The sequence below is a fragment of the Liquorilactobacillus sicerae genome, assembly GCF_029916425.1.
GTDB lineage: Bacteria > Bacillota > Bacilli > Lactobacillales > Lactobacillaceae > Liquorilactobacillus > Liquorilactobacillus sicerae.
In genome coordinates this window covers 1-57,671 of record NZ_JAHAVQ010000012.1, presented here as the reverse complement: position 1 = coordinate 57,671, position 57,671 = coordinate 1, and the positions used below count along the sequence as shown (strand labels likewise).

Here is a 57,671-nt window from a genome sequence, read left to right as displayed (position 1 = left end):
ATTGCCCACACTTATATGGCCCAAGAAGCACTAGAACAAGCAGCCAAGAAAATGAAAATGACGATCAAAATCGAAACTCATGGACAAACTGGGATTGAGCATGCCTTAACCCAGGAAGAAATTGCTGCTGCCGATGCGGTGGTTGTGGCTTCAGATATCGATGTTGATGCAGATCGCTTTGCTGGGAAAAAGGTAGTTATTGTTCCCGTCGCTCGAGCAATCCGTGAACCAGAAAAATTGATTGAAAAGGCGCTCTCAGCGGGAACGCCGATTTACAAAGCAAATGAGGCAACTGGTGGAAAACAGGTCAAGTCAGCTAGTTCGGTTACAAATGAGAGCGTCGTCACAAAAATCTACACCTCACTGATGAATGGTGTTTCTCATATGTTGCCACTGGTCGTAGCTGGTGGGGTTTTGATTGCTGTTTCATTTTTCTGGGGAATTTATTCAGCAGATCCAAAATCTTCGCAATACAATCAATTTGCTTATATTTTAAATACGATCGGTAGTACAACAATGAATTTGATGGTACCAGTTTTATGTGCCTATATTGCCGAAGCAATTAGTAAACGTTCAGGATTGATTGTTGGTTTTGCAACTGGGATGATTGCCTATAATTATGGCACTGGTTTTATTGGTGCGATTGTTGGTGGCTATTTAGCAGGATATGTTGTCATTTTATTACAAAAGCTCTTAAAACCAATTCCGGACAAAGAGTTTCGGGGCTTAAAAGCAATCTTTCTCTATCCTGTATTAGGTGTTCTCATTTCTGGATTGATTATGTACTTAATTTCGACGCCAGTTAAAACAGCAAACGTTGGCATGATGGACTTTCTAAAGGGAATGCAAAATGCGGATCCAATTATTTTGGGAATTATTATTGGTTGTATGTGTGCTTTTGACTTTGGTGGACCAGTCAATAAAGCAGCTTATTTAACCGGGACAGCTTTGTTAGCTCAAGGGAATTATTACTTTATGGCTGGTGTCTCTGCCGCATGTATTGCACCGCCTTTAGCTACTGGTTTTGCTGTATTGATGAATTCAAAAGCATATTCAAAAAACGAGCGCAGCGCAGGCTATGTCAACTTTCTTTTAGGATCAACACATATTACCGAAGGAGCAATTCCGTTTGCTGCTAAGAACCCGTTTTTAAACATTCCGGCCTTTATGGTTGGCTCATCGATTGCGGCAGTTTTGTCTTATATGTTTAAGATCAGTGACCCAGCTCCCCACGGTGGTTTTATCATCTTACCGTTAGTCAATCATCCATTTTTGTGGGTGCTGTTTATCTTGATTGGGTCAATCGCTTCTGGAGCTTTGCTGGCGATGATTGCTGGTCGGCAATACAAAAAGCATGGTGGTGTGGTTGAAAGTGCTGGTGGAATGGACTTGATTACCGGAACCAGCTCAATTGCTGAAACTCCATCAGAAAATCTTAGCGAAGAACATCAGGCAACTGCAAAAGAAGAAACCAGCAGTGATTTAAGTGAAATTTTAAATCGTAGAAATGTCTTTCTAAACGTAACAGCTAAAGATCAGCAAGAGGTTTTGCACTATTTAGCTAACCAAGCTGTTAACTTAGGTTTGGCGAGCTCAGCAAGTTTGGTTTATGACAAATACGTTAAGCGTGAACATGAAGGATCGACGGGCATGGAAAATGGGATTGCAATTCCACATGCTCAGGATAATACGATCAAACAATCAAGCATGTTGATAGTTAAGCTGAAAGATCCGGTAGATTGGAATACTTTTGATGGCAAACCAGTTGATATGATTATTTCATTTCTGATTCCGCAAAAAGATAATGGATCACATTTGAATTATTTATCAAGTACCGCCAAGCTTTTGATGCATCAGGATTTTGTTGATCAATTAAAAGTTAGCCAAACAAGTGATCAAATAGTTGAACTTTTCAAACAATATAAAGCATAAGATGGGATGGTAAAAAATGAAAAACAATAAGAGAGAATATTTAAAGCAACTTGCTAACCAAAATGGCGTCATTGCTGCACTAGCAATTGATCAGCGGGGTTCCTTGAAAAAAATGCTGGCGCAAGCTGCTGGCAAGCCAAGCAATGAAACTGATATTGTTGAATTTAAAAAGGCGATCTCCAGTGAGTTGACACCTTATGCTTCAGCCATCTTGCTGGATCCAGAGTATGGCTTACCGGCTTCCAAATTACGCGATAAGGATGCAGGGTTGTTGTTAGCTTATGAAAAGACGGGCTATGATACGACTGAACCAGGCAGAATGCCTGATCTGTTGGCCGACTGGTCGGCACTGCGATTGAAGGAAGCCGGTGCGGATGCTGTTAAGTTTATGCTCTATTATGATGTTGATGAACCAGCAACAATTAATCGTCGCAAACAAGCTTTCGTTGAACGGGTTGGCGCTGAAAGTGCAGCAGTTGGCTTGCCATTTTTCTTAGAGCTAATGTCATATGACAGCCAGATTGCAGATACCAAGGGCAAAGAATATGCGAAGGTCAAACCGCATAAAGTCAATGAAATGATCAGAGAATTTGCCAAGGAACGTTATCTGGTTGATGTCTTAAAAGTTGAAGTTCCGGTCAATATGGCTTATGTTGCGGGTTATGGTGAAACAGATGAAACCGTATACAGTAAAGCAGAAGCCGCTGGTTATTTCAAAGAGCAAACTGAATTGACGAATAATGTTCCGTTCATTTTTCTAAGCGCTGGGGTCAGTGCTGAATTATTCCAGCGAACCTTAAGATTTGCTGCGGAAGCTAATTCAACCTTTAACGGGGTTCTTTGCGGCCGGGCGACCTGGAAAGGTGCGATTGAACCATTTGCCAAAGAGGGGGAAGTTGCTGGCAAGCAATGGTTAGATCAAGAAGGACGCAAGAATATTGAGGATCTAAATGCTGTCTTGAAGACAACTGCCAATTCATTGTTTGAAAAATTGGATTAAACGGTAAAAAAAGGCTGATTCATTCCACTCTTGCAATCATACTAAGATAACCACAATGCCCCCTTGATCGAAGTTATTTTATCGATCAAGGGGGCATTGTGTGTTTGGAGAGATGATTTACTTTAAAGAAAAACAAGCATTAATCGTAGTCTTAATTGGCATTTTAGCTGGCAAGTTTATTGGACTTTTTAGTAAAATGGCACTGAACATTTTTGATGCAAGAGGTGAAGACCGATGAAGGAATGGTTCAGTTGCTGATCACGGCTTACATGCTGGTGATTGGGATTGTTTTGCCAGATTTCACACGGGTTTTCAACTAATCGGTGATTGCTGTTTTGCTATTCTCACCGCAAAAGTTAGGGACCATTTTGAAAACCAATAGCCTCGTGATTATGTTTGTCCCAGCTTTATCAATTATTAGTGGAGTTATTTTGCAAAATTTGTCATGGCGTTGGATTTTATGACAGTTTGGTATCAACATCATCTTCTTCGGCAAGTGATAGCGGCAATGTTACTAGCTTGCTGACTAGCAAGACCTATGCGATTGAACCGTCAGAATATGCTGGAGTTGATGTTGATACCGCTATGCCTCAAGTTGGAACACCGCAAAATCTTATTCTTATTTGATGAATTTTACCAGCGCTAATACATGTACTCTTTATCAAATGGGCACTGGTTCCGAATCTTCATATTCAGCGTCAAACGGATCAATTATCATAAAAAAACGTGCTGGTACAAGAACCTTTCTTTCTTCATTAAGTAATGAGAGCTAGCTTTTACAGCCAATGAACAAGCTGATAATGGTACTCATAAATTTATCTAGACAGAACTGCTGGCATAACGTAGATAACTAAAAATCAATAGCCAACTGCTGTCTTAGCCAATTGAAATCATTGTGATTGGTTAGCTAGAAAATAATTTAATTTTGAATTTGCTCAGTAATTTATAAACTGCGTATCCTGAATTGGATGGCAGTTTTTTTATCCGCAAAGTTACTAATTGAGCGACTAAATTCACCGGTGAAGCCAAAAATTTGACCACTTAAACAATGGCAGTTTATTTTAGACAGAAAATGTGGTGAAATGTAGCTAGTCAACCAAGATGCCAAAGAGGTGAAAGTATGAAAATCACCATTGAAGTTCAACCTGATCTGCAGGAAAAAGAAATTATTATTCGGACACCTGAACTTGATCAACAAACCAAGAACTTAAGTCACTTGCTTGAGGATCAAGCTAAACAAAAACAGCACTTCAAATCCTTTGATCAGGCTGGCACGGAATATTATTTAAAGTTAGCAGAAATTCTATTTTTCGAAACGGATGAACGAAAAGTCCTTGTCCATACGGCACACCAGATTTACTTGACAGATAAGAAGTTATACCAACTAGCCGAGGTTTTGCCACCAAATTTTATGCGGGTCGCTAAATCAGCTATTTTAAATCTTGACCAGATCTTTTCTTTAAAGCATACTTTTACCAATACTCTGGTCCAATTTTATAATTCGCAAAAACAATTATATGTGTCACGCAGTTATTATAAAAGTCTAAAACAACGGCTGGATGAAAGGAGATTACATTAATGAGGAAAGAACGTTGGTTTTGGGGTTTGGCTTGCTTATTAGCAGCAGTCTTGCTGATTGGCAGCCAATTGCAATGGTTCAATTATCCATTTAGTTCAGGAACATTGATTGCCACTTTTTTGATCGTAGTGATTCTTATCAAGAATTTAATCGATCTTAGTTTGACTGGGATTATTTTCTCGCTGGCTTTTTTATTTTTTTTGTACCAAAAACTCTTAGGAATTTCACTTTCGGGTTGGACGATTTTTTTGGCTGCCTTATTGTTGAATATTGGTCTGTCATTGATTTTTGGACCCATCATTCATCGTCATCATTTTATTTCGTTGCAAACCCTATTTGCTAGTAACCGTTCTAGGATCAAACATATTAAAAAGGACTGGCCAATCAGTAATGATGAAGTTATTCGTTTGAGTGGGGGACGGTTGACTTCTAGTACGAAATACTTACAAGCCCGGAATTTAAAAGAAGTTGATGTGGTGATGCTGATGAGTGATATGAGCATTTATTTTGATCAGGTAGTAGCTAAAGACACTCAAGTAGAAGTCAAGCTTGATTGCACAGCTAGCAACTTGGAATTATATATTCCTCAAGGTTGGCAAGTGATCGACCAGCTTAGACCACTGATGAGTAATGTAGAAATCGAACCAGCCGTTGATGCGACCGTTTTGACTAATACGATCTTGCTGACAGGGCAACTCAAAGCTTCAAATCTTGAAGCTTATTACTTAGATTAACTAATAGAATTGGAAGTGGCAAAATGTCTGAAATTGCAATCAGTGATCGACAGTCGAATGTGCAAATTTTTAAAGACTTTTCCAGCAATTTGATTGGTTCTTTAAGTGGCGAGATGTTTTCTTTTGGGATGGGATTAATGCTGCTGAATCAAACCCATTTAGCAATTAGTTTTGGAATTTCGACGATTATTGGTCCATTTGTCAGTTTGCTGTTATTGGTGCCGCTAGGAAATATTGTTGATTGCTATCCCCACCGGGTCATTTTGATCATCAGTGATCTGCTACGATTGATCAGTTTGCTCCTTTTTGCCTGGACATTGCCGCTATTTGCCGGAACTGGCAAATTGATTCCGGTAGTTATTTTCTCAATGCTGGATTATATCTGGACTGATTTTTCGTCGACCGCCTATTCGGCAGCCGTTCACGAGTTAGTCAATGAACGCAAGATTCAAAAGTTGAGCTCGCTAACTTCAACTGCCAGTTCAATTTCTTCAATTTTTTCACCCTTGCTGGGAGTGGCTTTATACTCACTGGTGGGGTTTGAGACCTTCATTGTGATCGAGGTCTTATCCTCTCTAGTTTCGTTTCTGATCATGCTGACGATGAACTTTCATTATGCACCTAAAACAACTAAAAAACAGTCAACACAGGCTGGACAATTACAGATGTTTAAAGCTGGGATCGGCTATATTCGCCACCGCCCGCTGATCAAAGGGGTCATTATGATCGGCGTCTTGATCAATTTTATTTTCACTAGTTTGACCGTCGGCATGCCATTTGTGATCAATGACACGTTGCATTTAGGCAATCTGCCGATCAGCATTTTAGAAAGCGCAGATTCTGTTGGAGTTTTACTGGGCAGTCTAGCTATGAGCTGGCAGCCAACTAAGAATTACGTTCGTCAATTATTGGTGATTCCACTGATTATGGATGGTCTGATCATGATGTTGCTTGGTTTGGTGCTGATGTTCTTTCGATCGGCAGCCAGTGTTAGTATCGCTGGAGCATTCGTGATGTTTCTGCTGGGAGTTGCCATCGTGATCCCAAATATCGTCATGCAAGTCGAATTACAAAAAAGTGTGCCGACCGAATTTCTGGGACGTGTAACGACCACTTTAATAACGATCAACAGTTTGATTATGCCGCTGGGGACTTTATTTTACACTTACCTGTTTCAAAATATTCATGCTAATTATTGGATCTTTATCGTTAACGGCCTGTTCAGTACCATATATATTTTGGCCTTGCTGCCTAAAATCAACCGGTTTTTGGACCAGGAAAAGTATCAACAAAATTAAAAAAGCTGCTGCCAGTGATAACTTGGCAACAGCTTTTAGTTTGCAGGTTAAAAATCAAATAAATCAGTTGATAGGTAGCGCTCGCCGTTGTCTGGAACGACTGTTACGACACTCTTGCCGTGACCTAACTTCTTAGCAAGCTCAATTGCGCCAAAAATGTTAGCGCCAGCTGAGATTCCTGGCAAGAAGCCTTCTTGTCGACTGACTTTTTGTGCCGTTTGAATGGCTTGTTCATCAGTCACTTCGATGATTCCATCGTAAAGATCGGTATCTAAAACTTTTGGCACAAAGCCGGCACTGATTCCTTGGATCTTATGCTTGCCAGCATGGCCTTCCTTCAAGAATGGTGAACCAGCAGCTTCTAACGCGTAAATTTTAACATTGGAATTAATCTTCCGCAAAGCATGGCCGATTCCAGTCAAGGTTCCGCCAGTCCCAACGCCAGCAACAAAAGCATCCGGGGTCTGGCCCTCAAAGTCGGCAATGATTTCTTGCCCAGTGGTCAATTCATGGATCATTGGGTTTGCCGGATTAGCGAACTGCAATGGCAGAAAATAACCATTTTTCTCCGCCAGTTCAGTTGCTTTCTTGATGGCATCTGGCATCCCGCCATCGACTAAGATCAATTCCGCACCGTAGCCTTGGATCAATTTTCGGCGCTCAATGCTCATGCTTTTAGGCATCGTGATGATCAAATGATATCCTTTGGCTGCCGCAACGAGTGCTAAGCCAATTCCCGTGTTGCCCGAAGTTGGTTCGATAATCGTTCCGCCAGGCTGCAATTGGCCACTTTTTTCAGCTGCAGCGACCATTGACAGTGCAATCCGATCTTTAATCGAGCTACCTGGGTTAAAGAACTCCAGTTTGACATAAACGTCAGCTGCTTGAGGAGCAACGACGTGATTCAATTTCAATAAAGGTGTTTTACCAATCAATTCTGTAATATTTTGTTTTGCTTTAACCATAAATAAGACCTCCATCTTTGATTGTTGCAACGACTTGCTGCAACCAGTTTGTGAAAAATACTTTTTGAGTGTGTTTCCAGGCAAATTCACGACCAGCTTGGTTAATTGGCAAGCGATAATGTCTCTTCGGATGAGCCATGATCTCACGCTGATATTCAGCGACTAGACTGCCGGCTTGATATTCAAGATGCGAAAACAGCATTGTTTCATTGCCAGCCTGATTTTGAACCAGTAGCAAACGGCCATCTTGATTAACGGCCTTGACTGCTAATTGTGGATCTGCTTCGATTTGGCGGCGGTTCGAATCAGCGTAGCGAGCATGTGGTGCCCAAAAACCATTTGGCAAACCGGCTAATAGCGAATTTGGTTGGATGATTTTTTGTGGAAAGACCCCGAAGAGCTTTTGCGGCAAAATTTCTTTGCCAATTTGGTACTGATCATATAAGGCCGCCATTGCTCCCCAACAGAGATACAGCCGTTGGGGCACCTGCTTTAAAGCCTTAAACAATTCTTGCAATTCCGGCAGATAAGTCACTTGCTCAAAATCAAGCTGATCGAGTGGTGCTCCGGTAATGATAAAGGCATCCAAGCCAGCAACTTCTGCCAGCTTAAGCGGTCTAGCAATTCTTTGGACTTCAGCAGGTACTGGCCGATCCAAATAATGCATGGTCGGGTAATAAAAGTGCAGCTGGACGGGATAACGATTATTTTGCAAGACTTGGCGAAAATCAGTTTGCGTAGCAGCTTTATCATGCATGAGGTTTAAAACTCCGATTTGTAGACTCTTAACTGACAAAAAATTCACTTCCTAACCTAATAGCTGTAGCCGATCGTAACTGCATTTTAAAGCAGCAACACCAATCACGCACTCCACCAATATGGAAAATGTTTGACTTGAAGCTAATTAAATTCAGAAAGTGAATTGTAGTTTTATTGATTGCCATAAAAAAAGACCTCCATACATTCACGGACTCAAGCGTCTTGAATGACCCGAGCCATTTCCAATTAGAGATCGACTAAAACAAGCCGATTACAACTTAGAGTATAGAAATCAGCAACAACAATCGTTATTTAATTTTAAGTTAAAATTGGGGCACAATTGACTTTGAACTAATGTGGTAAGCTGTTTTAACAATTCAATTGCACCCCTTTCATGATTGCCACTATCATAGCAAGCTTGATTTTATTTGTCAACTTTTTTGTGACCAATAAATTTTAGTAAGTCAATAATTTTGCCTTAATTGCTTGAATAAGATATAGTTAGTTTAACAAAGCAATTTGAAAAGAGGGCCCTGATGAAATCTAATCGTTCAATGCAACTACTGGAACAATTGGCTAAGACTAGTCGAAGTTTTCAAGCATTCAAGCAAACTAATTATCGAGATAATGTTGAGCTTCTCAACTATCTTGCTGCCCATCAAAAATCAACGGCCAAAATGTTGGCGCAGTATTTGCAGATTACTGCGCCTTCAGTTTCAGCTAAGCTCAACCAACTGCAGCACAGTGGCCTGATCGTCAAGAAGGTTGATCCTAATGATCATCGCAGTTCACAGTTGGCATTAACCGGCAAGGGACAACAGCAACTGGAATTCGAACGGAAAAAGATGGCGGAGCAAGCGACACGACTGTTTGCGGAACTTAATAAAAAACAAAAAAAACAGCTAATCAGATTATTAAGAACCATTGAAGAAACATTTATCAATGGTTTGTAATAGTTTGACTAGCTAACTAAATTTTCAAAAACTAATTATGTTGCAGAACTACTGCTGATCTATTTGAGCCAAGTGCTTCTGGGCCTTAGCTAGCTCTAATTTATCGTCAAGAAATTCCGCAAAGACACACGACTTTGTTAAATCATCAATGGCTTCGGTTGTCCATTTGCCATTTTTGGCATACAATGCTTCTGCAGAAAGCAAATAAAATGAATCAACGAAGAAGGGACTGTTATTCTTCTTAGCAAAATGCAAAGCCTCAGACAATAAATTTTGGCACTTATCAACTTGATGATCAATATTTAGATAGAACTCACTTAAATTAGCGAAGAGGGACAAGGACCAAAAGACATGTTGATTTAAATCTAGTTTTTTCATTAAGGCTGGCAGCTTTTTGAAGTAAAAAGCACTTTTTTCAAGGTCTTGTTTAAGACTATAAACGATTCCTAATTCACAAGTAGCTAAAACTGCATAAATTTCAGTGCGATCGTTGGTTTCTTGCAATAACTGATTATATTCAAAGATTGCATCATCGTAATCCTTTTTGACCCACATTTTAGCATCAGTTTTTAAAAATTGGTAGTGGGCACGCTGATGCGGATCAGTAATTTTTTTGATTTTTTTAAGAGTTGTCAAAACAGTATGATAATCATAATTCATAAAACACTTATCAGTGGCGGCTAATAATTTTTGATTATCCACTTTTTCATTACCGACTAGGACATCAGTCAGTGATAATGACAAACGCTCAAGAATTTTGGTTAGAATATCACTGTTGGGCGAAGTTGAATTTCGTTCAAGTGCACTGATAGTTCCTTGCGTTGTAATTTCTTCGGCTAACTCCTTTTGCGAAATGTGCAATTCCTTGCGCCGCTTTTTTATAATAAGACCATTAATCAATTCCTTCACCTCAAACGATTACTTACAATTTAAAAACGATATAAATAATTATATACTATTATTAGTAATAATAGTATATAAAATAAATAATATCATGATTAACTGATTAAAAACTGCATTACTAAGTTAACTCTATGGTTGTAGTACTTAAGTAGACAATTGGAGATTAAAAATTAAGAAAAACTGAGATTTAATAAAAAAGCTTCTCAGTTCTTTTAAATCTGGTTATAAAATATATATAAATGATTAATTTAGAATGTATTTTTCAGATGTCTCACATAAAAGTGGTTTTTAATTTAGTTGGTTGATGTCTTCCGTTTGTGGAACCGGGAAAGCTTTAACAATTTTTATCTGCAAAAGTTCAGGAGTTAGGCTGACTTTTTGTAGCCGCTGATTTGTAGCGGTAGAAAAATAGTAACTCAAGCTGTTAGTAGCGATAAAAGCCGTATAACAAGTGTGGTCAAAGGTATCTCCTTTTTTTACGGCACCTTGTGGGATGCTGACCGATTTCAAAATATTAGCGGCTGTGGAAACTGCAGCGATTTCGTCTGCAGGCTGCAAGGTAAATTGCTTTAAAAATGCCACGCGGACAAAGCGAGACGGCGGAGTATAATCTCCTGGCAAGCCAAGACTGCCCGAACCTTGACCGAATGGTTGGAGTTCTTTGCCAAGCCAGTTAACGGAAGGAAATTGTTGTGGGCGCAGTGCCAAATAGTTTCGTAAATTAGTTTCCATCCATGGATAGTCTGGTGCATTGGTCATTACACCAATTGTGTCTGAATAAAAATGTAGACCAGTTTTAGTTGGTTCAATGATCAGAGTTTCACCGCTGGCATCAGTTAAGATGTAGTGCAGCGGTGAAGTGATCTTTAAAATTGGATTAGGCTGATCAACTAATGTTATTTCGTGTGTCAGTTTGTTTTTGACCTCAGCCACACTGGTATATTGACTCAGCAAGAATTGGACCAGTTTATCAGGTGTTACTGGCAAAGTGGTTGCTTTGGGAACTTTGGGATAAACAGCATAGCCAGAAAAATATAAGGTGGCTGCAGCCAAGCCTTTTTCGTTAACACCATCAAAGATAATTGTTCCGTTGTTATCATTCATTCCCATTCCTAAGGTGGCTAATTTGCTAGCAAAAGTAGTTTGTTGATAGCTGCTTTTCATTTGATAGCCAGCCGGGGTATAAATGACCTCACGTGCCATTTGCATGAAGAAATCCATTGTTCGGGACAAAAGTTGCGTTTTGTCTTTTGCGGTTAAAGTTAAACTGCTGCATCCGATCATCGTTTAAACCCTCCTAAATTTTAAGTTGCAATTTGCGACTAATTTAAAATTGCCATGCTAGATTCCAAGCTATTTAGTGTCTAATAATTTTAGCTACGTTACATATGTAATTTATAAACATTTTGTACCAAAATTGCAAGTTTTGTGCTGATTCTGATTGGATGAATTCTTTATTGATCAGCTAAAGTTTGAAAATTCATATTCGGGTTGGCACTGCCTGGTGCCAGTTTTGTTTTTGTGAAAGACAAAACGCAAGCTACTCTTTGAAGTATACTTGAGTTGTCTAAAAACAAGATACAAAAGAGAACTTGCGTTATAAATGTTATTATACAATATGCTCAAGATTATATCACCTAAAAGAAACATGATTACGGTTTTTAATCAACTCATCGGTTTATCTAAGAGCACTTAAAAAATATCACTGTCGTTCGAAATTCCTTTAATTGCTATTTTTTTGCAGCAGCGTTTGCTTTATCGTGCGGAGGAAGCAAGTCAATTTTCCAACTGTACGGTGCCAAATATCAGAAGCTTTTTTGAATTATTAAGCGCATGAATTTTTAGATAATTTTGAAATATCAAATTATTATAAAAACTTGTCTAACTATTATTATTTTCAAATTTGAAAGGTTCAGCAGCCTGTTTTAATTTTTTTGCCGTCATTTGTAACTCAGCTACATGATTTGTAAATTCATCCATTGTTGCTTGAATTTCTTCTGAATTAGCAGAGACTTCTTCAGCTCCCGCTGAATTTTCTTCGGTGGATGCTGAAATACTTTCCAAGCCTGCTTCAACTTTACTTTGAATAGCGGCGATTTTACCGCTAACTTGTTCAATTTCTTGAATGTCTTGAATCAGTTTCTTATTTACCCCGAAAACATTCCTCGAAGAACTAATTGCTTCATCAATTAAATTAGTTTGGTCTTTGCCGCCAGCAACTGATTTCTCGGCCTTTTTAACCATTTCTTCAGAATCTATACGAATTTTTTCAAGAATTTCAGCAACTTCTTTGGTTGAGTTTTTGCTTTGATTAGCTAATTTGCGAATCTCTATGGCGACTACAGCAAATCCTTTACCTGCATTACCAGCACTTGCTGCTTCAATTGAAGCATTCAGAGCTAATAAGTTAGTTTGATGGGAGATTCCTTCAATTACAGTAATAATTTTGTTAATATCTTGGATTTGTTTATTCAGATTAGCAACACTTGTTTCTAGTTCTGCCATTTTACTTAATTCTTGATTCCAATTGGTAGCTACATTCCCAGAAATTTCCAGGTTTTCTTGATTCATTTTCCCTGAATTTTGTGCTAGTTCTGTCATTTCCTTAGCTTTTTCATGTAGAGAAGCAATTACACCAGATAAATGCTTTAATTGATCAACGCTATTCGATGTTTCTTGTGCTTGTGAAGTTGTAATTTGAGCAACTCCTGTAATTGCGTGACCTCGCCAATTGCTTTATTCGTCTGCTGGGAAATTTCTAACAATGAATCAGATTTTCCTGTTACTGTTTTACTGCTATTTTGAACTTTACCAACCATTATTCCCAGTGCGTCAACCATTTTATTATAATTATAGGCAATCTGATTAAATTCTTGACCATTTTTATCAGCTTTACTAATTTTTAAAGCCATTTTTTGAGGATCTTTCAATAATTTAAAGTAGGCAGTTCCTTTGGGGGATCTTATTTTCTTAAAATTGCCATGACTTGCTTCTTTGAAATGTTTATTAAATACTTCAGCTAATGATCTTAAAATACGAATTAAATATGAGCTAAATAACCAAATAATTACAATCATAGTAAGGGCAATAATTCCCGAAACCAAAATTAATGCATGAAGCTCAGTATTCAAGTCGTTATGATCAACTATTGCAAATGACCAAACAGAATGATCCCCTGTTTGACCTTTATCATAGTAAACTTTTCCACCATGAGTTCCAGAAATTTTTAAAATGCCACGATTTCCAGTTGCGTTTTTAATTCGTTGAAAGATTTTCTTTTGTCCAATACTTTGTCCACTTTTAAATGTATAATTTTTGGACTTACCACTTGAAGTAATAACTATTCCATTTTCATGGACTAAAGTTGCACTACCCGTTCGGCCAATTTTTAAGGAAGAAATAGAGTTCTTTATACTTTGATAGGAAACATTAATGACTAAAACTCCTTGTTGTCCGCTCATATTTTTTACGAGTAGAGAAGCAGCTCTAACCATTTGTTTTGAACCTTTCTCTTTATATGGTTCTGTCCAGACAACTTCTCCAGGAGAGCTTAAAGCATTTTTATACCACGAAAGTGTACTTGAATTTGATTTTTCATCAATTGTCCCAGTTTTTATTAGTTTAGAATTAGCTATTTTAAATCCAATTCCTTTTATTTGGGAATTACTTTCTTTGACAATTTTTAATAATTGTTTAACTTGATTTTTATCATAACTTTGTCCGCTAAAAGCTGCTTCGTTAGGAAACTGTTGTAATGTATTGGTGATTGATGTATTAATCGATTTTTCTTGGGACATTAAACTAGTGGCAGCACCTTGTTGGTTTAACAAGTTTCGATTATTAAGCAATGACTGACTTGTGATGTAAGAACCTATTAAAGAGACAAGAAGAATTATTATAGTTATAAAAATTAGGAAGATTCTAACATATTGACCTATAGTACGAGTTTTGCTAATGTTTTCCATCGATTTTCCTCACTAAAAGTATTTTTATATAACAATTACCACCTACATTATCGGCAAGTTTATTAATTTATTAAGTTATAAACACCAGTCTTCAAACTTTTAATTGCCTAGGGTATTATAGCTGTTCTCATACGTCTTTACGACTTAGCATCAATTTAAATAAATAGAAAATTGATGAATAACCGAGAAAAGTAACCAGCGTTTCAAAAAAGTAACAAAAAACTATTAGTGACAACTGTTACTATCTTACTGATTTCTGTGTTAGCGTATTCATTGCTTGGCTATAATGAAAGAGAATTAATAAAGAAAGGATGAACAAATATGAAGTTTTCAATACCTAAAGATTTTCTCTGGGGTGGAGCGGTTGCTGCCCATCAACTAGAGGGCGCCTGGCAAGCAGATGGAAAGGGACCAAGTATTGCAGATGTTATGACAGCAGGTGAAAATGGTGTTCCACGGCAGATTACTAAAGGAGTTCAAGCTGACAAATATTATCCTAATCATGAAGCCATTGACTTTTACCATCATTATCCAGAGGACCTTAAACTGTTCGGCGAAATGGGCTTTAAATGTTTCCGGACGTCAATTGCTTGGACACGGATTTTTCCTCAAGGGGATGAAGCTGAACCTAATGAGGCTGGCTTGCATTTTTATGACAAGCTCTTTGCCGAATGTCATAAATATGGAATCGAGCCAGTGATTACTTTGTCCCATTTTGAAATTCCTTATCATTTGGTGGAAAAATATGGCGGTTGGCGCGATCGAAAATTAATCGATTTCTTTGTTCGGTTTGCAACAGTTGTCTTCAAACGCTACCGTCATCAAGTGAAATATTGGCTGACTTTTAATGAAATCAATAATCAAACTGATTACACAGAACGTTTTTTAATGGCAACTGATTCAGGGCTAGTTCTTGATGAGGATGATCCTCAACGTGAGGCTTTAATGTATCAAGCTGCCCATTATGAACTAGTAGCAAGTGCTTTAGCTGTTAAGGTAGGACATCAAATTAATCCAGGTTTTGAGATTGGCTGTATGATCAATATGACGCCACTTTATCCTGCTAGCAGCAAGCCAACAGATATTTTTCAAGCACAAAAAGCTATGCAACGTCGCTATTGGTTTGCTGATGTTCAAACTTTGGGCACCTATCCAAGACATATGGAAGCATTTTTGGCAGCTAATAATTTAAGGACGGATATTACAGCAGAGGATCGAAGCATTTTGCATGAAGGAACAGTCGATTATATTGGCTTTAGTTACTACAATTCAATGACAGTTGCTGCCCAAGCGAATAATCCCGAGTTCCATTTTGTTGGACCTGAAGCCATTGATGATCGTTGAAAATGGACTTGGAGCTAAAGATGAAGTAACTGCCGATAAACAGATCCATGATGATTATCGGATAGCATATTTGAAAGCTCATATTCAAGCGATGAAAGATGCGATTGAAAAAGACGGAGTGTCGGTGATTGGCTACACTCCTTGGGGGTGTATCGACTTAGTATCAGCCGGTACGGGACAAATGCCTAAACGCTATGGATTTATTTATGTTGATCGTGATGACCAAGGACACGGCACCGATAAACGCTTGAAGAAAGATTCATTTTACTGGTATCAAAAGGTTATTAAAACAAATGGTCAAGATCTTGGCTAAATAAAAAAACTGAAGTGAATGAAATGCAACACAATCATTAGCCTTTATTTGTGCATTTGTCGCTTTCCTTGTTTGGTATCCATTTATCAAACACTATGATCGAATTTTGGTAAAGCAAGAACAAGATCAAGCTGCAAATACTGTTAAACAAGAAAGTAAATAATAGTTATCATTAATCGAAATCTGATTTTCTCATTCTTGATGGGAGAATCAGATTCTTTATTTATTGAAAGAAAATAATTTAATTAAAAATAATTCAACTTGCTTGCTAATTAAGTATCATAAATGTGTTTTTAAAAAAATAAGAATATTATATTAAACTATACATAATTAGATCTTAGTAATATTGAATAATAGATTATATTCTAAATTTAAAATATTCATTGACAATTATTGCTTATTTAAAGCTAAAGAAAGCGGATACAAGAATAAATTAAAAAATTCTCAGAATATAATCAATTTAACACAAAATATGTTATTCTAAATTTAGCGAGAGAGTCTTAAGTTAATCATATTTTTGAATAATGGTAAGAGGGGGGAGCAATTTGGAAAAGAAGATAAATATTGATTTGCAAAAAGAATTGATTAATTTTTCCAAAGGGCAAAATTTTCATGCAGAACGATTGTTTGGCTGTCATCCGATTGTTCAAAATAATGCGGGTGGTTTTGTTTTCCGCGTTTGGGCTCCGCATGCTCAACATGTCTATTTAGTTGGCGACTTTAATCAATGGCAAAAGCCAGGATTAGCAATGGTGCACGATCAATTTGGAGTTTGGAGTGTTTTTACAACTGAAGTTCAACGAGGCCAATTATACAAATATAACGTCAAGCAAGCTGATGGGCAAGAAATTTTCAAGATCGATCCTTTTGCTCAAAAATTTGAAAAACGTCCAAATGATGCGGCGATCATTAGCGATTCACCACAACATCATTGGAAGGATGGCTTATGGCGTGGACGACATAAACGTTCAAATTATTTCGAACGACCGCTTAATATTTATGAAGTTCATGCGGGTTCTTGGAAAGAACATGAAGATGGAACATCATATAGTATGCATGATTTAACAGCAGAATTAGTTCCGTATCTAAAAAAAATGGGCTATTCTCATGTCGAATTTATGCCATTAATGGAACATCCTTTGGGAGCATCTTGGGGATATCAATTAATTGGGTATTTTGCTTTTTCATCATATTTTGGTGCTGCTGAGGATTTCCAAGAATTTGTTGATGCTTGTCATGTTGCTAACATTGGAGTTCTAGTTGACTGGGTCCCGGGGCATTTTTGCCGTAATGCCGATGCTTTACCATATTATGATGGGACAGCGACTTATGAATATGCTGATTATGAGCGGGCAGACAACCCTGGCTGGGGAACACTGAATTTTGATTTGGGCAAACCGCAAGTTCAGTCATTTCTGATTTCAAGTGCTAGGTATTGGTTGGATACTTTCCATCTTGATGGTTTGCGGGTCGATGCCGTTTCTAACATGATCTATCTGGACTATGGTGGACATGCCTGGAAACCAAACAAAGAGGGGACAAATCGCAACTTAGAAGGTTGGCATTTTTTGCGCAAACTTAATAAGGAAATCAAAGCAACCTATCCTAAAGCTATTATGACGGCCGAAGAAAGTACAGCGGATACTAAGATTACCGGCATGCTGGAAGAAAATTCTTTAGGCTTTGATTACAAATGGAATATGGGTTGGATGAATGATGTTCTTAAGTTCTTTGAAATGGATCCAATTTATCGTAAGGATCATCTAAATATGCTGACTTTTTCATGGATGTATCGTATGTCGGAGAATTTCATTTTGCCACTGTCACATGATGAGGTTGTTCATGGTAAAAAAAGTCTGATGCATAAGATGTGGGGTGATCGTTACCGACAGTTTGCTCAACTTAGGACTTTATATGCTTATCAAATGGTTCATCCAGGCAAAAAGCTGCTTTTCATGGGAAGTGAATGGGGACAGTTTTTGGAATGGAAATCTGATCATGGACTTGAATGGGTCGATTTAAATGATGAAATGAATCGCAAAATGCAATTTTATACTAAAGTCTTAAATCATTTTTATCTTGATAATCGTTCATTATGGGAACTGGATGATCAAGATAAAACATTGGAAGTGATTGATGCTGATGATCGTGATGACACAATATTGACATTTATCCGGCATGGCAAGCGGAAAAAAGATTTTTTAGTAATTGCAATGAATTTCACACCAGTTGAAAGACATGATTTTCAAATTGGTGTTCCTTATGCTGGAACTTATCAAGAAGTTTTGAACTCAGAAATGAAAGATTTTGGTGGTACTTGGACGAAACTTAATCCGGTTAAACATACTAAAAAAGTTAAGTTTAAACAATATCAGCAGTCGCTGACCACGATTTTACCGGCCTTTGGTACATTGATCCTTAAGCCGGATAAGGTCAAGCTAAGATATTAGTGCCACGCTTGGTTGATCTGAAAATTATTTTTGGCAGGAAGGGGTGAAGATGGCTTTAGTCCATCGAATATTATGAAAAATGAAATGATTGCAGTTATCCTTGCAGGTGGTCAGGGTTCACGTTTAAAAGACCTGACAAAAAATAGTGCCAAACCAGCAGTCCCTTTTGGTGGTAGATATCGGATCATTGATTTTACACTCAGCAACTGCGTCAACTCTGGTGTCCATAATATTGGTGTCATTACTCAGTATCAGCCATTGACCTTAAATAATCATATTGGTAATGGAGCTAGTTGGGGATTAGATCATCTTGATTCTGGTGTAACTATTTTGCAGCCCTATTCAAATAAAGAAGGCAGCAAATGGTTTGAAGGTACTGCACACGCAATCTACCAAAATATTGATTATATTGATTCAATGGATCCTGAATATTTGCTGGTCTTATCAGGCGATCATATTTATAAAATGGACTATGGTGATATGTTGCGAGTTCATAAAGAAAAAAAGGCAGCTTTAACGGTTGCGGTTATTGATGTTCCATGGGACGAAGCTAGTCGCTTTGGTATTATGAATACTGATGAAAATAACCGGATCATCGAATTTGAAGAGAAACCTGCTCAGCCTAAGAATAATCATGCTTCAATGGGAATTTATATTTTCAATTGGCAAAGACTGCGTTCAGTTTTGATCAATGGTTTTACCAAAGAGATCCCGATGATCGATTTCGGTAAGAATGTCATTCCATTTTATATAAAAAGCGGTGATAATGTTTTCGCCTATAATTTTGCCGGCTACTGGAAAGATGTTGGGACGATTCAATCATTATGGGAAGCTAATATGGAATTTATTGATGGGCGCGGTGGGTTGAATATCCGTGATCGCAGCTGGCGAATCTTTTCAAAAAATCCAATCGCACCACCACAGTTTATTACGGATACGGCAACAGTCAGTGATTCGATGATTGTTGACGGTTGCTTTGTTGCGGGGAATATTGATCATAGTATTTTATCTGCCAATGTTCAAGTTAAAGAAAACTCCTTAGTTAAGGACAGCGTGATTATGCCTGATTGTTCGATTGGTAAAAATGTGAAAATCAGCCATGCGATCATTGGTGAAAATTCTGTGATCGGTGATAATGCAGTGATCGAAGGAACAGATGAAGTAGCGGTTGTCGGCAACAATGAAGTGATTGGAGTGAAGACTAATGAAGACTAATCGGATGTGCGCAATTATTGGCAATGAACATGAATATGCAGATCTTTTACCGTTGACGGCTGAAAGGCCATTATCAACTTTATATTTTGATTGTAAATATCGTATCTTGGATTTTGCGTTATCAAGTGTTGCTAATGCGAATATTCGCTCAGTTTTTATGATCGTCAACGAAGGTCGCATCAAATCAATTTTTGATCATTTAGGTGGTGGCCGCGAATGGGGGTTAGACAGTATCGGCAGTTATCAATATATTAGCTTCTATCAAGACTTTGTCCACAAAAAAGCCCAAGGTCAACCGTGTTTTGGTGACATTATCCAATTCTTAAAGACCTCAAAATCACCCTATACTGTTTATTTAACTAATAAATTCATTTGCAATCTTGATTTACAAGCGGTATTAAAAATTCATCAAGAACAAAATAATGAAATTACAGCTGTTTTTAAACGGATGCCTGCTGACAAAATTGCTCCAGATGACCAGGTCTTAAAGTTAAAAGACAGTAGTCAAATTGCTGATGTTGTTGCCTACCGGGATGTTACCGCCAAAAAGGAAATCTATAATTTATCTTTAGGTGCCTTTATTATGAAGACTAGTTGGCTGATTGCTAGTTTAGAAAATAGTCAGGCACTCAGCATTGAAGAATTCTTATTTAACAAATTGAAACACGCTAAAAATTCCACTTATGAATACACCGGCTATGTCAGCAATGTTTATGATCTTCCGAGTTACTATCAAGCAAATATGGACATGCTGAATGTTGAAAATTACAATTCATTATTGTTTTCCAGCCAAAAAGTTATCACTCGAACAAAAAATGAAGTCGCTACTTATTTTGCGTCAGAATCTGATGTTAAAAATAGTCAGATAGCTACAGGTTGCAGAATTGAAGGAACAGTATATAATAGTTTGATTTCACGGCGAACGTTAATTGCCAAGAAAGCTAAAGTTGAACAGGCAATTATCATGGGAAGTTCGAGCGTTAGTGAAAAAGCTAAAGTTAAATATGCAATCATTGATAAGAATGTTAAGATTGATCCACATGTCGAAATTATTGGTCGTCCCGATAATTTAGTTGTCATCAAGAAAAATTCACATATAACTGAAAGTGTTTACGGGGGAAAAAAGAAATGAAGATTTTATTTGCTGCTGCTGAATGTGCACCGTTTTTCAAAACTGGCGGTTTAGGCGATGTAGTTGGAGCCTTACCGCGAAGCTTAAAAAATTATGGTCATGATGTTAGGGTTATTTTGCCATTCTTTGCTGGTATGAAAGCACCATTTTGTGATCAAGCAGAATACTTATTTGATTTTACAGTCAATGTTGGTTGGCGCAAACAATATTGTGGAGTCAAGACTTTAGTTTATCAAGATGTTCGTTATTATTTTATTGATAATTTGTATTATTTTGGGCGTCCTAATTTATACGGCTACTATGATGACGGCGAACGTTTTGCCTTTTTTCAGCAAGCAGTAATTGAAGTGATGGAAAAGATCGATTTCATACCAGATGTTTTGCATCTTAATGACTACCATACGTCATTTATTCCGTTTTTGTTACGCGAAAAGTATGGCTGGATCAATGCTTATTGCCAGATTGCGACAGTTTTGACGATCCATAACCTTGAGTTTCAGGGACAATATGATCGGCAAGTTTTACCTGAGTTGTTTGGAATGGGGACAGAACGTTTCGATGATGGGACAGTTCGTTTTAATGGTGCGGTTAATTTTATGAAAGCCGGAATTTTATACGCTGATCGGGTCAACACGGTTAGTCCTTCGTATGCACGAGAAATTCAAACGCCAGAATTTGGCTGCGGCTTAGATCCAATTTTACGAACGATAAATGGTAAACTTACTGGTATTTTAAATGGAATTGATTTTAAGCGATATGATCCAGCAACGGATCCAGCTTTAAAAGCTAATTTCAATGTTGAAAATTTAGTCGGCAAACAGCTTGACAAAACAGCTTTGCAAACAGCCTTTGGTTTACCAGTTAGAAAGGATCTTCCTTTGATCGGGGTGGTTAGCCGCTTGACCTATCAAAAAGGATTCAAGTTATTAGTTGCTGAAATGGAAAATCTGTTGCAATTTGATGTCCAATTAGTACTTTTGGGTACAGGATATCAAGACTTAGAGCATGATTTTCGTTATTTTGCTCAACGTTATCCACAAAAATGCGCTGTCAAAATTGATTTTGACGTTACTTTGGCACAACAAATCTATGCTGGTTGTGATTTGTTCTTGATGCCTTCCGCTTTTGAGCCATGTGGGCTGTCGCAAATGATGGCCATGCGTTATGGAACGCTGCCAATTGTTCATCAAATTGGCGGACTGCAAGATAGCGTTCAGCCATATAATCCGCTTGATCATAGTGGGACTGGGTTTGGATTTAGCGAGTACGTTTCATTTTACCTAATGGAAGCAATTAAATTAGCTTTACAAGTTTATCATGATCCTAAGACCTGGAAGCAGCTGGTTGGGCGTGCTATGTCACAAGACTTCAGTTGGGAAACAGCCAGCTTGAATTATGATAAAATGTATCACGAAATTATTAAATAATTTTTGATAAACTAACATGGTGGTGAGCTTAAAGACAGTCACCATTTTTGTATATCAGGGTATGATTTAACTAAGCCAGCTTAATTTTTTAAGGCGAGGGAGGAAAAGATTTATGGGATCAATTACTAAAGAAGAATTTATCACTATGTTTAAAAAAAGACTTAATCAAAAGTATGCTATGGATATTAGTGATGCTTGTAACAGTGAACTGTACGGAACCTTATGTTCGCTGGTTAAATCTTCTTATTCAGCAATTTGGCGGCAGACGTGGAAAGATTTTGTGAAAGAACATGATAAACAAAGCTATTATTTTTCAATCGAATATTTGCCTGGAAAGCTTTTAAAAAGCAACTTGCTTAATATGGGTTGGTATGATTTAGTCAAGACTGCTTTTCAAGAGATGGGATTAGATTTGAATGAAATCGCTGCAGTCGAACCAGATATGGCTTTAGGAAATGGCGGCTTAGGTCGATTGGCTTCCGATTTTATGGATTCGCTAGCATCAGAAGGATATCCAGTTAATGGTAATGGCATTCGTTATCATTATGGACTTTTTAAGCAAAAGTTTGTTAATGGTTATCAAGTTGAATTACCAGATGAATGGTTAAATACAGACGGTGGCAATGCTTGGGAAATTCGCCGTGCCAGCAAATCTGTTTTGGTTAGAATTGGTGGACATGTCCACTTGGTTCAGGAAAAAGGCTACTTAAAACCAGTTTACGAAGCTGCCACTTTGATTCAAGCGGTCCCATATGATGTCGGCATGGTCGGCTATCATAATAATCATGTTAATACTTTGCGTTTATGGAGCGCCGAGATTCCTGAAAGTGAAGAAAGTAAATATCCAACAATTGAAGATCGTCGTCAAGTTGAAGACATTACGGCTGTTTTATATCCAGATGACTCAAATGAAAGTGGTCGGCTGTTAAGACTTAAACAGGAATATTTTTTTGTTTCAGCTGGAATTCAAAGTATTATCCGTCATTATAAAAAATATGGCAGTCCAATTGATCAAATTAGTCAAGAAGTAGCGATTCATATTAATGATACTCATCCGGCAATGTGTGTCGCTGAATTTATGCGAATTTTGTTGGACGAAGAACATTTATCTTGGAGTACGGCTTGGACTCAAACTGTTAAAGTTATGAGTTATACCAATCACACAATCATGTCCGAAGCCCTTGAAACATGGGCTGTGCCAATGTTGAATGAGATTCAACCACGAATCTTACAAATTATTGCAGAAATTGATCACCGTTTTGTGACTTCTTTGGCGGGTAAAGTTGACGGCGGTTTAATTGAACGAACCCGAATTATTTCTGGTGGGAAAGTTCATATGGCTCACCTGGCAATTATTGGTTCTCATAGCACTAATGGTGTCGCTAAATTACACACGGATCTCTTAAAATCGGATGTTTTGCATGACTTTTATACGCTTTATCCTGATAGATTCAACAATAAAACTAACGGGATTGCTGTTCGGCGCTGGTTGCAAATTGCTAATCCGCGTTTGGCAAAGGTTATTGACCAAACAATTGGAAATGATTGGCGTCAAGATGCTAGTCAACTGTTGAAATTAACCGATCATACAACGGATAATAGTTTGTTAGATCAGCTGAGTGAAGCCAAATTAGCTAATAAACGTGATTTAGCTCAATTTATCAAACAGAAAACTGGAATCATTGTTTCACCAAATGCAATTTTTGATGTTCAAATCAAGCGACTTCATGCTTATAAGCGCCAATTGCTAAACTTATTGCGAATCATTAAATTATATTTAGATCTGAAACAAAATCCAGATTTGGAAATTATTCCAAGGGTCTTTATTTTTGGTGCTAAAGCAGCTCCAAGCTATCATTACGCTAAGTCGATCATTAAATGCATTAACGAGACGGCAAATTTGATCAATCATGATTCAACCATTCAAGCCAAAATTAAAGTTATTTTCTTAGAAAACTATGGTGTATCGTTGGCTGAAAAAATTATTCCAGCAGCTGATGTCAGTGAACAGATCTCAACTGCCTCCAAAGAAGCATCGGGAACTAGTAACATGAAATTAATGTTGAATGGCGCTTTGACTGTAGCAACGCTTGATGGAGCAAATGTTGAAATCAAACAGTATGTTGGTGATGATAATATTTTCATTTTTGGTTTAAACAAACAGGAGGTGTACCAATATTATCATGATCATAATTACCATAGTTTAGATTATTATCAAAATAACCCGATAATTCATCGAGTGGTGGATGCATTAGTTGATGGCACCATTCCAAATGTTTCAGCTGAAGGTCATGAAATTTATGATTCTTTAACGTATTTAAATGATGAATTCTTTGTTTTACGTGATTTGGAAGATTATTTACGGATTCAAGATAAGGTTGACGAAACTTATCGTGATCAGCGAAAATGGAATAAAATGAGTTTGATCAACATTGCCAATGCAAGTTACTTTTCTGCTGATGAAACAGTCAAACGGTACGCTGAAGATATTTGGCATGTTAAACAATTGTCAGAGAAAGGTGACATGAATGTTAAATATCCGTTATAATTCGTGGCTAGATCGTTATAAGTCGCCATTTGGTGCCGTGCAGGAAAATCAGCAGTTGAAAATCGGAATACAAGTAGCAGCTGAGAACGTTGCAACTGTTGAACTATTGGTCCATAAAGACGGGCAAACGGCTTCAATCAATCATGTTTTAGAGAAAATAGCTGGAGATTTTTATCAAACAACCTTGATTTTGGACCAAGCAGGCTTGTACTTTTACTATTTTAAAATTACTTTACAGATTAATGGTCAACCGCAAGTTTATTTTTATGGTGAAACAGATGATCGCTTTGGTGGAGTTGGTCAGGTTTCGGCAGCGCATGATTTAAAGGCTTATCAGCTGACTTGTTATGACAAAAAGGTTACCGCTCCAGCTTGGTATAAAAATGGGGTTTTTTATCAAATTTTTCCAGATCGCTTTTTTAATGGTAATCCTGATGGAAAATTATGCGCTCGACGGAAAAACACTTTTATTTATGGGACAACTGAGGATACGCCACTCTATATCAAAGATCACACGGGAAGTGTTGTTCGCTGGGACTTCTTTGGCGGTAATTTGCGTGGGATCATTGCTAAGATTCCGTATCTGAAAAATTTAGGAATCACTGGTATTTATTTAAATCCAATCTTTTTTGCTAATAGCTCGCATCGTTATGACACTAATGATTATTTTCGGATTGATCCAATGCTGGGAACTGAAGAAGATTTTAAAGAATTAGTTGAGAAGCTTCATCAAGCCGGAATCTGTATCATTTTAGATGGCGTGTTTAATCATGTCGGCAAAGACAGCAAGTATTTTAATGCACGTTGTTTGTATTATGATAAGCAAATTGGTGCTGCTCAGCAAAAAAGTAGTCCCTACTATTCTTGGTTTGAATTTAAACATTATCCCGATGATTATGCAGCTTGGTGGGGAGTTAAAGATTTGCCTAAAGTTGATAAAAATAATCCAGCTTTTCAAAAAATGATTTATGCTGATAAAAATAGTGTGATCAATAAATGGACTAGTATGGGTGTCGATGGCTGGCGGTTAGATGTAGCCGATGAATTACCGGAGAATTTTATTATTGGATTACGGGAAACATTGACACAATTTCCCCAGGAAAAAGTATTATTGGGAGAGGTCTGGGAAGATGCTTCCAATAAAATCGCTTATGGTAAACGGCGCCACTATGTAGAAGGGCATGAATTAGATGGGGTAATGAATTATCCATTGCGGCATTGTATTCTTGATTTATTGAGTGATCAGCCAACAAGATCGATCATGGCCATTATTCGTGAATTAATGAGTTTACGCGAAAATTATCCCCAGGATTTTTATTTCAACTCGTTAAATAATATTGGGACCCATGATACTGAACGAATTTATACAGCGTTGGGTGAAAAAATCGAAAAATTAAGAATTGCTTGGGAGCTGTTTTTTATTCTTCCTGGGGTTCCTTGCATTTATTATGGTGATGAAGCTGGGATGAAAGGTGGTAAGGATCCGCAAAATCGGGGCTTTTTCCCTTGGAAACATCCAAACCAAAAGATTTTTTCTTTTGTTAAAAAGTGGGTTCAACGTCGCAAAAGTTTGCCAGTTTTGCAAAATGGTGATCTTGTTTTAGGAACTGGAGCTGGTTGTTTAGCAGTTATTCGTTATAATCAGAAATCTTTGGGTCTATATGTGGTTAATTTATCAGCTAAGTCGCAGAAACTTGAATTCGCTAACTTTGCTTTTGTTCACGATAATAATGATTTTGGTGAATTTATTTTTACTGAGCTTGGGCCACAACAGTTAGCACCGTTTGAGAGCCGTTTTGAGATTATTGAGCGGCCATAAACTGAATTAACATCTAAATTTTAATAGAAAAATAGCCTTCAAAAATTAGCTCTGCACTAATATTGGAGGCCATTTTTGTTTATTAGTGTGCCTCTAAAAGCTTCTGGAAATTAAGTAATCTAGTAAAGTAAACATGATGTTTTTATTTTGCTTTGGAATATCAAAATTTAAGACTTGTTGTGAAGACTGTTTGAAGATTGAACTATTAAGATAATTCCCATCATTAATAACGATTTCTCTTAAATTTTCAAGTTCTAGTTCAAGATGAAATTGCAGTCCGATCACGTTTCCATGATAAATAAATCCTTGGTTTTTGACCAATTTACTAGAAAATAATAATTTAGCGGCTGGTGGTAAACTAAAAGTTTCACCATGCCAATGGAGAACGGTTAACTTTTCTGGTAAAGTCGGAATAATTTGATTTTCAAGATGGACGGGAGCCCAACCAGCCTCTTTAACCGGAGCAGTTGTGATTTGTCCACCAAGAGTTTTAACAATTTGTTGAGCACCTAAACAAATTCCCAGGATCGGTATTTTAGCCTCTAGGGCACTTTTGATCAATTGGCGCTCAGTTTTCAGCCATGGCAAAGAGTCATTGACACTCATTGGGCCACCAAGGATAACTAAGAGGTCAGTTTCCTCAATTCGTGGGAAAATGTCGAATTGATAGGGATGATAAATATATATTGCATGTTGATGCACTTGAGCCCAAGTCTTGATTAACCCTGGCCGTTCGTTGGGTGTATGTTGGATAATATTGATTCGCATCGACTCACTCCAGTTTTAATCGTCTGCTAGTTCAAAAAAGAAAGTGAACTTTTAAAGAGTAGGTTTTGTAGTACCTTTCTTTATGATAACATCGGAATAGAAAAATCAGTAGTTATTGTTGACATGAATTATCATGATTTATCTGTTAATGTCAGCAAATAATTCTAATTTAATAGCAAGAACTAAATTATGTTATCATTGAATAAATTGTAAAAAAATAAATCACATTTTAAAAAAAGTAATCTAAAATCTGGATTAGAAGAAACCTATATATTTAAACAAATTTTTGAAAGTTGGGTAAAAATGATTTCAGTAGTAATATCAACTTACAATGGTGAAAGATTCATTATACCGCAGTTAGAATCGATTATGGAACAGAGTGTTTTACCTGATGAGGTATTAGTTATAGATGATTGTTCGACAGATCACACAATTAGTTTAGTCAAGGATTTCATCCATCAAAATAATTTGCAAAATTGGCAATTGAGTATCAATAAGTATAACAAAGGGTGGAGAAGAAACTTTATCGACGGAATTAGAAGTTGTCATGGTGATTTAATTTTTACATGTGATCAGGACGATATTTGGCGGAAAGATAAAGTTGAAATCATGAGTAAAATTATGGAGGACAATGCAAATATAAGACTGTTAACTTCAAATTATTGTGAGTCATATGAGAATGGGAATAAAAAAATAGGTCCATGGGAAAACTCTAAGGAAGTAAAACGCATAAGAATTAAAAATAATTATTTTTTGATTAAAAGCCCAGGATGTACTTATTGTTTTAGAAAATCATTTGCAACTATCTGTTTAAAGTATTGGCAGCCTGATTATCCTCATGATGCATTACTCTGGCGTTTTGCAATGTTTGCTGATGGCCTGTATGCTTATACTGATGACTTGATAGTTTGGAGAAAGCATTCAGCTAGTACATTCTTTAAAGAAAGCAAGAACTTAAAAACCATCAAAGAAAAGAGAAAGTGGATAGCTGTATCTCAACAGTTTAACACTGATTTAAAAAAGTTTGTAGCTAATGAAGTTTCAGGGGAAGTTTCTGCTCAAATCTCTACTGCTAAACGTGCAGATCAATGGTTGGAAACTCGTAAGAAGTTTTATTTTCAAAAGAATCCATTGATTGGTTTAAAATTGCTTTTTTATCTGGATTCTTATCCTAGATACCGTCAGTTTCTCGGAGATTGGTATTTGATCTATCTTAAAAGAAAATAATTTTTGAGTTATTCAGATTTGAAAAAACTTAAAAAAGGTTCAAATGAAATTAAATTTGCAGTTATCAGTAGTTAATTAATGAGTAGAAAAGAGGAAACTTGCTTATGCAAATTAAACCTTTGATCAGTGTTATCATTCCAATTTATAATGTTTCTCAATATTTAGGACACTGCTTAGAATCAGTTCTTGCTCAGACCTACCAAAACTTGGAAGTTATTTTGGTGGATGATGGTTCAACGGATGAATCTGGCAAAATTGCTGATGAATATGCACAAAAGGATCCACGATTTAAGGTCATTCATCAAACAAATGGTGGGCTGTCAAATGCGCGAAATAAAGGTATTTCAGTTGCTAAAGGGGAATATTTGACGTTTATTGATTCTGATGATTATGTTACCCGAGACTATGTCGAATACTTATTTAATCTGTTGGCAAAAAATAATTTTAAATCCAAGTTGGCTATTTGTTCGATTAAAAATGTTTTTGAAGAGACAGGCGTTCAAAAAAGTGATGAAAATGGCCAAGAGGTAGTTTTGACAGGGAAAAAATGTATTGAGAAAATGTGTTATCAAGACTTAGTTGATACTTGTGCCTACGCTAAACTTGGTGCCAAAGAACTATATGATAAGGTTAAATTTCCAGAAGGGTATATTTTTGAGGATATTGCGACGACCTATCAATTATTTGATCTATGTGAAACTGTTGCCTGTGGATTCAATGCTAAATATTATTACATAGTCCGTCAAGGGTCGATTGTCAGGTCAAGTTTTAATCGAAAGAAACTTGAGTTATTGCCAATGACTGATAAAATGGCACATTTTGTTAAAGAACATTATCCAGATTTAGCTGCCGCCGCTTTGCGACGGCAAGTTTATGCTCGTTTTAGTACATTAAATCAAATTCTTGCTGATCCTCAAGCTAACATTCCGCAAGAGCAAAAGAAAATTTTATTATTTTTGAAGAAACATCGTCAAGAAGTTATGCAAGATCCTAAAGCACCACGGCGTGATAAAATAGCTTATCAAATGTTGCAATTAGGATTGCCATTCTATAGATTCTCGTGGCACATTTATGTGAAACTAAAAGTACGTTAGAATTTTAAATATTGTTCAATTTAAATATCTGAAACTTGAAAGTTCAAAAATCACTTAATGTCTTGAACCTATTCAATTTGTTGCTTCAAAATTAGATAAGAGTTCATGCTGTCAGTAATTTGGAAAAGCTTCCTGGTAATTGGTCAAAAAACTCATTTAAAAATTCATTTATCTTCTTCTCAATGAATATTTTTCCACTGACATAGCTAACCAGATTAACTAATAATTGTGTTAGAGCTTCAATTAGCGTAATATCAGTCAAATCACGGTTAAGTTCAAAGAATAAATCACCCATCGAATGGTAATCAACTGACTCTCGTTGTTGCCAAGCCTGTTGCCAAGCCAGGATATCATAGGCCATCATGACCAGTGCCAAATGCGCACAAAAGCCATCATAACTTTGAATTTGACTGCGATCAAGGCGTAAGTATTGCTTGGCTACTTTAAAGAAGCCCTCAATCTGCCAGCGACGACCATACATCTGGATGATTTTATCTGGTGTCAGATCGGGATTAGTTGATGCTAAAACTAAAAATTTATTGGTATGACCACGCTTGGTGACAAATACTAAACGCAGTGGAAAGGTATTCTCACCGGCGTGAGCTTCAACAATAACACTGTATTGATACTTGTCGTGTTGACGCCGTTGGCTTCGTCTAAGCAACTGATAGATAGCTTTATCGGACATCATTTTGTTTCGATAACGATAGTGAACTTTCACTGTATTTTTGATCATACCAATGCCAACCATTCCTAAATCAATGACCGTTTTGAACATTTTAGGTGAACTAAACCAAGTATCAAATAGGACATAGTCAGCTGTAATCTGATTATCCAGAGCCTGCTTTAAAAGTTCTATACCAACTAAGTTCATCTTACGCTGAGCTTGAGCTCGGCGCTGACCAGCTAAAGTGCGCAAGTCAGTGAAACGAGCTGGGGAACCAATTCGGTTACGTTGATTTTCAGAAGACATCAAGGCATAGTTAACCGGTAAAAGCGTATTTCCATCAGTGATTGCCAAAGTAAGGCCGCGATACCCTTTAAGATATTTGCCGCGATCATGATCGTAAGTTTTCGCTAATAATTCTGCTTTCTTTGAAAACGAGCGCTTGATCAATGTATCATCCAAGACAAAGGCAAGCTTCCGACGACCATCTAAAGTTTTGATGCGGCGCAAGTAATCGATGATCCCGCCAGCCAAGAGACAGGTCAATCGTTGCCAGTTGATCCGGGCATCATTCAGGACATTGCGTACCGTACGGGTGGTAAACTGTTTTGTCTTTTCTGCACGATACAGTGAGCGTTGTTGAAAAATAGATACCATGAGCCACGACAAAATAGACAACAAAGAAAGCTTAGAGCGGCGGAGATAGTTAAGCTTCCGAGAAATTTTAGACAAGCCAATGAGTTGATTAAAAACAGAAATTTTATTTTTTAAAATGATATAATCCTGAGCATGTTGTATAATATTCATAGCACAAGTTCTCCTTTGTATCTAAGTTTTTGTCGACTCAAGTATACTTCACAGGAGCAGCTTGTGTTTTATTTTTTGTAAAAATAAGGCTGATACCATGCAGTGTCTGCCCAAATATGAACTTTCAAGTTTCAGTTAAATATACTAAAAATGTTTTAAAAAGCAATAAAGGAACAGAGACAACACGATGGGGTGGTCTTTGTTCCTTTATTTTTACTTAATTTTTAAGCCTAATTAGCATTAACTGGCTTGCCATGCAAAGAGTTATGCTGAGCAACCTGGGCTGATTCTCTAGCTAATTCTTGCTTATCAGCTGTTTGCTTGGCTAAGTTTTTCCTGGCAGTTGCCAGCATTAAACGAATTCGATTAAGTTGATTAACAGCTGACAAACTAGGATCATAATCGATCAGCGCAATATTGGCTTTAGGATATTGACTGCGTAATTGTTTGACGACGCCTTTGCCGACAATATGGTTTGGTAAACAGCCAAATGGTTGCATACAGATAATATTATTGATCCCTTGTTGTAAACTTTCAACCATTTCGCCGGTCAAAAACCAACCTTCACCAGTTTGATTGCCTAAATTGATAATAGTTTCAGCTCCCTGAGCAATCTTTTCAATTGCTTGGCTGGCAGTAAAGCGCTTTGATTGCTTTAGAGCACTGTTCATTGGCTTTTCACACAAATCAATTAATTTAATTGCTACCTCGGCAAGAATTTTGTTTTTTAGTGAAAAGCCTAAGTGATCATGCTTGTAGATCTGATTGTACAGTGAGTAATTTAAAAATCCAGCAATTTCTGGACAATTGACCTCAGCACCTTCTTTTTCCAATAGACGAACGATATTGTTGTTAGCAATTGGAGAATACTTAACCAAAATTTCACCAACTAAAGTAACTCTTGGTTTCTGAATCTTTTTAAGCGGGATCGCATCAAAGTCCTGAACGATTTGAGCAACATTGTGTTTGAATTCATGGAAGCTGCCATTTTCAATATTCGATTTGATCAACTGTAACCATTGTTGATGCAACTGATCAACTGATCCGTTAACCTTTTCGTATGGTCGAGTTCGATAGACGACTTTTTCAAATAGATCACCATACAAAAAGGCTAAGGCAACTCGCTTAACTAGCGGAACGGTTAGTTTGAAACCGGGCGTTTTTTCAGTTCCTTGTGCACCAAGAGAGATTGAAACGACTGGCACTTGCGGAAAACCGGCATCTTTTAAAGCTTTTCTAATCAATGGGATATAATTAGTTGCACGACAGCCGCCACCAGTTTGACTCATCATGACTGCTGTTTGGTTGAGATCATATTTACCACTTTTCAAGGCTTCAATCATTTGACCGATTGTAATGATTGCTGGATAACAAGCATCGTTGTTTACATATTTAGTTCCTTCATCGACTGACCGTTGGCGTTGAACGGGCAGATTAACTACGTTATATCCACTGGCTTTTAAGGCAACATCAACTAATCCAGATTGATGGATCGGTGAAAGCATCGGCATTAGCAGAGTATAATGAGATTTCATCTCAGTTGTAAATTTTGGCGGAGTTACTTGATCATTTTGTTCTTCAGGTTTAATTTTGCGCTGCTGACGTTCTAAGACAGCAGCTTTTAGTGAACGGATTCGGATCCGGATTGCGCCAATGTTAGTTCCTTCGTCAATTTTTAGGACAGTGTACAAACGATTGTAATGGTTCATAATTTCTTCGACTTGATCAGTAGTAATTGCATCAATTCCGCATCCAAAAGAGTTTAACTGGACAAATTCCAGTTCAGGAGTTTTGGCGGCCAAGCGTGCGGCTGCAAATAACCGTGAGTGATAAGTCCACTGATTGACAACCCGCAGGCCTTTAACATCTCCTAAATGAGATACACTATCTTCAGTTAAAACGTTAAATCCCTCAGCACAAATAATCTGCGAGATTCCGCGATTGATTTGCGGGTCTAGATGATATGGACGCCCGGCTAAAATAACACCATGTTGACCAGTTTGCCGCATTTGCAATAAGGTTTCTTCACCGCGATTTTGAATCCAGCGTTTAAAATTATCCATTTCTCTAAATCCGGCGGTCAAAGCAGTTCTAACTTCTTTTGGTGAAATGCCAAAGTCTTTAAAAGTTTCATATAAGTTACGAGCGGTGGAATCAAAATCAGCTAAGTTTAGGTAAGGATTACGATAATCAACTTGACCGTTGCGGATTTCATCGACATTCATGCGGATTACATCTGGGTAAGATTGAACAACAGGACAATTGAAATGGTTATTAGCTGCCTTTTTTTCCTGACGTTCAAAAACAACACACGGATAAAAAATTGTTTTGAGTCCGCGCTTGATCAGCCACTGAATATGGCCATGAACTAATTTTGCCGGATAACAAACGGTATCGCTAGGGATAGTTTCAATTCCTGATTCATAAAGTTCTTCTGATGAGCGAGTTGAAAGTTCAGCTCGAATCCCCAGTTCTTTAAAAAATGTCACCCATAATGGATAATTTTCGTACATGTTTAAAACCCGTGGCAAGCCGATAACACCGCGCGTTGCCAATTTTTTTCGTAATGGTCGGTAAGAAAAAAGCTTACGCAATTTTTCTTTGACCAAATTGACCCGTTGATCCTTCGGTTTTAACTTGATTCGTAAACCTTTTTCACAACGATTACCAGTAATAAATTGACGCCCATCATTAAAAAGAGTAACTGTCAATAGGCAGTTGTTTTCACAACGGCCGCAATGGGTGAAAGTTTTAGTTGATGATAAACCAGCCATCTGTTCAGCTGTCAGTAAGGTTGTTTGATCGTCGGCCGCAGCTCGTTCTTGAGCAATCAAAGCTGCACCATAAGCTCCCATCAAACCAGCAATGTTTGGCCGGATAACATTTTGCCCACTGAGCAGTTCAAAAGACCGTAAAACAGCTTCATTATAAAAGGTTCCTCCTTGGCAGACGATATGTTTTCCTAGATCTTGAGCAGATCGTGCCTTAATGACTTTAAATAAAGCATTCTTAATAACTGACATTGATAAGCCGGCGGAAATATCACCAACAGTTGCGCCTTCTTTTTGCGCCTGTTTAACCTTGGACTGCATGAAAACTGTACATCTTGAACCCAAATCAGCCGGATGCGGTGCTAACAAAGCGGCTTTAGCAAAATCTTTAACATCATAACGCAAGGATTGGGCAAAAGTTTCGATGAAAGAACCGCAACCGGATGAACAAGCTTCATTTAATTGAATTGAGGCAAGTGCGCCGTTTTTGATATGCATGGCCTTCATATCTTGACCACCAATATCCAAAATAAAATCAACTGCTGGCATAAAATGATGAGCAGCTTTGTAGTGGGCAACGGTTTCAACCTCTCCTTCATCAGCTGCCAGGGCGCTTTTGATTAAATGTTCACCATAACCAGTGGTACAGGCTTTCGCAATTGTAACTTGTTTAGGAATCTGCAGATACATTTCGGTCAGCATTTCAATCGTTTTCTTTAAGGGATCACCATCATTGTTATCATATTTGGTGTACAAAATTTTCTGATCATCACTCATCAAAACGATTTTTGTAGTTGTTGAGCCAGCATCGATTCCCAAGTAGGCAGAGCCTTGATAAGTTTTTAAAGGGCGTGACTCAACTTTAGCTTGATCATGACGCTGTCGAAATTTAGTGAGTTCCGTTTGATTTTTAAATAATGGTTCAAGTGATCGGGTTGGCTGTAATGAGCCAGCTGAATTTTCCAAATTTGCTAAAAGTTTCTCAATGGTCGTACTTGCTTGATTTTTTGCATATAAAGCAGCACCTTTAGCAACAAATAATTGCGGATCAGGCGGGAAAATTACATCTTCAGGCTTGAGATTTAATGTTTCGATGAACCGTTGACGCAGCTCACTCATGAAATAAAGTGGCCCACCTAAAAAAGCAACTTTGCCCTTGATTTTATGTCCAGAAGCCAAACCGGCGATTGTCTGATTAACAACAGCCTGAAAAATGGAAGCGGCCAAATCTGCTTGACGAGCTCCATCATTGATCAAGGGTTGAATATCAGTTTTGGCGAAAACACCGCAGCGTGACGCAATTGGATAAATATGATGATAATCTTTAGCTAGCTCGTTTAAGCCATTAGCATCGGTTTTTAAGAGACTCGCCATCTGATCGATAAAGGCCCCGGTCCCTCCAGCGCAAGAGCCATTCATTTTTTGTTCTAAGGAAGAACCAAAAAAGGTGATTTTGGCATCTTCGCCACCTAACTCGATAGCAACATCAGTTTCTGGACAATCAGTTTCAACTGTTTTGGTGCAAGCAATCACTTCTTGAACAAATTTAAGCTGCAACACGTCCGCTAGGCCCATTCCACCTGAACCAGTGATGGTAAAAGAAATGGGTGTTGTTAAGCCGACTTTAGCTGCTGCTTCGGTCAAAACTTTTTTACTGGCTTTTTTGACGTCAGAAAAATGTCGTTGATAAGTTTGATATAAAACTTTTCCTTGATTGTTTAAAATAAACACTTTAACAGTGGTTGAACCGACATCGATTCCACCAAATAATTGATCTTTTTCCTGCATGGAATTTACCTCCGTCGTTTGTTGGCAAATGTTTGTTGATTATCATACAAGTGTCGTTTATACTTACTATAATTAATTTTACTGGAGATATAGCGATAATCAATGACCAAATAATAAGAAGAAGTTGGATAAACAACAGTTGTCTTTTTTTTGTTGGATCACAGTGAAAAAATTAACAAGGAGAACTTGATGAAAAAAGAAGATTTACGAATTTTCAAAACAAAAAGATTAATTTTCAGAGCTTTTGTTGATTTGATTTTTGAAAAAGATTTTGCATCAATTACAGTTCAAGATATCGCTGATCGGGCAATGATCAATCGTTCAACTTTTTATAGTCATTTTCGTGACAAACAAGATGTACTGGAACAAGTTTTTCCATATGTTTTGTTACCATTATTGGGGAGCATTGAGAATAATATCATCGAGTCGGGCAATGTTATTCGCGAGAAAAAAATTGTTGAGATTGTTACTAAGATTTTTTTGCAAGTTAAAAGTGAAAAGAAATTTTATTTATTAGTGCTACGGGGACGGAACATGATTTTGATGGATACATTCAAAAAGTTTTTACGCGAGCATTTTTCAGAAATCTTTTCTAAATTACAAGTTAAAAATGGTGATCAAATTATTCCTAATGATTTTATTATTTCATATTTAGTGACGACTTTTATGAGTACGATTTATTGGTGGTTGGAAAACGACTGTTCATTGTCGGCGGAAAACATGGCTCGAATTATGATCAAGTTAATCAGCAGTGCCGGCTTAGCAATTGGCAGTTTTCGCATCGAACACGATTAAACACTATATAAATTCTGGATTAAATTTAATTATCCTGCAAATGTTAACTTCTTGGTTAACGTTCGAAGGATAATTTTTTTGAATTTAAAAAAATTTCTTGTCAGTAGCTGCTAAATGTTATATGGTTAGTTACATAGGCAATTAACCATATAACCAAAGGAGAAGAATATGAAAAATAACTCAGTAATTCAAGCACAGCATTTGAAGAAAATTTATGGCAAACAGCAGGAGAAAAAATACACTGCTCTAAAAGACGTTTCGTTTTCAGTCGCTGCTGGCGATTTTGTGGGTGTAATGGGAGCTTCTGGTTCCGGGAAAACAACGTTGCTAAACATGTTAGCAACGTTCGATCGACCAACTGCTGGAACAATTAAAATTGCAGGTCAAGATATAACACAGCTTAAAGATAATGCTTTAGCAGATTTTCGAGCAAACCAAATGGGGTTCATTTTCCAAGACTTTAATTTATTAGAAAATTTGACTTCTGCGCAAAATATTGGTTTGCCATTATCGTTGCAAGGTAAACCGGTCAAGAAAATCGATCAAATTGTGACTAAGACTGCGCAGGCTTTGGAAATTGAAAATTTGTTGCCAAAATATCCGGCCCAACTTTCAGGTGGACAAAAGCAAAGGATTGCTTGTGCCCGTGCTTTAGTCAATCGACCGCAGATTCTTTTTGGCGATGAACCAACGGGGGCACTTGATTCTAAATCAGCTCGTGAATTATTAGGACTGCTGCAACAAATTAATCAGGAAGAAAAAACCGCAATTTTATTAGTTACGCATGATGCCTTTTCAGCTAGTTATTGCCGGCGAATAATCTTTATTAAAGATGGGCAAATTGGTCATGAGTTGGTTCGACAAGCTAGTCAAAGTCGACCAGAGTTCTATCAACAGATTCTTGATCAATTAGGAACGTTTGAACAATAAAAGGGGGGAAAACAAATGCTTTTTAAATTAGCTGTGAGCAGTGTGCGTCATCGTTGGAAAGATTATTTACTTTTATTTTCTGGCTTAGCAATTTCAAGTGCCATCTTTTATTTATTTGAAACGGTTGCTGCTAATCATCATTTTCTGATGACTAATGGGCAAACTGTTTCAAATTTGATCGGCTATGTTTTTGGCTTTGGATCAGTTTTACTGGGACTATTAACTTTAATTTATTTGAATTATGCTAATTCGTTTTTGCTTAGCATGCGCCAACGTGATTATGGACTTTTTATTATGCTTGGTACGCGAAAAAAACGAATCGGTCGGCTGATTTGGTTAGAGACAATGATGTTAGGTTCAATGGCAACATTATTGGGGATAGCTTTAGGAATTGGCTTGAGTTTTGGCTTAAGCAGCTTAGTTATCAATTTTTTAGGTACAGCAGCTACCGCTTATCATCCATTTTGGCTCCCAGCTATTATTTGGACATTGTTGATTTACCTTGGTCTGTTTTTGTTGGCTGCAACTTGGAATACTCTCGTAATGACTAAGAAAACTGTTTTGCAATTATTGAAGGCTAATCAGCAGTCAAGCTTTCACCAAAACAAGCCGTTCACCTTGCTGATTGAATTAATTACCGGTGTGTTATTGCTAGTAGTTGGTTATTACGTCATGATCAAGCCACTAATCTTTCATCAATATACAATTATCATTGCAGTTTTGACCTTGACTTTTGGGACTTATTTCTTGTTTAAAGCAGTCGTCAGCACATTGTTGCAATGGCTGGAACGTTTTTCATTTGCTAAGCGTGGATTAAATGGATTTACTTTAGCTCAATTACGTTTCCGGATTGTTGATTATACCAAAGTTCTAACCGGAATCACGATGATGTTTGCGATGGCTTTAGGTGCAATCACTGTCGGGATGGGTTTAGATAAGATGATTGATACGACCTCGCGTGTTTCAGGTGCTTATGATTTGAGTATTGTTGATCCAACTTCCCAACAGCAAAAATTGATCGATCAGTTATCATTACAGCAAAAAAGGACGTATACTTTTGTTAGGGATGGCAAAAAATTGATTTTTGCGGCTAATCAATTTAAATTACAGCCGTTTTGGCAAGTCAAGGTTGGTGAAAAAGTTGGCCGCCAGATTGCTGATGCAAAAATCCAAGTTATTCCAGAACAAAAAACTGATCTATTAGCGAGTGAGTTGTCACATTACTTGGGAATTAGTCGCCAAGAAAATGGTCAAGTAGATCAAGTCAAAGTTCAGACTAATTTTTCACAGAGCACTGGTTCAACTGAGAAGGTAATCTTTTTAAGAACTAAGAGTATCCGTCAAAGTGCTCCAATTTTGAAAAAACTAGCACATTTGGAAAAGCAGAAACACCCTGTTGCAATGAGTAATACTTCACTTTGGCTGGGGAATTGGAACAGTTATCAGCAAGTTAGAGTCTTATACTCTGGCCTCGAATTTATGGCAGTTCTGCTTGGAATATCCTTCTTAGCCATGTTAGCCAGTTGTTTAATGTTTAAAATTCTATCAGGTAGTTTTGCTGATATTCCTCGATATGAATTATTGCGCAAATTAGGAACTCACGAAACCAGTTTGCGTTGGGCAATTAGGCGTGAAATTGCGATTTTGTTCTGCTTACCAGCAGCTTTAGGCGTTGTGCATGTTCTATTTGGTTTAAATCTGTTTGTTTCCCTCTTGGCTGATCCATATAAGAATCTATGGCTGCCATTTATTATCTTTGGCTTGATTTATCTGGGATATTATTTATTCTTAAATCTTGTTTATCAGAAGATCGTTTTAAAGAAAGTTGACAAATAAGCTGAAGAATAAGTATGCTTGGTTTTGTGCTCCAGACGACGAGGTGAAGCAAATGCAGTTTAATTTCAATAGTACTGAACCAATCTACTTACAAGTAGCCGAGCAAATTACGGAGGCCATTTTTGCTCGGCTTTACGTGGCAGGCGATCAGGTCCCGTCAACAACGGAAGTTTCTAAAAAGTTTCATATCAATCCAGCGACGATCCTAAAAGGTATGAACTTATTGGTAGCACAAGGATTAATTGAAAAAAAACGAGGTATTGGAATGTTTGTCACAACCAATGCCTATCAGAAAATCGTTAGAAAAAGGAAAAATGAATTTTACGACCAAAAAGTCATTGGTCTAGTCCGTGAGGCTAAAAAGCTTGGAATATCGCAGACAGAATTGGTTGATTTGATTGAAAGGGGGTTTCCTAATTGACAGGTATTCAAATAAAACAGGTGACTAAAAATTATGGTAAAAAGAAAATTTTAAAACCAATTGATTGTGAATTACAACCAGGGAAAATTTATGGCTTATTAGGCAGAAATGGGGCTGGCAAGAGTACGCTTTTAAGCTTATTAGCCAATCGAATTTTTCCAACTAGTGGAGAAATTTTAGTTGATGATCAAAATGCAATTGATAATGCGCAGGCTTTAGGTAAAATCTATTTAATGAGTGAAAAAGACCTCTATCCGGCTAGTCAAAGCTTAGAGCAGCTAATGCGTGGAACAGAGCTGCTTTATGGAAAATTTAATTTTCAACTTGCTTATGATTTGGCAGGTGAGTTTGAGCTTAATCTTCAACAGAAGTTTGGCAAGTTATCGACTGGGTACCGCAGCATTTTTAAATTGATCACAGCTTTAGCTACACCAGTGCAATATTTGCTGCTGGATGAACCTACCTTGGGATTAGATGCTAATCATCGTGATTTGGTTTATCAGGCAATTATGGATGATTACCTGAAACATCACCGCACAGTTGTGATTGCAACGCATTTGATTGATGAGGTTGCTAACTTAATGGAACACGTATTGATTATTGACCACGGCGATTTGGTCTTAAATGGTGAGACAGAAGATATTTTGGCAAATGCTCATTTGATCGTCGGACCAGCCAAAGACGTTGCTAAATATACGGATGGCTTTAATATTATTGGTCAAGAGACACTTGGACGAATTACAGGTTACTATGTATACGGTCCGTTGGATGATCAGCGAATCTTGCCAGATACAGTTTCAATTGAACAAACCAATCTGCAAAAGCTTTTTGTCTATCTAACCAACAATCAAGGAGGAATCGGTAAATGAGCGAACGGCAAAAGGGCGTAACAACATATTTATTCCGTAATACATTACGTCAAATGGGGTATGCTTTTGCATGGGCACTTTTTGGAGTTTTGTTGATACCACTTTTGATTGAAACCTTGTCCAACAATCAATCGATCAACTTTGCCGGAGAATTGCGTAATTTTTCTTTAGGACCAGTCTTATTGATTATTCTCGCAATTATCAGTATGCGTAATTATGATGATTTTCAATTTATGATTCAAAATGGTGTTTCGCGAAAAATGTTTTGGCAAAGCAAAATGGTTGTTTTGGTCATTGCAGCATTGATTACGCAGTTCTTTGGGTACTTATATCGTTGCTTGATCAGTAATTTTTTAGGGGCTGATGATTGGCAACAAGCCTCACTTTACATGACGGCCTACGGAAAATTTGCTGACGCAGCCACCGTTAACCAGGTATTAGCAATTATTTTCTCTTTGCTCTTTACGATTGCCTTAGTTTTAGGGATGGATTTAATTGGTAGTATCTTCAGCCTCTTTCCGAAAAAGCAAAAGTATTTGATTGGAGTTGCTTTATTGACTTTAAGCATAGTGGGCTTAACAATCTTGTCTAATTGGTCGGCTCAGCATCAAAAACAAGCATTAGCAGTGCTGAGCTTGTTTTCAGGATATTCACGGCAAAGAGCAGTTCAGGCTACTTTAAACCCGACGATGCCGTTTATTGAGTTGGTTGGGGTGATTATTGTCTCTTTATTGGGCACTCGGCTAACCTTTAAACATTTTCAAATCAGGAATGATTGATTTTTTTGCTTGTGAATCACTTAGAGGAGTATACTTACTCTACAAGGAAAAGGAGACGAGCAATGGAACTTAGCAGAAAAAATAATGGCGGCCATTTTTCAGCTGCTAAAATAAAAAAAAGAAATCATAGTACAAGCCGTATGGTGACCTTCTTTTTATTGTTGGCTTTATTTGTTAGCAGTTTTTGTTATACGCTAAAGGTTACGGTCTTTTCGGCCGATCAAATCAGTCAAACGCTCACCCAAGATAAGTACGTTAAACAGCTTCATTCAAGCTTGAACAACTACTTAGCTTCACTAGCTAAGCAATATAGTATTTCAACGACATTAACCCAGAATCTATTAACCAATTCACAAGTTAAAACTGATTTAAAAACAGCTGTTGAAAATGCATATGCTGGCAAAACGTCGATTTTTGATACCAGTACGATTCAAAGCCAAGTTAAAACTAATCTTGATGCAAAAGCACAGTCAATTGGTTTATCCACCGATAATTTAATTTATCAGACAGCCCAAAGCACTTTATTGAGCGGGCTAAAGGGCAGTTTAGATCAAGCGCTTAATTCACAAGATTTGCAGCAAAAAGTTCAGCAATTGATTTCTTTGCGCAAAGCAAATGCATTGATTTTGCTGGTAGCTTTAGGTTTTAGTTTGTTGCTGTTGGTACTTTTACTAGTCGTAGAGCGTAACTTTTTTGGCTGGCTGCATTATTTGGGCATTGCGGCAGCTTATACAGCAGTTTTGTTGTTTGTTGCCAATTTGTTATTTAAGCAAGTAGTAGCAAATTTGGATTTTGCTCAGCTTTCAAGTCAAGCAAGTGTTGATTTGAATGACGTGGCTAGCAGTGTTATTCAATTAATAGTCAATCAGTCGAATTTATTAATGATTGTTTGGCTGGTTGTCGCCGTTGTCGGTATTGCAACTGGAATTTTGCGGCGGCGTTAAATTTGCAAGGAATGAAAAAATGGAATATTTATTGGTCAATGATCTTAATTTTCATGGTTTAATCAAGAAATTCTTATTAGCTAAAAAAATTAGTCAGCGAACGATTAGTCAAATTCGTCGCGGTGAAACCATCTTACTGCTCAATGATCGTGCAAGTGATTTGAAACAATCAATTAAGCCTAATGATAAAGTAATTTTGCGCTTTCAACCAGAAAATAATCCGCAACTCGAACCGAATTATCAACCAATTGAAATTTTATATGAAGATGCTAATTGGTTAGCAATCAATAAGCCGGCCGGGCTATCATCCGTTCCTGGACCAAGTGATCGGACTACGACTTTAGTAAATCGGGTCAAAGGTTATTTGATTAATCGACAAGCAACTGATTTAGTGCCACATGTGATTACACGCTTGGATCGCTTTACCAGTGGAGTAGTACTGCTAGCTAAGCATCATTTGGCTCAAAGTATGATTGAACCTCAAGTTGAGAGCCATTTGCTTGATAAGTGTTATCTGGCAGTTGTTGATGGTCAACTGAAAACCCAGCATGGTTTGATTGATCTGCCAATCAAGCGAGTGCCAGGACAGGCAAAACGGATTATCGATCAGCAGGGACAAATATCTCAAACAGAGTATTGGGTACAAAAAACCGCGGCAGATCAGACATTAGTCAAGGCTAAATTGTTGACGGGCAGAAATCATCAGATTAGGGTGCATTTTAGTCATTTAGGGTATCCTTTGGTCGGTGATCAATTATACGGAGGCAGCCAAAAATTGATTCAGCGTCAGGCATTACATGCAAGACAATTGATTTTTTTTGATCCATTTTCAGGGAAAAAAATCAAAGTAGTTGCACCTTTGCCACTTGATTTGCAACAATTATTAGGGCAAGCCTTTGGTTATGATGATTTGCAAAATGCTTTTTCAGGTTAACCTAGTTTTTTGGTATAATTAAAATTGAGTGTAGTAATTTAAGAAATAAGGATAACTGAAACAGGGGGGACAATTTATGACTCCAATGAAGGAAGACTATTTGAAAATAATCTTTGAATTAGGTGGTACCAAAAAGAAAATCACAAATAAACAGATTTCATTGAGCTTGAATGTTGCAGCTGGTTCAGTTACAGAGATGGTCAGTAAGCTAGTCAAAGAAGAACTGGCTTCACATACACCTTATGCAGGTATCTCACTGACACCTAAGGGCATCGAAGTTGCTGAACAGCTGGTCAGGAGACACCGTTTATGGGAAGTCTTTTTATATGATAAATTAGATTATAAATTAGCTGATGTTCATGATGACGCAGAGATCTTGGAACACACAACAAGTGACCGCTTGATGAATCATTTGGATGCTTTTTTAAATTACCCGACGCATTGCCCTCATGGCGGGGTTATTCCCAGTGCTGATGGCAAGTATCAAGAAGACAGTCATTTGGTATTGGCCGATGTGGCTGATGGACAGACGGTAGTCGTTGAGCGGTTCATTGATAATCATGATTTACTAACTTATTTGGATGATTTAAAATTGAAGATTGGTGATCGTTTAAAGGTAATTGCACATCAGCCATTTGAAGGGCCAGTTAAGATTCAACTAATTTCCGATCAGCAAGAAATGAATGTCAGTTTTAAGGCAGCTCATTATATCTTTGTGAAATAAGTTAGGTAATTAGCTATCTTTTTTGTAAAAGCTATGTTATACTCAAATTGTATTTTTGTATGGGTTACCGTGGTTAGATTGTTTCAAATAACTTTCCCCATTTGTGCCGATCAAGAATTACAATTTTATTAATATTTAGAAGTGCCCAAGCGGCACAAGGAGGATTTTTATTATGGAACAAGGTACTGTTAAATGGTTTAACGCAGACAAAGGTTTCGGTTTTATTACTCGTGAAGATGGCAGCGATGTATTTGTACATTTCTCAGCTATCCAAGGCGACGGCTTCAAAACTTTGGATGAAGGTCAACATGTAACTTTTGATGTTGAACAAAGCGATCGTGGACCACAAGCTGTTAACGTTGTAAAAGATTAATTATTAAGCTTACTGTTAAAGTTATTAAATAATTAAAAACGTGTTCCGGAGCAGGAGTCAAATCTTGCTCCGGTTTTTTTTGGAGGAAAATATGAGGCAGCAAAAGCAATTAAAGCTTAACTGGCTTTTACTAGGTAGCTTACTAATCAGCACTGGAACCAGTTTTATTTGGCCTTTGACAACAGTTTATATGCATGATTATTTGCATCAAACTTTGTCTTTAGCTGGAGTAGTTTTGCTGATCGAGTCAGTGGTTATGATTGTTGGAAGTTACTTTGGGGGTTATATTTTTGATCATTTGCATTTTCATTTTTGGCTGCAAGCAGCTTTAGGTTTATCGATCGTGTCCATGTTTTTATTGATTTTTTTCAATGGCTGGCCAGCTTATCCAATTTTATTGGTTTTGAATGCTTTTGGTGGATCGATTGCTAATACAATTATTAATTCTTTAGCAACCTTGGTTCAAGGAAAAGACTCACGCTATGTTTTTAATATGTTGTATTTTATGGCTAATATAGGCGTTGTTTTAGGAACAATGTTGGTTGGAACAGTGATTAAGTATGATATTCGCTTAGTTTTTGTGATAACGTGGATTCTATTTATTATTTTTTGGTTGGTAGCGCAGTTTCATTACAATGTTAAAAAGCCTCTCGATGTTAAAAATTCGCAAAGCCAGCTTGCAATTACTAAAGTGAAAACTGCTCAACGTAATATCTTAATGATCGGTAGTTTATTATTAGTTTATCTTTCAATTGAAATTGGCTATTCGCAATGGCAAAGCAACTTATCAATTTATATGCAAGGCTTAGCTATTTCACTCCAAAAGTACAGTTATCTTTGGACGATAAATGGAGCCTTGATCGTTATTTTGCAACCAATTTTAAATTATTTTGAAGAACATTATCACATTAATCAATTCTATAAAGCTTTTAGTGGTTTTATTTTATTTGGGATTGCCTTTATTTCGTTGATTTTCGCTAAAGATTATTTGCATTTTATTATTTCAATGACCTTAGTGACCTTGGGCGAAGTAATTGTATTTCCAACAATTCCGGCGTTAGCGGATCGGTTAAGTGCGCCAGCCGAAAAAGGCAAATATCAAAGCTTTGTCAGTGTTTCAGGTTCACTCGGCCATGCGATTGGACCACTGCTTGGCGGGGTTATTATCGATTTATTATCATACCAATTCTTATTTATAGTAATGACAAGTCTTGTAATTATTACGACTTTGATTTGTTTGGCAATTAAATTCATGTTATTTACTGAGCAATGAGCAATTATCAATTGCAAATTTAGCCACTTTATAAGATAATTTGCCCAAAGGATTCAGGAGGACAATAAAATTGCAACGGTATGATTTAATTATTGAAACGGTTTTATTAGCTGGCAAAATTATGATTGAAAATGGGGCCGATATGGCACGAGTCGATGATACTTTGAAACGAATTGCCCGCAACTCGGGAATTGAGCAGCCTAAGATTTTTGAAACAACCACGGGAATTTTGATGTCAATTCCAGAAAAACGTTCATCACAAGTTGAACCAATTCAAAAGCGGACGATCGATCTAGAAAAAGTATCTTTGGTAAATCAAAACTCGCGAGCCTATCAAGCTGGGAAAATAACTTTAAAAGAATTGCATGACAATTTGATTAAATTAAATATTTCAACGCCGTTCTTTTCTTTTTGGCTCCAGTTATTGGCAGCAGTTGTTGTTAGCTGTACCTTGCTTTTAATGTATGGTGGCAAATGGCAAGATCTTTTAGCGACGGCAATTGCCAGTGGACTAGGTTATAGTTGTTACTATTTTATCAATAATCATTTGAAGATTCGCTTCGTTAGTGAGTTTTTGGGTTCGTTTTTGATTGGATTGATCGCCGTTTTAGCAGTTCGTTATCATTGGGGTCTCGAAGTTAACATGATAACGATTGGCGGAGTTATGCCGTTAGTTCCGGGAGTGCCGATTACCAATGCAGTTCGTGATATTTTTGCTGGTCATTTGCTAAGTGGAAGTGCTCGTGCTTTAGAAGCTTTTTTAAGTGCTTGTGCGATAGCAATGGGAATTGCGTTTGTTTTTCGATTTATGTAAATGAGGATTGAAAGATGACTTATTTAGTGATGCAGATATTTTGTTGCTATTTAGCAACTTTAGGTTTTGGGATCATTGTTAATATTCCGCATCGAGCCTTGAATGCTTGTGGCTGGGTTGGAGTCCTGGGCTGGATGACTTTTTTAGGGTTGCGGATGATCCAGGCGGGGACGATTTTGTCCAATTTGTTGGCAGCTTTGATGATTGGGCTCAGCTCGATGGTTATGGCCAAAAAATTAAGAATGCCGATGATTTTATTTAATATTCCCAGTTTAGTCCCGTTAGTTCCAGGTGGTCAGGCCTATAATGCTGTTCGAAGTTTTGCTTTTGGTCATGATCTACAAGGAATTGATTATCTAGTTCAAGTATTGATGATTGCTGGTTCGATTGCAATGGGTTTCTTTATTGCTGAGCTGGTTGCACGGGCATATTTTAAGACTGTTCTCAAATAATTAAGACTTTTTAACACAGATTTAAACGGCTGACAAAAATCTTGTCAGCTTTTTTAGTGGATTTAATAACTTTTCAAAAGTAATCTGGTATTTGATCGCAAAAAATTCTCAAAAACTTCAAAGCTTTTCTCTATGCTTAAAAATATCAAATTAAAGCTCAACAGAAATGATAATAGTTGGAGGATAGAAGATGAATTTTATAAAACGTGCCTGGCTGAATGTGATCCGTAAAAAAGGTCGAACCTTATTATTGATTTTGATCATGTCAGCAATTTTGTTGTTTGTTTTTGCCGGTTTACTGATTCAAGAAGCAGCTTCAAAAGCCGTCGATAATGCTAAACAAAGTGCCAATGCAACAGTTACTTTAAGTGCTAATCGGAGTAATGCTTTTAGACAGTTACGTAAAAACAAGCAGCAAAAAAGTCTAACTTTTTCAAGTGTAGATTTGAAAACTGTCAGAAAGATAGCTAAATCAAATTATGTGAAAAACTATAATACTTTGAATAGTACTAATGGAACGGCTAAATCGTTCAAAGCAATTAAAACCACCACAACTAATCAGCAAGCTGGTCCAATGGGATCAAAAAACAAATCTAATAGCAGTTCAAGCAGTTTGTCATTGTCTGGAGTAACTTCTACTGCACTAACCTCAGATTTTTCTGATGGAACTAATAAGATAATTTCTGGACGTGGTTTAACAGTTAATGATCAAGGAACAAATCATACAGTCATTGAAAAACAATTGGCTAAACAAAATGATTTGGCAGTCGGTGATCAAATTAAAGTCAAAGTTTCGGGTGAGATTGTTAAACTGAAAATTGTTGGAGTTTACCGAGCAAGTTCTGCATCAACGAGTCAAACGCAGCCACAAATGAGTGATCCAGCAAATACTCTTTATTTATCAAGCAGATTTGTTGGTAAATTGAAGGGAACATCACAAAAAGTTGATTCAGTCAGTTTTACAATGACAGATCCAGCTAAAGCATCAACCTTTATTAAACAAGCGAAAAAATTAATTAATACGACCAAATTTTCTTTAAGCACAAATGATGCTGTTTATCAGACCATGTTAACGCCATTAAATAATATTAAGAGTTTCTCACAAAAAATTATTTGGTTAGTTTGTATTGCGGGCACAGCTATTTTGACTTTGCTAGTAATCTTAATGGTGCGTGAGCGGCGTTATGAAGCAGGTGTTTTGTTGGCACTTGGTGAAAAGAAAACTAAAGTCATTTGGCAGTTTTTTACCGAGCTATTTTTAGTAATGCTTGTTTCCTCCGTGATTGCATTGATCGGTGGTAAATATGCAGGCAACTTGATGTCCAAACAGTTGATCCAGCAAACAACTACTCAGACAACATCGGTTGGTGGTAGTAGTCAGACTGGAGGAATGCCAGGAGGCAGTAATTCCCAAGGAATGAGCCAAGGAAATCTCAAGGGACAAAAGCAACCAACTCAAGGCCAAAGCAATACGACAACAAGCCAAAAACAGTCATCAACTTTAAATTTGAAGATCAGTGTTAAAAATGTTCTTGAACTTTTAGGCTTTGGCTTACTGATTATCTTTATTGCAGTGATTTTAGGTACAATCAATATCTTACGCTGGCCACCAAAGAAAATTTTAACAATGTAAACCGATTTAATATGATCTGGAGGGATTAATTTGCTAAAAGTTGAAGACTTAACTTATCGATATCCAAAAAGTGACAAAAAACTATTTGAACATGTCAATTTAGAATTTGATGCTGGCGAGTTATATGCAATCGTTGGCCGCAGCGGGGCAGGTAAAACAACTTTCTTATCATTGCTGGCCGGTTTAGATGTTCCAACTAGCGGCAAACTTAAATATCAAGAGAAAATGGTCACTGCCAACAATTTGTCAGAGTATCGCCGCAAAGATGTTTCGATGGTTTTTCAAGCATACAATCTATTTGATTATATGACCGTTATGGAAAACATTCTAACGGCTATGGAACTGACGGGCTCAAAACATCGCCATGATCGTCAGTATGTTTTACAGCTGTTGGCTAAAATTGGGCTTGACAGACAGTTGGCAGATAAGAAAGTAGTTTTCTTATCTGGAGGACAGCAGCAGCGGGTAGCAATTGTGCGAACGATGTGTTGCGATGCTCAATTAGTATTAGCTGATGAACCGACTGGTAACTTAGATGAAGATAACACCAATGAAGTTATTAATCTGTTTAAAAAATTAGCGCATGAAGAGAACCGTTGCGTGATTATCGTAACTCATGAGGCTGAGGTTGCTCGAAATTGCGATGTCCAAATTGAATTACGTCAGGGACATTTTAACGTTCAAAGAAATCTTTGTCGTTCAGGCAAATAAAAAATTAAGAGGCTGGAAAATTTTAATTTTCCAGCCTCTATTGTTGTGTGCTCGGGATAGGTGACTCGTCTTGGAATTGATTAATTCTTAGAAGTAGTGTTAATTTTGTTTGAGCTGCTTAAAGTACTGCCAGTGGTTGCTGCTTGAAGATCTAAAGCTTGACGCAATTCATTAGTAACTCGCTGTTTTTCAGTTTCATGAACAGATTCAAAAGACGTCCCATCAATTTCGTCTTGTTCTCCTTGGGCATGATCAGAGCTGATATTTCTTGAGGTATGGCGATAATTCAACGCCAACATTTCAAAATCCTTAAAAGTTAGATCAGTTTGTAATTGTTTGCTGATTTCATCGAAAAAAGATGTTGACATCAGATTTTTCAAATTACCAGCTTTATGAGCAATTGCTGCCAACACCTGTCGTTGCCGTTGCTGTCGGCCATAATCCCCTAGTGGATCGCTATGACGCATGCGGACATAAGCCAAAGCACGTTTACCATTCATGGTTTGAACAGCACCCTTTTTAAAAGCATAACCACCATAATTGAAAGTCAATAGCGATTTGATTTTTACTCCGTCAACTGCATTGACCAAATTTTCCAAACCGCCCATATTAATTGTCATGTAAAAGTCGATTGGAACATTTAAATATTTCTGCACAGTTTTAACAGCTGTACCCGAACCACCATAATCATAAGCCGAGTTTAATTTACTTGGGAAATAATTTTCGAAACCATAAACTGCAACTAGAGCATCTCTCGGTAAACTAACCAGAGTTACCTTTTGTTTCTTGGGGTTTAAAATGGCGACGATCATTGTATCAGTCCGACCTTTAAAGTTTCTGCCTAAAGCGCCAGTATCAGTTCCCATTAATAAAATTGAGATTGGTTTCTTTTCACGCAATAATTGCTGAGGGTCTCGAGCTTTAGAAATTTTGGCAGAATTATAAACTTTATCGGCAGTTTTCTGAGCTGTTTGATAGAGTTGATCAAGATGATGAAAGAAAAAGGCACTAAAAACTACAAAAATCAAAATGATAAAAAAAGAAATCAGCCGAGCTTTTCGCTTACGTTTGATGCTATTTTGTGAACGAGTGCGTGCTGAGGTTGCTGCTTGATTTGGATCAGATGTTGGCATAAAAAGACTCCTTTGGCCTTAGCATACAATTGATATCTTATCATAAATAATTGCAACTGCTAATCTTCAGGCAAAAATTAAACTATAATGTAATTAGGTACCTTGGATAAACAGCAAAGATTAGTCTAACAATCAAGGCTTAATTTAAGGTATAATGTTTCTTAATGATAGCCTGAGGTCAAATAATCTTTATCTTTCATGTTACCGCAAAAAGGCTGAACATATTAGAAACTTAATAATTATTTTATTTACTCTGCTAGTTTTAGTAAGAAGGAGTTATTGACTTATATGAAATATTGTCAAAGATGTGGCCGCAAAATTGAAGAAAATGTCAAGGCTTGTCCTTATTGTGCGGTTTTACAGGAACAAAAGCCGGCAGAAACTAAAAATTGTAAGAAATGTCAGAAAAAGATTCCGGTAAATGCTAATTATTGTCCTTTTTGTGGAGCAGATCAAGCGTTTTTCTATTACCAAGCGCAACAACCAGATGCTGCTCAACCAAGTGAAAAGCCGACAACTGAATCTAAACTAATAGATTCAGCTTCCCATCATCATTCACAGTCAGAAACAGCAGCGGAGGTCAAGTTACCTAAGAATGAATCTGTTCATCCTGGTTTAAAAGTTTCAACTCGACTGTTGATTCATGATACTTTTAAAGTTTCCAAGCGAATGGGTCGAGCAGATTATTGGTGGGCATTTTTGGGCCTTAACTTAATGTCTTTAGTTGTTGGAATGATCCTTGGCTTAGCAATTACAGCAATTAGTCAGTTTATGCCTAATTTAGTTGATCCAACTTTTCGGTTAATATTAAGCGCGTGGATAACTTTTGTTTATATTACAATCACCACAGCTCAAGTGCGTCGTTTGCATGATTGTGGCTGGTCTGCTTGGCTGATACTGATGAAATTTATTTTTGCTTTAGGAGATTTATTTATCATTTTTGCCATGGTTCAGCCGCAATCCTTGAAAAATCGGCAATATACTTTTAAAGAAAAAACAAATAAGAGGTAATTAATGGACAAAATTGTAACTAAGCGCTTGGTCCTTAGAAAGGCGACTTTAAAAGACTTAACAGATATTTTTGAATATGCTTCTAATCCACAGGTTGCTCAAGCAGGTGGCTTTTTATGTTGTCAGACAAAACAAGCAGCTTTGAAATTCGTTCAACAATTAGCCTCTTCTGAAAGCTGGGTATTAGAGGAAAGAAAACAAACTAAAGTGATTGGTAATCTTTGTTTATATGAAACTGTAAACAAAGAAACAGCTCCTGACCAGAAGAAAAAGCTCTTAGGTTATGCGCTTAACCCTAAGTTTCAAAATCAAGGCTATATGACTGAAGCAGTTGCAGGAGTAATTGATTGGGCTGCCAATCAAAAAATTGAACGGATCGATGCCTTTGTTTCATGGAATAATCTGGCTTCACAATGCGTTTTAGAAAAAAATGGTTTTGAAATTCAGGACATTTTTAAGTCGTTATGGGGATCAAATTTAGTGATCAAAAAATTTATTGCCTTTCACAAAGTGATTTAGTTGAAATTAATTTTAAAGGAATGATTTTATGCAATTAACAAAAGGATTCGAACAGGCAGCCTGCATTATTGCTTTACTGGCGACACAAAATCGACAGATTCCAATTTCTTCTCAGGTGATCCATGATCGGGTCAATGGCTCGCAAAGTTATTTGCAGAAACTCTTGCGTAAGCTGGTAATCGCAGGACTAATCACGTCAACTTCTGGTAATAACGGCGGCTTTTCGTTGGCTAAAGATCCGAAAAATATAACCTTGTTAGAAATTGTTGAAGCAACTGAAGGAGAAATTAAAACTTACCCTGATCTTGGTTTCATCGATTTAGTTTTTCGTGATTTTCGGCCGTTGTCACAAGAGGCAACACATGTAATTAATGAAGCTTTTCACCAAGCTGATTTGCGCTGGGGCCAGTATTTGCAAACTAAAACTGTTTATCAAATCATTGTTGATACTTTTGGTAGTACCAAGATCCCACTGATTGATTGGAATGATCCGCAAAACGAGGCTAAAATAGTTCTGCCTGAGATTCAGAAATTAAGAGTTCAAAAATAAATTTGGTTGCCAATTTAAATTAATTTTTTCACAACAGTTTTTGATGGTAAGATTAAGAAGTGCAATACTCATTTAAAACTTTTGCGGATAAAGATAACTTTGGAGGTAAGTCGGCCAATGACAGAAAATAATAAAGATTATTACGGGGCAGATGCAATTGTTGATAGTTTGATCAATCATGATGTTAAATATGTTTTTGGAATTCCGGGTGCTAAAATTGATCGAGTTTTTGAAAGGTTAGCACATCCATCAGATGCGAAGGCACCTAAGTTGATTTTGACACGTCATGAACAAAATGCAGCGTTTATGGCCGCAGGAATTGGCAGAATTACTGGCAAACCGGGAGTTGTACTAACCACTTCCGGCCCTGGTGCCAGCAACTTGGCAACAGGTTTAGTAACGGCAACAGCTGAAGGAGATCCGGTTTTGGCTATTTCTGGTCAAGTGCAACGGACGGACCTTTTACGTCAGACGCATCAAAGCATGGCCAATTCTTCACTATTTGCCCCAATCACTAAATACAGTGCCGAAGTTCAAGATCCAGAAAATGTTTCTGAAGTGATAGCTAATGCTTATCAAGCAGCAGAAGCGGGCAAACAAGGTGCTGGCTTTGTCTCAGTTCCACAGGATGTTACAGATGCACATGTTCAGACCAAAGTAATTAAGCCTTTAATTGCCCCAAAGCTTGGCCCAGCTAGTCCAATTGAGTCAACTTTGTTATCGCAACGAATTAAGACAGCAAAATTACCAGTTTTGTTATTAGGAATGCGGGCTTCCTCACCAGAAACAACTAAAGCGATTCGAAATTTGATTGCTGAAACACATTTACCAGTTGTTGAAACCTTCCAAGGTGCCGGAATTATTCCGCGTGAATTAGAAGCTGACTTCTTTGGCCGTGTTGGACTTTTCCGCAATCAGCCAGGTGATCGATTATTAAAAAAGAGCGATTTAGTGGTTGCAATTGGTTATGATCCGATTGAATATGAACCACGTAACTGGAATGCAGAAGGTAAAGCGAATATCGTTGTGATTGATACGATGCCTGCTGAGATCGACAAGAATTTTCAACCAGAAAGAGAATTGATTGGTGATATTGCTCAGACCCTTGATTTCTTGTTGCCTTATATGAAGGGTTACCAAGTTCCAGTTGAATCAGAAGAATATTTGGCAAAGCTGCATCAAAAATTTGAAGAGCGTGATGCTGCACCAGCAGTCAAAAAGGACCAGGTTTTAAATCATCCATTGAGCGTGATCCGCGCTTTACAGTCACGAATTACTGATGATATGACGGTTACGGTTGATGTCGGTAGCTTTTATATTTGGATGGCACGTCATTTTAGAAGCTATGCCCCACGTCATCTATTATTCAGCAATGGGATGCAAACATTAGGTGTAGCTTTGCCGTGGGCGATTTCGGCGGCTTTAGTTCGACCGAATACTCAAATTGTTTCAATGTCTGGGGATGGTGGCTTTCTGTTTTCTGCTCAAGATTTAGAAACAGCAGTGCGGTTAAACTTAAATATTGTTCATATTATTTGGAATGATGGTTATTATGATATGGTCAAGTTCCAAGAAGAGTTGAAATACGGTGAATCCGGTGGAGTTAAATTTGGCCCAGTTGATTTTGTTAAGTATGCGGAAAGTTTTGGTGCGACTGGCTTGCGGGTTACCCAGGCAGCTGATTTAGGCCAAGTTTTGGATCAAGCATTTGCGACTAAGGGACCAGTAATTGTGGATATTCCAGTTGACTACAGCTTCAATCAGGGGCTTGGACAACAGATTTTGGATGACCAGTTGCATTAATTGGATTTTTAAGTATAATTTAATAGTTATCGAAAAGAGGTTGCGGATGATATAAGTAGCTGCAGTGAGATGATAAAGCATCGCTGACCTACAGTTAAAGGAGACTCCGCCGAAGTTTGAATTTGCTTTATAATTTTCAAGCTGGGATCTGATTGAAAAAATCAGGAACTGTCGCAATTGATAGATTGCGGAGCGCTGTCGAGTTTGACTTAATTTGTTAATTTGAAAGAAGTCTTGCTGATCGTGATCCAGTAGGGCTTTTTATTTTTAATTAAAATTTGTAATTAGTAAATTGCGCTTGGTTGGCCTCTAAGTTATTCAAGGAGGATTTTGGAAAATGGAAGGTAAGATTCAACATGTTAGACGAGCACTGAAGACCAGACACTTATCAATGATTGCTTTAGGCGGCAGTATTGGAACCGGTCTGTTTGTAGCTAGTGGTTCAGCAATTTCGACTGCTGGACCCGGTGGCGCTTTAGTTGCTTATACGGGAATTGGGCTAATGGTCTATTTTTTAATGACCAGTTTGGGGGAAATGGCAACTTATTTGCCAGTGACCGGCTCATTTGCTGTTTATTCGGGTCGTTTCGTTGATCCAGCTTTGGGCTTTGCAATGGGTTGGAATTATTGGTTTAATTGGGCAATTACTCTAGCAGTCGATGTTAGTACGGTTTCTTTAGTTATGAAGTTCTGGTTGCCTAATGTTCCAACTTGGGTTTTCAGTGCAATTGCATTGCTCATTATCTTTTTGATTAACAGCTTTTCAGTCTTATCTTTTGGTGAAACTGAGTATTGGTTGGCATTGATCAAAGTGGTGACGGTCATTATTTTCTTGATCGTAGGTTTACTAACAATTTTTGGAATTATGGGGGGACATGCAGTTGGTTTAGAAAACTTTGCTTATAAAAAGGCTCCCTTTGTTGGTGGTATCCCAACCATTCTAAGCGTTTTTGTCGTTGCTGGTTTCTCTTTTCAAGGAACAGAGTTGATTGGCATTACTGCTGGCGAGTCGGCTACTCCTGAAAAAAGCATTCCGCAAGCGATTAAACAAGTTTTTTGGCGAATTTTATTGTTTTATATTTTATCAATTTTTGTAATTGCTTGTTTGATCCCATATACTAGTCCAAATCTTTTAGGCTCAAGTGCTTCTGATATTACGATCAGTCCATTTACATTGGTCTTTCGTCGTGCTGGGCTGGCTTCGGCTGCTAGTGTCATGAATGCTGTGATTTTAACATCAGTTTTATCAGCTGCTAATTCTGGAATGTATGCCTCAACTCGGATGTTGTATTCCTTAGCTCGTCATGGTGATGCACCAAAGGTTTTTGGACGCTTAAGTCCAAGAGGAATTCCGTTTCCTGCTTTGTTGGGAACAACAGTAGTTGGCTTGTTTACATTTTTAATGAGTATTTTTGGGACACATATTTATACTTTTTTAGTAAGTGCTAGTGGTTTGACTGGTTTTATTGCCTGGTTAGGAATTGCCATTTCACATTATCGTTTTCGTTTAGCGATGAAAAAACAAGGACGCTCACTTTCTGAACTACGATATCGAGCTAAACTATTTCCTTTTGGGCCAATTTTGTCGTTTGTTTTGTGTGTGTTAGTCATTATTGGTCAGGATTTGAAGTCGTTTGAAAATCTTGATTGGCAAGCAATTGGTGTCAGTTATATGAGTGTGCCATTGTTTTTGATTTTGTTTTGCTACTATAAAATTCGCTATCGAACTAAAATGATTCCATTAGATAAGGTTGACTTAACACCACATGATTTAAAAAAAGAACAGCAATAGTTGACGCTTAAACTTCAGTATGGTAGCATATAGCATAGAAATTACAAACACGAGAGTCCGCCATAAGTAAGCTTTCAAGAGATGTGATGGTTGGTGAAAATCACAGTGCCGAAACTCCAGCGGGTGTTATGTGGGCAGATAATACTGCACGGGAGACCGTTATTATTAGAGGGTAGTGATTTTGATCGCTAAACTTGGGTGGTACCGCGGATCTAAGACTTTTTCGTCCCATTTTATAGATGGGATGAAAAAAGTCTTTTTTATTATTTTAGGAGGTAGATTAGAGTGCTTGATATCAAAAAGATTCGGCAAAATGAAGATGAAGTAAAAGAACGTTTAGCAACTAGAGGAGTCAAATTTGAGACGATCGATGAATTGCTAGCGGAGGATAAAAAACGTCGGGAGTTAGTTGTTGAAAGCGAAACTCTGCGTCAACAAAAAAATGAAGTCTCAGAAGCAATCGCTCAGGCTAAACGTAATAAACAAGATGCTAGTCAGCAAATTGCTCAGATGAAGCAGGTTGGTCAACAAATCAAAAAACTCGAAGATAATTTAAAGGAAACTCAAGCAAAGGTAGAATATATTGTTTCACGATTGCCTAATTTGCCAAATCCATCGATTCCGGTGGGGCCAGATGAAAGCTTCAATGTTGAGTTAAGAAAGATTGGAACACCACGCAAATTTGATTTTACTCCTAAACCGCATTGGGAGATCGGCGAAAAGTTAGGGATTCTGGATTTTGCCAGAGGAGCCAAAGTTGCCGGCAGTCGGTTTGTTTACTATAAAGGCTTAGGAGCAAAACTTGAGCGGGCAGTCTACAATTTCATGTTAGATGAGCATACAAATGAAGGCTATACAGAGATTCTCCCGCCATATATTGTTAATGATGCCTCAATGTATGGTACTGGTCAATTTCCTAAATTTAAGGAAGATGTTTTTCAAGTTGAAGGACAAGATATGACTTTGATTCCAACAGCTGAGGTTCCGTTGACGAATTATTATCGGGATGAGGTTATTCCAACTGAACAGTTGCCAGTCTATTTTACGGCTCTAACACCATGCTTTCGTTCTGAGGCTGGTAGTGCTGGTCGTGATACCCGGGGATTGATTCGGATGCATCAGTTTAACAAAGTTGAAATGGTAAAATATTGCAAGCCAGAGGATTCCTATGGTGAATTGGAGAAGATGACTAAGAACGCTGGCGATATCATGGAAAAATTGGGTTTACCATACCATATTATTACCCTTTCAACTGGAGATATGGGTTTTTCAGCCGCTATGACGCATGATCTTGAAGTTTGGATCCCGGCTCAAAATATGTATCGTGAAATTTCAAGCTGTTCTAATTGCGAAGATTTTCAAGCTAGACGTGCTCATATTCAATATCGTGATGAAAATGGTAAACTCAGATATGTGCATACCCTTAATGGTTCTGGCTTAGCAGTTGGTCGAACAGTAGCTGCAATTTTAGAAAATTATCAAAATCAAGATGGAACTGTCACTGTACCAGAAGCTTTGCGTCCATACCTTCATGGACTTGAGATAATTAAATAGTTTTGTCGTAGTGCTAAAAAAGCAGTCTGGTTAAGGTTGCTTTTTTTGTTTGAGAAAATTTAAAAAAGTTATTGACGATTAGATGAATAGTTGGTATTATATTCATTGTTGTTGATAAGGAATCCATTCCTTAGAGATATTTTTTTCACATTAGAATTAATTAAAAAAGTTTTTTCTTGACTTTTTATTAACAAAGCGTATAATTAATTCTTGTATCATGTGGATTTTGATAATTTGGTAGACCTTTGAAAACTGAACAAAGTTTCGATAAACAAATGTGCAGGGCCTTGAAAAAGGACAACATTTGCGAAGTCAATTCGCTAGTAATAAATTTGAGTCACAAACTTTAAAATGAGAGTTTGA

At 37.4% G+C, this 57,671-nt stretch carries 47 protein-coding genes, 1 pseudogene and 1 riboswitch (1 of these 49 running past the window's edge); of the genes and pseudogenes, 38 read left to right on the top strand and 10 right to left on the bottom strand.

Going from position 1 to position 57,671, the window contains the following annotated elements; all coding sequences use genetic code 11:
- The 7 genes from KH893_RS08555 to KH893_RS08525 all read left to right on the top strand — a co-directional run.
- A protein-coding gene (locus KH893_RS08555) for a fructose-specific PTS transporter subunit EIIC (RefSeq protein WP_281165737.1) crosses the window boundary here: on the top strand, positions 1-1,932 show its 3' portion. 45 nt of this gene lie to the left of the window's left edge; 1,932 of the gene's 1,977 nt are visible here — the last part of the coding sequence; its start codon lies beyond the left edge, outside the window; the stop codon is at positions 1,930-1,932.
- 16 nt (positions 1,933-1,948) lie between these two features.
- Complete coding sequence (gene lacD, locus KH893_RS08550; RefSeq protein ID WP_281165736.1) at positions 1,949-2,932, top strand: tagatose-bisphosphate aldolase; 984 nt, start codon at positions 1,949-1,951, stop codon at positions 2,930-2,932.
- A 100-nt stretch (positions 2,933-3,032) separates the two neighbouring features.
- The gene (locus KH893_RS08545; protein ID WP_281165735.1) at positions 3,033-3,170 is read left to right on the top strand and encodes a hypothetical protein; all 138 of its coding nucleotides are present in this window, start codon (positions 3,033-3,035) and stop codon (positions 3,168-3,170) included.
- A gap of 230 nt (positions 3,171-3,400) precedes the next feature.
- Positions 3,401-3,559, top strand: a complete 159-nt coding sequence (locus KH893_RS08540; RefSeq protein ID WP_281165734.1) for a hypothetical protein — start codon at positions 3,401-3,403, stop codon at positions 3,557-3,559.
- Positions 3,560-4,052: 493 nt separating this feature from the next.
- Positions 4,053-4,511, top strand: coding sequence for a LytTR family DNA-binding domain-containing protein (locus tag KH893_RS08535; protein WP_281165733.1), 459 nt, complete (start codon positions 4,053-4,055; stop codon positions 4,509-4,511).
- Positions 4,511-5,245 carry a LiaF transmembrane domain-containing protein gene (locus KH893_RS08530; RefSeq protein WP_281165732.1) on the top strand — a complete coding sequence of 245 codons (735 nt, stop codon included), beginning with the start codon at positions 4,511-4,513 and terminating at the stop codon, positions 5,243-5,245. Before KH893_RS08535 ends, KH893_RS08530 begins: the two co-directional genes overlap by 1 nt.
- A gap of 23 nt (positions 5,246-5,268) precedes the next feature.
- Positions 5,269-6,543, top strand: a complete 1,275-nt coding sequence (locus KH893_RS08525) for an MFS transporter (protein WP_281165731.1) — start codon at positions 5,269-5,271, stop codon at positions 6,541-6,543.
- A 47-nt stretch (positions 6,544-6,590) separates the two neighbouring features.
- Here KH893_RS08525 and cysK read toward each other — a convergent pair whose 3' ends face one another.
- Complete coding sequence (cysK, locus tag KH893_RS08520; RefSeq protein WP_281165730.1) at positions 6,591-7,508, bottom strand: cysteine synthase A; 918 nt, start codon at positions 7,506-7,508, stop codon at positions 6,591-6,593.
- On the bottom strand, positions 7,501-8,304 hold the full coding sequence (locus KH893_RS08515; protein ID WP_281165729.1) for a homoserine O-succinyltransferase: 804 nt from the start codon (positions 8,302-8,304) through the stop codon (positions 7,501-7,503). Before KH893_RS08515 ends, cysK begins: the two co-directional genes overlap by 8 nt.
- A gap of 499 nt (positions 8,305-8,803) precedes the next feature.
- Here KH893_RS08515 and KH893_RS08510 point away from each other — a divergent pair, with 499 nt between their 5' ends.
- Positions 8,804-9,220 carry a MarR family winged helix-turn-helix transcriptional regulator gene (locus tag KH893_RS08510; protein WP_281165728.1) on the top strand — a complete coding sequence of 139 codons (417 nt, stop codon included), beginning with the start codon at positions 8,804-8,806 and terminating at the stop codon, positions 9,218-9,220.
- A gap of 48 nt (positions 9,221-9,268) precedes the next feature.
- Here the strand turns inward: KH893_RS08510 and KH893_RS08505 are convergent, their stop codons facing one another.
- From KH893_RS08505 to KH893_RS08490, 4 genes are all read right to left on the bottom strand, one after another.
- Positions 9,269-10,120, bottom strand: a complete 852-nt coding sequence (locus KH893_RS08505; RefSeq protein WP_281165727.1) for a helix-turn-helix domain-containing protein — start codon at positions 10,118-10,120, stop codon at positions 9,269-9,271.
- Positions 10,121-10,411: 291 nt separating this feature from the next.
- Positions 10,412-11,407, bottom strand: coding sequence for a choloylglycine hydrolase family protein (locus tag KH893_RS08500; RefSeq protein WP_281165726.1), 996 nt, complete (start codon positions 11,405-11,407; stop codon positions 10,412-10,414).
- 597 nt (positions 11,408-12,004) lie between these two features.
- Complete coding sequence (locus tag KH893_RS08495) at positions 12,005-12,724, bottom strand: methyl-accepting chemotaxis protein (protein ID WP_281165725.1); 720 nt, start codon at positions 12,722-12,724, stop codon at positions 12,005-12,007.
- A 47-nt stretch (positions 12,725-12,771) separates the two neighbouring features.
- The gene (locus KH893_RS08490) at positions 12,772-14,088 is read right to left on the bottom strand and encodes a PDC sensor domain-containing protein (protein WP_281165724.1); all 1,317 of its coding nucleotides are present in this window, start codon (positions 14,086-14,088) and stop codon (positions 12,772-12,774) included.
- A 321-nt stretch (positions 14,089-14,409) separates the two neighbouring features.
- Here KH893_RS08490 and KH893_RS08485 point away from each other — a divergent pair.
- From KH893_RS08485 to KH893_RS08455, 7 genes and pseudogenes are all read left to right on the top strand, one after another.
- A pseudogene (locus KH893_RS08485) lies at positions 14,410-15,745 on the top strand (family 1 glycosylhydrolase).
- A gap of 545 nt (positions 15,746-16,290) precedes the next feature.
- On the top strand, positions 16,291-18,195 hold the full coding sequence (gene glgB / locus KH893_RS08480; RefSeq protein WP_281165723.1) for a 1,4-alpha-glucan branching protein GlgB: 1,905 nt from the start codon (positions 16,291-16,293) through the stop codon (positions 18,193-18,195).
- A 72-nt stretch (positions 18,196-18,267) separates the two neighbouring features.
- Positions 18,268-19,410: a glucose-1-phosphate adenylyltransferase gene (locus KH893_RS08475; protein ID WP_281165763.1), complete on the top strand. Its 1,143-nt coding sequence runs from the start codon at positions 18,268-18,270 to the stop codon at positions 19,408-19,410.
- Positions 19,400-20,542, top strand: a complete 1,143-nt coding sequence (glgD, locus tag KH893_RS08470) for a glucose-1-phosphate adenylyltransferase subunit GlgD (protein WP_281165722.1) — start codon at positions 19,400-19,402, stop codon at positions 20,540-20,542. The genes KH893_RS08475 and glgD overlap by 11 nt, the downstream gene beginning before the upstream one ends.
- On the top strand, positions 20,539-21,969 hold the full coding sequence (glgA, locus tag KH893_RS08465) for a glycogen synthase GlgA (RefSeq protein ID WP_281165721.1): 1,431 nt from the start codon (positions 20,539-20,541) through the stop codon (positions 21,967-21,969). The genes glgD and glgA overlap by 4 nt, the downstream gene beginning before the upstream one ends.
- 112 nt (positions 21,970-22,081) lie before the next feature.
- On the top strand, positions 22,082-24,517 hold the full coding sequence (locus tag KH893_RS08460) for a glycogen/starch/alpha-glucan phosphorylase (protein ID WP_281165720.1): 2,436 nt from the start codon (positions 22,082-22,084) through the stop codon (positions 24,515-24,517).
- On the top strand, positions 24,498-26,336 hold the full coding sequence (locus KH893_RS08455; protein WP_281165719.1) for a glycoside hydrolase family 13 protein: 1,839 nt from the start codon (positions 24,498-24,500) through the stop codon (positions 26,334-26,336). The genes KH893_RS08460 and KH893_RS08455 overlap by 20 nt, the downstream gene beginning before the upstream one ends.
- Positions 26,337-26,429: 93 nt before the next feature.
- Here the strand turns inward: KH893_RS08455 and KH893_RS08450 are convergent, their stop codons facing one another.
- The gene (locus KH893_RS08450) at positions 26,430-27,104 is read right to left on the bottom strand and encodes a type 1 glutamine amidotransferase (protein WP_281165718.1); all 675 of its coding nucleotides are present in this window, start codon (positions 27,102-27,104) and stop codon (positions 26,430-26,432) included.
- Between the two features lie 303 nt (positions 27,105-27,407).
- On the opposite strand from KH893_RS08450, the gene KH893_RS08445 reads away from it, so the two are divergent.
- Both KH893_RS08445 and KH893_RS08440 read left to right on the top strand, forming a co-directional pair.
- Positions 27,408-28,331, top strand: coding sequence for a glycosyltransferase (locus KH893_RS08445; protein WP_281165717.1), 924 nt, complete (start codon positions 27,408-27,410; stop codon positions 28,329-28,331).
- A 104-nt stretch (positions 28,332-28,435) separates the two neighbouring features.
- Entirely contained in the window at positions 28,436-29,425 is a 990-nt protein-coding gene (locus KH893_RS08440; protein WP_281165716.1) for a glycosyltransferase family 2 protein, read from the top strand.
- Between the two features lie 103 nt (positions 29,426-29,528).
- On the opposite strand, the gene KH893_RS08435 is transcribed toward KH893_RS08440, so the two are convergent.
- Both KH893_RS08435 and KH893_RS08430 read right to left on the bottom strand, forming a co-directional pair.
- Positions 29,529-30,899: an IS4 family transposase gene (locus KH893_RS08435; RefSeq protein WP_281165715.1), complete on the bottom strand. Its 1,371-nt coding sequence runs from the start codon at positions 30,897-30,899 to the stop codon at positions 29,529-29,531.
- A gap of 230 nt (positions 30,900-31,129) precedes the next feature.
- Positions 31,130-35,458: a 2-hydroxyacyl-CoA dehydratase gene (locus KH893_RS08430; RefSeq protein ID WP_281165714.1), complete on the bottom strand. Its 4,329-nt coding sequence runs from the start codon at positions 35,456-35,458 to the stop codon at positions 31,130-31,132.
- 189 nt (positions 35,459-35,647) lie between these two features.
- Between KH893_RS08430 and KH893_RS08425 the strand changes: the two genes are divergently transcribed.
- From KH893_RS08425 to KH893_RS08355, 15 genes are all read left to right on the top strand, one after another.
- Positions 35,648-36,253: a TetR/AcrR family transcriptional regulator gene (locus KH893_RS08425; protein WP_281165713.1), complete on the top strand. Its 606-nt coding sequence runs from the start codon at positions 35,648-35,650 to the stop codon at positions 36,251-36,253.
- 168 nt (positions 36,254-36,421) lie between these two features.
- Positions 36,422-37,183 (top strand): ABC transporter ATP-binding protein, encoded by a 762-nt coding sequence (locus KH893_RS08420; protein WP_281165712.1) that lies wholly within the window; start codon positions 36,422-36,424, stop codon positions 37,181-37,183.
- A gap of 15 nt (positions 37,184-37,198) precedes the next feature.
- Entirely contained in the window at positions 37,199-39,019 is a 1,821-nt protein-coding gene (locus KH893_RS08415) for an FtsX-like permease family protein (protein WP_281165711.1), read from the top strand.
- A gap of 52 nt (positions 39,020-39,071) precedes the next feature.
- Positions 39,072-39,440, top strand: a complete 369-nt coding sequence (locus KH893_RS08410) for a GntR family transcriptional regulator (RefSeq protein ID WP_281165710.1) — start codon at positions 39,072-39,074, stop codon at positions 39,438-39,440.
- Positions 39,437-40,309, top strand: coding sequence for an ATP-binding cassette domain-containing protein (locus tag KH893_RS08405; RefSeq protein WP_281165709.1), 873 nt, complete (start codon positions 39,437-39,439; stop codon positions 40,307-40,309). The genes KH893_RS08410 and KH893_RS08405 overlap by 4 nt, the downstream gene beginning before the upstream one ends.
- The gene (locus tag KH893_RS08400; protein ID WP_281165708.1) at positions 40,306-41,088 is read left to right on the top strand and encodes a hypothetical protein; all 783 of its coding nucleotides are present in this window, start codon (positions 40,306-40,308) and stop codon (positions 41,086-41,088) included. The genes KH893_RS08405 and KH893_RS08400 overlap by 4 nt, the downstream gene beginning before the upstream one ends.
- Before the next feature lie 62 nt (positions 41,089-41,150).
- Positions 41,151-42,032, top strand: a complete 882-nt coding sequence (locus tag KH893_RS08395) for a hypothetical protein (protein WP_281165707.1) — start codon at positions 41,151-41,153, stop codon at positions 42,030-42,032.
- 19 nt (positions 42,033-42,051) lie between these two features.
- On the top strand, positions 42,052-42,966 hold the full coding sequence (locus KH893_RS08390; RefSeq protein WP_281165706.1) for an RluA family pseudouridine synthase: 915 nt from the start codon (positions 42,052-42,054) through the stop codon (positions 42,964-42,966).
- Between the two features lie 76 nt (positions 42,967-43,042).
- Positions 43,043-43,690 carry a metal-dependent transcriptional regulator gene (locus KH893_RS08385; protein ID WP_281165705.1) on the top strand — a complete coding sequence of 216 codons (648 nt, stop codon included), beginning with the start codon at positions 43,043-43,045 and terminating at the stop codon, positions 43,688-43,690.
- A 172-nt stretch (positions 43,691-43,862) separates the two neighbouring features.
- Positions 43,863-44,063 carry a cold-shock protein gene (locus KH893_RS08380; protein ID WP_010581203.1) on the top strand — a complete coding sequence of 67 codons (201 nt, stop codon included), beginning with the start codon at positions 43,863-43,865 and terminating at the stop codon, positions 44,061-44,063.
- Positions 44,064-44,154: 91 nt separating this feature from the next.
- On the top strand, positions 44,155-45,336 hold the full coding sequence (locus tag KH893_RS08375; RefSeq protein ID WP_281165704.1) for an MDR family MFS transporter: 1,182 nt from the start codon (positions 44,155-44,157) through the stop codon (positions 45,334-45,336).
- 70 nt (positions 45,337-45,406) lie between these two features.
- A complete protein-coding gene (locus KH893_RS08370; RefSeq protein ID WP_281165703.1) occupies positions 45,407-46,150 on the top strand; it encodes a threonine/serine exporter family protein in 744 nt (247 codons plus the stop codon).
- A gap of 14 nt (positions 46,151-46,164) precedes the next feature.
- Positions 46,165-46,602 carry a threonine/serine exporter family protein gene (locus tag KH893_RS08365; RefSeq protein WP_281165702.1) on the top strand — a complete coding sequence of 146 codons (438 nt, stop codon included), beginning with the start codon at positions 46,165-46,167 and terminating at the stop codon, positions 46,600-46,602.
- 190 nt (positions 46,603-46,792) lie between these two features.
- Positions 46,793-48,235 carry an ABC transporter permease gene (locus tag KH893_RS08360; protein WP_281165701.1) on the top strand — a complete coding sequence of 481 codons (1,443 nt, stop codon included), beginning with the start codon at positions 46,793-46,795 and terminating at the stop codon, positions 48,233-48,235.
- Between the two features lie 30 nt (positions 48,236-48,265).
- Entirely contained in the window at positions 48,266-48,946 is a 681-nt protein-coding gene (locus KH893_RS08355; protein ID WP_281165700.1) for an ABC transporter ATP-binding protein, read from the top strand.
- Between the two features lie 80 nt (positions 48,947-49,026).
- Here KH893_RS08355 and KH893_RS08350 read toward each other — a convergent pair whose 3' ends face one another.
- Positions 49,027-50,079: an LCP family protein gene (locus tag KH893_RS08350; protein ID WP_281165699.1), complete on the bottom strand. Its 1,053-nt coding sequence runs from the start codon at positions 50,077-50,079 to the stop codon at positions 49,027-49,029.
- Positions 50,080-50,367: 288 nt separating this feature from the next.
- Here KH893_RS08350 and KH893_RS08345 point away from each other — a divergent pair, with 288 nt between their 5' ends.
- The 6 genes from KH893_RS08345 (at position 50,368) to serS (ending at position 57,308) form a co-directional block, all read left to right on the top strand.
- Positions 50,368-51,090 (top strand): zinc-ribbon domain-containing protein, encoded by a 723-nt coding sequence (locus KH893_RS08345; protein WP_281165698.1) that lies wholly within the window; start codon positions 50,368-50,370, stop codon positions 51,088-51,090.
- Between the two features lie 3 nt (positions 51,091-51,093).
- Positions 51,094-51,609, top strand: a complete 516-nt coding sequence (locus KH893_RS08340; protein ID WP_281165697.1) for a GNAT family N-acetyltransferase — start codon at positions 51,094-51,096, stop codon at positions 51,607-51,609.
- A 28-nt stretch (positions 51,610-51,637) separates the two neighbouring features.
- Entirely contained in the window at positions 51,638-52,159 is a 522-nt protein-coding gene (locus KH893_RS08335) for an Rrf2 family transcriptional regulator (protein ID WP_281165696.1), read from the top strand.
- Between the two features lie 117 nt (positions 52,160-52,276).
- Positions 52,277-53,962 carry an acetolactate synthase AlsS gene (gene alsS, locus KH893_RS08330; protein WP_281165695.1) on the top strand — a complete coding sequence of 562 codons (1,686 nt, stop codon included), beginning with the start codon at positions 52,277-52,279 and terminating at the stop codon, positions 53,960-53,962.
- Positions 53,963-53,988: 26 nt separating this feature from the next.
- Positions 53,989-54,168: riboswitch (Lysine riboswitch) on the top strand.
- Positions 54,169-54,299: 131 nt separating this feature from the next.
- A complete protein-coding gene (locus tag KH893_RS08325; protein ID WP_281165694.1) occupies positions 54,300-55,754 on the top strand; it encodes an amino acid permease in 1,455 nt (484 codons plus the stop codon).
- 285 nt (positions 55,755-56,039) lie between these two features.
- Positions 56,040-57,308, top strand: coding sequence for a serine--tRNA ligase (serS, locus tag KH893_RS08320; protein ID WP_281165693.1), 1,269 nt, complete (start codon positions 56,040-56,042; stop codon positions 57,306-57,308).
- Positions 57,309-57,671 lie beyond the last annotated feature (363 nt).

Excerpts from the sequence above, each read along its gene's own strand:
- KH893_RS08365 (WP_281165702.1), top strand. The coding sequence starts at position 46,165 with ATGACTTATTTAGTGATGCAGATATTTTGTTGCTATTTAGCAACTTTA.
- KH893_RS08490 (WP_281165724.1), bottom strand. The coding sequence starts at position 14,088 with ATGGAAAACATTAGCAAAACTCGTACTATAGGTCAATATGTTAGAATC.
- KH893_RS08395 (WP_281165707.1), top strand. The coding sequence starts at position 41,151 with ATGGAACTTAGCAGAAAAAATAATGGCGGCCATTTTTCAGCTGCTAAA.
- KH893_RS08530 (WP_281165732.1), top strand. The coding sequence starts at position 4,511 with ATGAGGAAAGAACGTTGGTTTTGGGGTTTGGCTTGCTTATTAGCAGCA.
- KH893_RS08510 (WP_281165728.1), top strand. The coding sequence starts at position 8,804 with ATGAAATCTAATCGTTCAATGCAACTACTGGAACAATTGGCTAAGACT.
- KH893_RS08535 (WP_281165733.1), top strand. The coding sequence starts at position 4,053 with ATGAAAATCACCATTGAAGTTCAACCTGATCTGCAGGAAAAAGAAATT.
- KH893_RS08410 (WP_281165710.1), top strand. The coding sequence starts at position 39,072 with ATGCAGTTTAATTTCAATAGTACTGAACCAATCTACTTACAAGTAGCC.
- KH893_RS08525 (WP_281165731.1), top strand. The coding sequence starts at position 5,269 with ATGTCTGAAATTGCAATCAGTGATCGACAGTCGAATGTGCAAATTTTT.
- glgD (WP_281165722.1), top strand. The coding sequence starts at position 19,400 with ATGAAGACTAATCGGATGTGCGCAATTATTGGCAATGAACATGAATAT.
- KH893_RS08425 (WP_281165713.1), top strand. The coding sequence starts at position 35,648 with ATGAAAAAAGAAGATTTACGAATTTTCAAAACAAAAAGATTAATTTTC.
- KH893_RS08455 (WP_281165719.1), top strand. The coding sequence starts at position 24,498 with ATGTTAAATATCCGTTATAATTCGTGGCTAGATCGTTATAAGTCGCCA.
- KH893_RS08500 (WP_281165726.1), bottom strand. The coding sequence starts at position 11,407 with ATGATCGGATGCAGCAGTTTAACTTTAACCGCAAAAGACAAAACGCAA.
- KH893_RS08385 (WP_281165705.1), top strand. The coding sequence starts at position 43,043 with ATGACTCCAATGAAGGAAGACTATTTGAAAATAATCTTTGAATTAGGT.
- KH893_RS08375 (WP_281165704.1), top strand. The coding sequence starts at position 44,155 with ATGAGGCAGCAAAAGCAATTAAAGCTTAACTGGCTTTTACTAGGTAGC.
- KH893_RS08400 (WP_281165708.1), top strand. The coding sequence starts at position 40,306 with ATGAGCGAACGGCAAAAGGGCGTAACAACATATTTATTCCGTAATACA.
- KH893_RS08390 (WP_281165706.1), top strand. The coding sequence starts at position 42,052 with ATGGAATATTTATTGGTCAATGATCTTAATTTTCATGGTTTAATCAAG.
- lacD (WP_281165736.1), top strand. The coding sequence starts at position 1,949 with ATGAAAAACAATAAGAGAGAATATTTAAAGCAACTTGCTAACCAAAAT.
- KH893_RS08435 (WP_281165715.1), bottom strand. The coding sequence starts at position 30,899 with ATGAATATTATACAACATGCTCAGGATTATATCATTTTAAAAAATAAA.
- alsS (WP_281165695.1), top strand. The coding sequence starts at position 52,277 with ATGACAGAAAATAATAAAGATTATTACGGGGCAGATGCAATTGTTGAT.
- KH893_RS08495 (WP_281165725.1), bottom strand. The coding sequence starts at position 12,724 with ATGACAGAACTAGCACAAAATTCAGGGAAAATGAATCAAGAAAACCTG.
- KH893_RS08360 (WP_281165701.1), top strand. The coding sequence starts at position 46,793 with ATGAATTTTATAAAACGTGCCTGGCTGAATGTGATCCGTAAAAAAGGT.
- KH893_RS08325 (WP_281165694.1), top strand. The coding sequence starts at position 54,300 with ATGGAAGGTAAGATTCAACATGTTAGACGAGCACTGAAGACCAGACAC.
- KH893_RS08460 (WP_281165720.1), top strand. The coding sequence starts at position 22,082 with ATGGGATCAATTACTAAAGAAGAATTTATCACTATGTTTAAAAAAAGA.
- KH893_RS08345 (WP_281165698.1), top strand. The coding sequence starts at position 50,368 with ATGAAATATTGTCAAAGATGTGGCCGCAAAATTGAAGAAAATGTCAAG.
- KH893_RS08415 (WP_281165711.1), top strand. The coding sequence starts at position 37,199 with ATGCTTTTTAAATTAGCTGTGAGCAGTGTGCGTCATCGTTGGAAAGAT.
- KH893_RS08420 (WP_281165712.1), top strand. The coding sequence starts at position 36,422 with ATGAAAAATAACTCAGTAATTCAAGCACAGCATTTGAAGAAAATTTAT.
- glgA (WP_281165721.1), top strand. The coding sequence starts at position 20,539 with ATGAAGATTTTATTTGCTGCTGCTGAATGTGCACCGTTTTTCAAAACT.
- KH893_RS08445 (WP_281165717.1), top strand. The coding sequence starts at position 27,408 with ATGATTTCAGTAGTAATATCAACTTACAATGGTGAAAGATTCATTATA.
- KH893_RS08440 (WP_281165716.1), top strand. The coding sequence starts at position 28,436 with ATGCAAATTAAACCTTTGATCAGTGTTATCATTCCAATTTATAATGTT.
- KH893_RS08340 (WP_281165697.1), top strand. The coding sequence starts at position 51,094 with ATGGACAAAATTGTAACTAAGCGCTTGGTCCTTAGAAAGGCGACTTTA.
- KH893_RS08335 (WP_281165696.1), top strand. The coding sequence starts at position 51,638 with ATGCAATTAACAAAAGGATTCGAACAGGCAGCCTGCATTATTGCTTTA.
- KH893_RS08450 (WP_281165718.1), bottom strand. The coding sequence starts at position 27,104 with ATGCGAATCAATATTATCCAACATACACCCAACGAACGGCCAGGGTTA.
- KH893_RS08350 (WP_281165699.1), bottom strand. The coding sequence starts at position 50,079 with ATGCCAACATCTGATCCAAATCAAGCAGCAACCTCAGCACGCACTCGT.
- KH893_RS08430 (WP_281165714.1), bottom strand. The coding sequence starts at position 35,458 with ATGCAGGAAAAAGATCAATTATTTGGTGGAATCGATGTCGGTTCAACC.
- KH893_RS08475 (WP_281165763.1), top strand. The coding sequence starts at position 18,268 with ATGAAAAATGAAATGATTGCAGTTATCCTTGCAGGTGGTCAGGGTTCA.
- cysK (WP_281165730.1), bottom strand. The coding sequence starts at position 7,508 with ATGGTTAAAGCAAAACAAAATATTACAGAATTGATTGGTAAAACACCT.
- KH893_RS08380 (WP_010581203.1), top strand. The coding sequence starts at position 43,863 with ATGGAACAAGGTACTGTTAAATGGTTTAACGCAGACAAAGGTTTCGGT.